Consider the following 54,913-nt stretch of genomic DNA (forward strand, 5'->3'; position numbering starts at 1 on the left):
AGACGGTAGGAGCTGGCGCCGGCCATGAAAATCGACCTCACGGACACCACCTCCAGCAAAATCAACTCCGGACTCGTCGAAGCCCGCAGAGCCATCGGCACCGGTGCCATCGGCATGGTGCTGACCCTGGTCATCGTCACCGACGAGGGCAGCGCCTACGACGCCCTCAAGGCGGCCGGCGAGGCCTCCCGCGAGCACCCCTCGCGGATCCTCGCGGTCATCCGCCGGCCCGGGCGTTCGCCCCGGGCCCGGGCGGAGGCCCGGCTGGACGCCGAGATCCGGGTCGGCTCGGACGCCGGCACCGGCGAGACCGTCCTGCTCCGCCTGCACGGCGAACTCGCCTCCCAGGCCCAGTCGGGCTGGCGGCGGCCCTGGACCAGCGACGGGTCAAGGTCGCCTCGGCGGTGGTCGAGGGCGAGTCCTACAACCCCAGTGCGGAACTGCTGGCGCTGTGGCTCGCCGACCGGCTGAACATCAAGGTGGACCGGGTCGTCTCCGAGGGCCCGGGCCTGACCGCCGTACGCCTGCACACCGCGGGCGGCGACGTCACCCTGGAGCGTTCGGACGGCCTGCTGGCCAAGCTCTCCATGCCGGACCAGCCGGACCGGATGGTGGCGCTCAAGCGTCGCGAGACGGCCGAGCTGATCGCCGAGGAGCTGCGCCGGCTCGACCCGGACGACATCTACGCGGCCGCTGTGCGCTACGGCGTGGAGAAGCTGCACCAGGACGGTCCGCCGGCCGGGCACGAGGTCGTCGACGCCAGGACCGCGGCCGGGCAGGCCCGGTCGGAGGCGGCGGAGGAGGAGGCGGCCACCGGCAAGGCCGCCACCAAGTCCGCGGCCAAGGCCCCGGCGAAGAAGTCCGCAGCCTCGGCCAACCGGACCCAGCGGTGACCGCGCCGCAACTCGTGGTCCACCGCGACAAGGAGCTGATGGCCCTTGCCGCGGCGGCCCGGCTGATCACCCGGATCGTCGACGCCCAGTCCGCCCGCGGCACCGCCTCGGTGGTGCTGACGGGCGGGCGCAACGGCAACGCGCTGCTCGCCGCGCTGGCGTCCTCGCCGGCCCGGGACGCGGTGGACTGGTCCAGGCTCGACCTGTGGTGGGGCGACGAACGCTTCCTGCCGGAGGGCGACCCGGAGCGCAATGTCACCCAGGCCCGCGACGAGCTGCTGGACGCCGTACCGCTCGACCCGGCGCGGGTGCATGCCATGCCCGCCTCGGACGGGGTGGACGGCGACAACGCGGAGGCGGCGGCGGAACGCTACGCCGCCGAGCTCGCCAAGGCCGCGGGGCCCGGCGACCACGCCGGCGTGCCCAGCTTCGACGTGCTGCTGCTGGGGGTCGGCCCCGACACCCACGTGGCCTCGCTGTTCCCCGAGCTCCCCGGCGTGAGGGAGACCTCCCGCACCGTCGTGGGGGTCAGGGGCGCGCCGAAGCCGCCGCCGGTCCGGGTCTCGCTGACCCTCCCGGCGATCCGGGCGGCGCGCGAGGTCTGGCTGCTCGCCGCGGGCGAGGACAAGGCCGAGGCGGTCGCCCTGGCCCTGAGCGGCCCGGGCGAGATCCAGGCGCCGGCCTCCGGCGCGTACGGGCAGCAGCGCACGCTCTGGCTGCTGGACCGCGCGGCGGCGTCCAAGATCCCGCCGGAGATGTACCCCCCGTCGTCGTCCTGACCGACGCGACGACCGCGACGGCCCCGGGCCCGCTGCCTCCCGCAGCGGGCCCGGGGCCGTCGGCGTTGATCTGACCCGTCGACAGTTCCCGCGCACCGCGCCTACGATCGGCCCATGGGGGCTACAGGTATCACCGTCCGACCGGCCACCGACGCGGACGTCGACGAGACCGCAGGCACGCTCGCGCTGGCCTTCCACGACGACCCGCAGTGGCTCTGGTCGCTGCCGGTCGAGCGGACCAGGCCGAAGCGGCTGCGGGGGATCTTCACCACGATGCTGCGGCACGAGGTGCTGCGGCACGGCGGCGTGGAAGTGGCCTGCGACGAGGAGGGCCGGATCGTCGGCGCCGCGCTCTGGCTGCCGCCGGGCAGGGCCAAGCCGACCCTGCGCGAACAGGCCGCCGCCGGCCCCGGCTACCTGCGCGCCTACGGGCGCCGGATCGGGTACGGCAACACCCTGCAGAGCGCCTGCTTCAAGGCCCACCCGAGCAGCGAACCGCACTGGTACCTCTTCATCCTCGGCGTCGACCCCGACCTGCACGGCCAGGGCGTCGGCGCCGCACTGCTGCGCTCCCGGCTGGACCGGGTGGACGCCGAGGGCCTGGCCGCCTACCTGGAGTCCAGCAACCCGACGAACGTCCCGCTCTACGAACACTTCGGCTTCGAGGTCACCGGCGCCCTCAAACTGCCGAAACACGCCCCCCGCATGGACACCATGTGGCGGCCCCGACGGCCATAATCGGTTGCCCGGCGGACCCCTGCCCGCCAGGGTGACGCCATGACCGAGACCACGAGGGCCGGCACCACGAGCAGCCGCGTCCGACCCGAGATCCTCGCCTACTACGGGCGCGGTGAGGAGGACGGCAGGCTGCGTTCCGGGGCCGGGCTGCTGGAGTTCTGGCGTACCCAGGACGTGCTGCGCCGGGTGCTACCGGCCGCGCCGGCGCGGGTGCTGGACGTGGGCGGCGGCAGTGGGGTGCACGCCGAGTGGCTCGCCGGCGACGGCTACCGGGTGGAGCTGGTCGACCCGGTGCCGCTCCATGTCGAGCAGGCCTCGGAGCTGCCCGGGGTGACCGCGCGACTGGGCGACGCCCGTTCGCTGGACGCGGCCGACGGCTCCGTGGACGCGGTGCTGCTGCTCGGTCCGCTCTACCATCTGCCGGAGCGCGAGGAGCGGTTGGCGGCGCTGCGCGAGGCACGACGGGTGGTGCGCCCCGGCGGTGCCGTGGTGCTGGCGACGATCAACCGCTTCGCCGGGCTGCACGACACCATCCGGCAGGGCGTCTTCTTCGAGGGGCCCGAGCGCAGGGCGCTGATCGAGGCGGCGGCGACCGACGGGGTGAACCGGATCAGCGAGCGGCAGATGTTCACCACCGCCTACTTCCACCAGCCCGAGGCCGTCGTCGAGGAGTCGACCGAGGCCGGCCTCACCGTGCTGGGCCAGTACGGGGTGGAGGGCGCGGCCTGGCTGATGCCGGACTGCGCCGAGAACCTCGCCGACCCGGAGCGGCGCGGCCCGCTGCTGGCCGCGGTGCGACGAACCGAGTCGGTGCCCTCGCTGCTGGGGGTGAGCGGGCATCTGCTGACCGTTGGCACGGTCAACTGATGGGCAATCAACTATCCGGCCCGGCAGGCAAGATCACCCATGTCGGGGGTGTCTGGGATACGATCCGGGCATGACTACGACGTGGGACCTCCTCACCGAGGCGCACCAGGCACTGCGTACCGCTGTCATGGGCATCCCGGCCGACGGCTGGGGTCGGCCCACCCCGGCCGAGGCGTGGAACGTCACCCAGGTGCTGCAGCACGCGGCCGGTGACCAGCGGGCCTACGCCTCGGCGCTGACCGGTGGGCCGAAGCCGACGGAGGATCCCTTCGCCCCCTCCGGGGAGCTCGGGGCCACCCCGGCCGAGGTGCTGGAACCCGCGCTGGCCGCCACCGTCGCGGCCTTCGGCACGGTGGACTCCCCCGACACCGAGGTGGCCGTACCGCTGCCGCCGTTCAAGCTGCCCGCCGGGGTCGCCGTGGCCGCGGCCGCGCTGGACGCGGCGGTGCACGCCTGGGACATCGCCGTCGCCACCGGCCAGCTGTCACCGCTCAGCCCGGGACTCGCCCTGGCCCTGCGGCCGGCCGCCGACGCCCTGGTGGAGCCCCTGCGCGGGTTCGCCTTCGCCCCGGCCATCGAGCCCGCCATCGACGCCGACGAGGCCGACTCGCTGCTCAACTTCCTCGGCCGCAGGGCGGACTGGAAGGCCTGAGGCCGCGCGGTCAGCGCGCCCCGTAGACCGGCAGCGGCGGTTCGGCCTGCGCGAGCAGCTTCCGGGCCGCCTCCCCGGCCTCGGCCGGGCTCCAGCGGGTGGCGCTGTGCACGGCGGGGCCCGGACGCCAGCCCTCCATCACGGTGATCCTGCCCCCCTCCGCCTCGAACACCCGCCCGGTGACCCCCGCGCTGGCGTCACTGCCGAGCCACACCACCAGCGGGGAGACGTCCTCGGGTTCGGGCAGCGCGGCCGCGATCGCCCCCTCGGTCATCCTGGTCCGGGCCGACGGTGCGATCGCGTTGACCTGCACGCCGTAGGACGCGAACTCGGCCGCCGCGACGAAGGTCAGGCCGAGGATCCCGGCCTTGGCCGCCGAGTAGTTGCCCTGCCCGACGCTGCCCAGCAGGCCGGCCCCGGAGCTGGTGTTGACGATCCGTCCGGCCGCCGGCCGCCCCGCCTTGGCCTCGGCCCGCCAGTGCGCGGCGGCCTGACGCAGCGGCAGAAAGTGCCCGCGCAGATGGACCCGCATCACCGCGTCCCAGTCCTCCACGTCCAGGTTCACCAGCATCCGGTCGCGCAGGAATCCGGCGTTGTTGACCAGGGTGTCCAGCCGGCCGTAGCTGTCCAGGGCGAGCGCGACCAGGCCGGCCGCGCCCTCCTCGGTGGTGATGTCGCCGAGGTGGGCGACGGCCCGTCCGCCGAGTGCCAGGATCTCGGCGACCACGGCGGCGGCCGGGCTGTCGGCGGCGGGCCGCCCGTCCCGGCCGACCCCGAGGTCGTTGACGACGACGGCCGCGCCCTCGGCGGCGAAGGCGAGGGCATGGGCGCGGCCGAGCCCGCGCCCGGCGCCGGTGACGATGACGGTGCGGCCTTCGGCCAGTCCTGACATGGTCTTTGCTCCTTCAGCGGCCCAGTGGGGCTCAGCGGTTGGCGGTGGCGGCGTCGAGGAAGGCGGGGCGCTCCCCGCCCCCGTGCAGCAGCAGTGAGGCGCCGCTGATGTAGCCGGCCCGCGGCGAGGCCAGGAAGACCACGGCCGCGCCGACCTCCTCCGGCTCGGCGAGGCGGCCGAGCGGGACGGTGCGGCCGACGGCCGCGACCCCCTCCTCGTCCCCGTAGTGCAGCGCGGACGCCTCGGTCCGCACCATGCCGAGGACCAGGGTGTTCACCCGCACCCTCGGCGCCCACTCCACCGCGAGGCTGCGGGCCAGGTGGTCCAGGCCCGCCTTGGCCGCGCCGTAGGCGGCACTGCCCGGCGAGGGCCGCGAACCGCTGACGCTGCCGATCATGACGATCGACCCGCCGTCGGGCTGCTCCCGCATCACCGCGTGCGCGGCCCGGGACAGCAGCAGCGGCGCGACCAGGTTCAACTCCAGGATCCGGCGGTGCCGTTCGGCATCGCCCTCGGCCAGCGGCAGGTACGGCGTCCCGCCCGCGTTGTTGACCAGCAGGTCCAACCGGCCGTGGTCGGCGGCGACCTGCGCCAGCAGGGCGGCCCCGGCCTCCGGGTCGCGCACGTCCAGGGCGCGGAACTCCGCCTTCCCGCCCGCGGATTGGACGGGTTCGGCGGGAGGTCTGCGCGCCGCCGCGACCACCACCGCGCCGGCCGCGAGCAGCGCCCGGACGATCCCGGCGCCCACCCCGCGGGTCCCCCCGGTGACCACCGCGACGCGGCCGGACAGTTCTTGACGGTGTGTCATCCGGGGCTCCCCTGCGGCTGGTTGCACTGCTACCGTCGACCCTGACGTACCTAACTAACGTTTGGTGGAAAGGTAGCCGAGAATCCCATGGGTGTCTCCACCTCGATCGCCGCCGACGAAGGAACGGACGCCGGCATTGCCGTCGTCACCGTCACCTATCCACCCGTCAACGCCCTGCCGGTGGCGGGCTGGTACGAGCTCGCCCGCGCGCTGCGGGAGGTCGGGCAGGACCCCCGGGTCCGGGTGGTGGTGCTGGAGGCCCCCGGTCGCGGCTTCAACGCGGGCGTCGACATCAAGGAGATCCAGCGCGACCCCGGGCCGCAGTCGCTGATCGGCGCCAACCGGGGCTGCGCCGAGGCCTTCGCCGCCGTCTACGAGTGCCAGGTGCCGGTCATCGCCGCAGTACAGGGCTTCTGCCTGGGCGGCGGCATCGGCCTGGTCGGCAACGCCGACGCGATCGTCGCCGCCGACGACGCCGTCTTCGGCCTGCCCGAGCTGGACCGGGGCGCGCTGGGTGCGGCGACCCACCTGGCCCGGCTGGTGCCCCCGCATCTGATGCGTCCGCTCTACTACACCGGACGGACCGTCTCCGCGGCCGAGCTGCACCGCTTCGGGACGGTCTGGGAGGTCGTCCCGCGCGAGCGGCTCACCGAGGCCGCGATGGCGCTGGCCCGGCAGATCGCGGCCAAGGACGGCTATCTGCTGCGGCTGGCCAAGGAGGCCATCAACGGCATCGACCCGGTCGACGTCCGGCGCAGCTACCGCTACGAGCAGGGCTTCACCTTCGAGGCCAACCTCGCCGGGGCCTCCGACGCCCACCGTGAGGCCTTCATCGCGACAGGGGGCAAGTAGCGCCATGGACAAGGCAATGAGCGCCGACGAGGTGGTCGGCCGGCTCTCCGACGGGATGACCCTGGGGATCGGCGGCTGGGGGTCGAGGCGCAAGCCGATGGCGCTGGTCAGGGCCATCCTGCGGTCCGGCCTGCGGGATCTGACCGTGGTCTCCTACGGGGGCCCGGACATCGGGCTGCTGGCCGCGGCCGGGCGGATCCGGCACCTGGTCACCGCCTTCGTCACGCTGGACTCGATCCCGCTGGAACCGCACTTCCGGTCGGCACGGGAGAGCGGCACGCTGGAGCGGCTGACCGAGTACGACGAGGGCATGCTGCTGCTGGGACTGACCGCCGCCGCCCACCGGCTGCCCTTCCTGCCGACCCGGGCCGGTCTCGGCTCGGACGTGCTGCGGGTCAATCCGGAGCTGCGGACCGTGGTCTCCCCCTACCCGGACGGCGAGGAGCTGGTCGCGGTGCCGGCCCTGCGGCTGGACGCCGCCCTGGTCCACCTGAACCGCGCGGACCGACAGGGCAACGGGCAGTACCTGGGCCCCGACCCCTACATGGACGACCTGTTCTGCGCCGCCGCCGACGCCGCGTACCTCAGCTGTGAGCGCCTGGTCGACACCGCCGACCTGCAGAAGGAGGGCTCCCCCGGCTCGGTGCTGGTCCCCCGCTGGTCCGTCACCGGCGTGGTGGAGGCCCCCGGCGGCGCCCACTTCACCTCCTGCGTCCCCGACTACGACCGCGACGAGCCGTTCCAGCGCGCCTACGCCCAGGCCGCGGCGGACCCCTCGGCCTGGCCCGCCTTCGAGCAGCGCTTCCTGTCGGGGGACGAGCAGGACTACCGGGCCGCGGTGGCGGACCTCCGGGCGGAGGCAACCCGATGACCACGACCACCACCGGTGCGGACCTGGCCGTCTCCAGGGCCGAGTACTGCGTGATCGCCTGCGCGGAGGCCTGGCGCGGGGACGGCGAGGTGCTGGCCGCCGCGATGGGGACCGTCCCGACCCTGGGGGCGCGGCTGGCCAAGCTCACCTTCGAACCCGACCTGCTGATCACCGACGGCGAGGCACGGCTCGCCGCCGACGTCCCCGCCCTGGGCGCAGCCCCCGCGGCGGTCGAGGGCGCGCTGCCGTACCGGAAGCACCTGGAGCTGGTGGCCATGGGCCACCGCCATGTGATGATGGGCGCCAGCCAGCTGGACCGACACGGCAACCAGAACATCTCCGCCATCGGCGACTGGTCCCGACCGTCCCGCCAGCTGCTCGGGATGCGCGGAGCGCCCGGCAACACCGTCAACAACCCCACCAGCTACTGGATCCCGCGCCACAGCACCCGGGTCTTCGTCCCCGGGCAGGTCGACGTCGTCAGCGGCGTCGGATACGGACGGCTGAACGGCCCGACCGGGCGGTTCCACGATCTCCGACGGATCGTCACCGACCTTGCGGTGCTGGACTTCGGCGGGGAAGGACACGCCGTCCGGCTGCTCTCGGTGCATCCCGGCGTGACGGTCGACCAGGTGATCGCCGCCACCGGCTTCCCGCTGGTGCTGCCCGGCGACATCGCCTCCACCCGGGACCCGTCCGCCGAGGAACTGCGCCTGATCCGAGAGGTCCTGGACCCGCGCGGCGCCCGCGATCGCGAGGTACGCGGATGACGACCGCCGCCCCGGTGCGGCTGGACACCGCGCTCACCCGCCTGGTCGGCGTCCGCCACCCCATCGTCCAGACCGGCATGGGCTGGGTCGCCGGCCCCCGCCTGGTCACCGCGACCGCCCGGGCCGGCGGCCTCGGCATCCTCGCCTCAGCGACCATGACGCCCACTCAACTACTGGCAGCGGTACGGGAGGTGAAGGAGCGCACGGACGCACCCTTCGGGGTGAACCTGCGCGCGGACGCGGGGGACGCGGCCGAACGCGCCGAGATCATCGCCAAGGAGGGCGTCCGGGTTGCCTCCTTCGCCCTGGCCCCCTCGCGCGAGCTGATCGCCAGGCTCAAGGACGCCGGCGTGGTCGTCATCCCCAGCATCGGCGCGCGGCGGCACGCGGAGAAGGTCGCCGCCTGGGGCGCGGACGCCGTCCTGGTCCAGGGCGGCGAGGGCGGCGGACACACCGGCGCGGTGGCGACCACCGTACTGCTCCCCCAGGTCGTGGACGCCGTGGACATCCCGGTCATCGCCGCCGGCGGCTTCCGCGACGGCCGGGGCCTGGTCGCCGCGCTGGCCTTCGGAGCGGCCGGCATCGCCATGGGCACCCGCTTCCTGCTCAGCTCCGACAGCACCGTCCCGGACGCGGTCAAGGCCCGTTACCTCGCCGCCGGGGTCAACGACATCACCGTCACCACCAAGGTCGACGGCCTGCCGCACCGGATGCTCCGCAGTGAGCTGGTCGCCACCCTCGAACAGGCGGGACGCACCCGCTCGCTGGTCCGGGCGCTGCGTCACGCGGCCGCCTTCCGCTCCGTCTCCGGGCTCTCCTGGCCCGCGATGATCCGCGAAGGTCTGGCCATGAAGCACGGCCAGGACCTGACCTGGAGCCAGGTGCTGCTGGCCGCCAACACCCCGATGCTGCTGAAGGCCGCGATGGTGGACGGCCGCACCGACCTCGGGGTGATGGCCTCCGGCCAGGTCGCCGGACTGATCGAGGACCTGCCCTCGGTGCGGGAGCTGATCGATCGGATCATGGCGGAGGCGGGGGTGGCGCTGGCGGGGGTGGCGGGGGCGGTGGTGTAGGACTTCGGGTGCGGGTTGTGCATGGCTTGTCGCGCAGTTCCCCGCGCCCCTAGGGGCTGCAACTCGCCCACAGTGGGTCAGTTGCAGCCCCGCAGGGGCGCGGGGAACTGCGCGATCAACCCCCCACCAGCGAATCCCCAACCTCCGTACGCCGGTACACCACCCGCCGTCCCACCCTCGTCCCCGCCACCAGCTCCGCGTCGCGCAGCACCGCCAGGTGCCCGCCGATCGTGCCGAGGGACTGCCCGAGGTGCGCGGCGAGCTCGCTGCTGGTGGCCGGGCGGTCCAGCTCCCGCAGGATCGCCGCGCGGCCGGCGCCGATTAGCCGGTCCAGGGCCCGCCGGGGGCGTCCCTCCGCGGGGCCCGAGGCCGCCCCGCGGGCCGGGTAGACCAGGGCGTAGCGGTCCCCCGGGCCCTCGCAGAGCCAGGTGCCCCGGGACAGGGCGCTCACCGGGACGAACAGCATGCCGTCGTCGCCGATCCGGCGGTCGGGGAAGTCCTGGTCGCTGAAGCGGATCGCGTCCGCGCCGACCCAGGCGCTGCGGCGGCTCATCCGCTCCAGCGCATGGGGCCAGCCGTAGGCGGCCAGCAGTCCGGCCCGGTAGGTGACGTCCCGTTCCAGCAGTGCTCGGCGTCGCGGCCAGTCCGGTTCCACGGAGCCGGTCCAGACCGAGCGGAACAGCTCGACGGTGCGCGCGAACCAGTCCCGGCCGGTGAGCCAGGACAGGTCGTGCTGCTCCCAACTGTGCTGCACCGACAGCTCCAGTTCGGCGCGCACCTCCTGGTCGGAGAACGGCCGGAGGGCCGCCAGTTCCTCGGCGAGGGTGGTGCGCATCCCGCCCGGCGGCGGTGCGGTGACGAACAGCGGCAGCCACTTGGTCGAGCTGATCAGCCGGACCAGGCCCGCGGCGAAGGGGTCGGCGTCGAGGACCGCCCGGAACGCGCCGTGGTGCCGGGCGTACCAGGACTCCATCCAGAGGTCGCAGTGGTCCGCCTGCAGCACCTTGATCGACCCCAGCGTCTCGGCCAGCGGGGACAGCGCGAACCGGGACCGCGACAGGGCCAGCGGGGTCAGCCGCAGCAGGGTCATCTTTCGCCTCCTGCCGAAAGAATAGTGCGCGTCCCACCGGGGCCCGCAGACTGCCGCCCATGCCCTCCCTCTCGCTCCAGCGCTTCGCCCTGCTCGGGCTGCCGAACTTCCGCTGGTTCTTCACCGGCCAGCTGGTGTCCCTGCTGGGCTCGTCGATGGCCCCGGTGGCGCTCGCGTTCGCGGTGCTCAACGCCTCCGGGAGCACCGGCGACCTCGGCATCGTGGTCACCGCGCGAATGGTGCCGCTGCTGGGCTTCCTGCTGCTGGGCGGCGCCGTCGCGGACCGGTTCCCGCGCCGGACGGTGCTGCTGCTGGCCAACCTCGGTTCGGGGGTCACCCAGGGCGGGGTGGCCGCGCTGCTGCTGACCGGGAGCTACTCGCTGGGTCCGATCGCCGCGCTGAGCCTGCTCAACGGCGTCCTGGACGCCTTCACCACCCCGGCACTGCGCGGCGTGCTGCCGCAGCTCGTGGACCGGGACCGGCTGCGGCAGGCCAATCCGCTGCTGGGCTCGATGCGCAATGCCACCAAGATCCTCGGCCCCAGCCTGTCCGGCGTCCTGGTGGTGGCCTTCGGCGGCGGGCCCGCCATCGCCTTCGACGCGCTCACCTTCCTGCTGGCGGCGCTGTGCCTGGCCCGGCTCAGCCTCACCGACCGGATGCCGGCCGCGCGGGGCACCGGCATGCTGACCTCCCTGCGCGAGGGCTGGACCGAGTTCCGCCGCATCCGCTGGGTCTGGACGGTGGCGCTGTCCTTCTGCGTGATCAACCTGGTGCAGGTCGGCACCTGGCAGATCCTCGGCCCCTCGCTCACCAAGCAGGTCAGCGGTGAGGCCGCCTGGGGCTTCGTGCTCAGCGCCAGGGGCGTCGGACTGCTGCTGACCAGCGCGCTGATGTACCGGGTGACGGTCCGTCACCTGCTGCGGCTGGGACAGTCGGTGACGGCACTCGGGGCACTGCCGCTGCTGGCGCTGGGCGCCGGGCTGCACGCCCCCTGGCTGATCGCGGCCGCCTTCGTCGCCGGTCTGGGCTCCTCGGTGGTGGGCATCGGCTGGGACACCTCGCTGCAGGAGCACGTCCCGGCCGAAGTGCTGTCCCGGGTCTCCTCCTTCGACGACCTGCTGTCCTACCTGGCCATCCCGATCGGCCAGTTGAGCGTGGGACCGCTGGCGCACGCCTTCGGCGGCTTCCGGGTGGCCACCGCCGCCGGTGTGGTCTACGCGGTCGCGGCGGTGGCCCCGCTGGCCTCCGCCGCCGTGCGGCGGCTGCCACACGGCGATCCGGAGCCGGACGGGGCGACGCCGGCGGCCTCCGTCACTACAGGCGCTCGATGATGGTCACATTGGCCTGGCCGCCGCCCTCGCACATGGTCTGCAGGCCGTAGCGGCCGCCGGTGCGCTCCAGCTCGTGCAGCAGGGTCGTCATCAGCCGCACGCCCGTCGCACCCAGCGGGTGGCCGAGGGCGATGGCGCCGCCGTTGACGTTCACCCGGGCCGGGTCGGCGCCGGTCTCCTTGAGCCAGGCGAGGACGACCGGTGCGAAGGCCTCGTTGATCTCCACCAGGTCCATGTCGTCGATGCTCATCCCGGTCTTCTTGAGCGCGTAAGCGGTGGCCGGGATGGGGGCGGAGAGCATCCGGATCGGGTCCTCGCCGCGCACCGAGAGGTGGTGCACCCGGGCGCGCGGGGTCAGCCCGTACTCGGCGACGGCGCGCTCGGAGGCGATCAGCATCGCCGACGCACCGTCGGAGACCTGGGAGGAGACCGCGGCGGTCAGCCGGCCGCCCTCGGTCAGCGGCTTCAGCTGGGCCATCTTCTCCAGGGTGGTGTCCCGGCGCGGGCCCTCGTCCTGCCGCACCTCCCCGTACGGGGCGATCTCACGGTCGAAGCGGCCCTCGTCGATGGCGCGGGCCGCCCGCTGGTGCGACTGGAGGGCGAAGCGCTCCATGTCCTCCCGGGAGACGCCCCACTTCTCGGCGATCAGCTCGGCGCCGTGGAACTGGTTCACCGGCTGGTCGCCGTAGCGCTCGCGCCAGCCGATGGAACCGGCGTACGGGCCCTCGGTGAGGCCCAGCGGCAGCGCCGCCTCGCGCGAGGAGTAGGCGATCGGGATCTGCGACATGCTCTGGGTTCCGCCGGCCACCACCAGGTCGCTGGTGCCGGACATCACCGCCTGCGCCGCGAAGTGGACCGCCTGCTGCGAGGAGCCGCACTGGCGGTCGATGGTGACGCCGGGCACCTCCTCGGGCAGCCCGGCCGCCAGCCAGCTGGTGCGGGCGATGTCCCCGGCCTGCGGGCCGACGGTGTCCAGGCAGCCGAAGACCACGTCCTCGACCAGTGCCGGGTCCACCCCGGACCGCTCGACCAGCGCCTTCAGCACATGGGCGCCCAGGTCGGCGGGGTGGGCGGTGGCCAGGCCGCCGCGGCGACGGCCGACGGGAGTGCGGACGGCTTCGACGATGTAGGCCTCGGGCATGGTGGTCGTTCCTCCTGCGGGAGTGGGGTGGCTGATCGGTGGGGTCACTGATGGGTGGTGGAGATGCCGTCGAGCAGCATGCTGAGGTACTGGCGGGCGATCTCGCCCGCGTCGTGCCGGCCGCCGGGCCGGTACCAGGAGGCGGCGACCCAGACCGTGTCGCGGACGAAGCGGTACGCCAGCCGCAGGTCCAGGTCGGCGCGGAAGGCGCCCTCGGCGACGCCGCGTTCCAGCGTCCCCTGCCAGGCGGCCTCGAAGCGGTTCATCGAGTCGGTGAGGTAGCCGAACCTGGGCTGCCCGGCGAGATGGCGCTCGCGCTGGTAGATGGCGACGGCGTCGCGGTGCCGGTCGATCTCCCGGAACGACTCGACGACCAGTGCCTCCAGGGTCTCCCGGGGGCCGAGGCCGGCGGCGAGCACGGCGTCGTAGCCGGTCCAGAGCTCGTTCAGGAAGCCGGAGAGGATCTCGTCCAGCATCGACTCCTTGGAGTCGAAGTGGTAGTAGAGGCTGCCGGCCAGGATGCCGGCGGCGTCGGCGATCTCCCGCACGGTGGTGGCGTCGTAGCCCTGCCGGGCGAACACCTGGGCGGCTGTGGCCAGCAGCTCGTCCCGTCGGGTGGCCGCCGCCGTTCTCGGCTGGGACGTCATCGCTGCTCGGCTCCTCGTCGCTGCGCTGGGGGTCAGTGGTGCTGTGGTCAGTGGTGCTGTGGTCAGTGGTGCTGTGGTCAGTGGTGCTGGGGTCACGGGTGCTGGCTGCTGACCGAGAGGACCTCACCGGTCAGGTAGGACGAGTATCCGCTCGCCAGGAACACGATGACATTCGCCACCTCCCAGGGCTCGGCCCAGCGCCCGAACGCCTCCCGGGCCGTCAGCTGCTCCAGCAGCTCCGGCGTGGTGACCTTGACCAGGTGCGGGTGCATGGCCAGGCTCGGCGAGACCGCGTTCACCCGGACCCCCAGGTCGGCGGCCTCCAGGGCGGCGCAGCGGGTCAGCGCCATCACCCCGGCCTTGGCCGCCGCGTAGTGGGACTGCCCGGCCTGGGCCCGCCAGCCCACCACCGAGGCGTTGTTGACGATCACCCCGCCGCCGCCGGACGCCCGGAACCGCCGCAGCGCCGCCCGGGTGCAGCGCATGGTGCCGGTGAGGGTGACGTCGAGGACCCGGTCCCACTGCTCGTCGGTCATCTCCTCCAGTGTCGCCGTCCCGCCCAGCCCGGCGTTGTTGACCAGGATGTCCAGCCGTCCGTGCCGGGCCTCGGCGAGCTCCAGCAGCGCGGCGACCTGCTGCTCCTCGGTGACGTCGCAGGCGGTGCCGGCGACCCGGTCCGCGCCGAACTCCCCGGCCAGCGCCTCTACGGTCTCCTTGAGCCGGCGGGCGTGGGCGTCGCCGAGCACCACCGAAGCCCCCTCCTCCAGGAACCGCCGGGCGGTGGCGCCGCCGATCCCGGCCCCGGCCGCCGCCGTGACCACGGCGCTGCGGCCGTCCAGCAGCCCGTGTGCTGACGGATAGTCAGGTGCGGTGCTCATGACCGGGTCCACCTCTCGACGGCCGACTCCCCGCACGTTAACCTACCAAACACTTGTTAGGGAAGGAGAGGCCGAGATGCCCGAAGAGACGGACGTCGTCCTCTACGAGCGCCAGGACGCCACCGCCCTGGTCACCCTGAACCGCCCCGAGTACCGCAACGCCCAGAACTCGGCGATGACCTACGCCCTGGACCGCGCCTTCTACCGGGCCGCCGACGACCCCGAGGTCAAGGTGGTGGTATTGCGCGGCGCCGGACCGCACTTCTCGGCCGGGCACGACATCGGCACGCCCGGGCGCGACGCCCACCTCCCCTTCGAGCGCAGGGCCTCGCTGTGGTGGGACCACTCGGAGCGGCAGGGCGCCGAGAGCCGCTACGCCCGCGAGTCCGAGGTCTACCTGGGGATGTGCCGGCGCTGGCGGGAGCTGCCCAAGCCGGTCATCGCCTCGGTCCACGGCGCCTGCGTGGCGGGCGGGTTGATGCTGGCCTGGGTCTGCGACCTGATCGTGGCCGCCGACGACGCCTTCTTCGCCGACCCGGTGGTGCGGATGGGCATCCCCGGCGTCGAGTACTTCGCCCACCCCTGGGTGCTGCCGCCGCGGATCGCCAAGGAGTTCCTCTACACCGGCGAACGGATGACCGCGCAGCGGGCGTACGAACTCGCCATGGTCAACCGGCTGGTCCCGCGCGCCGACCTGCACCGGGAGACGATGGCACTGGCGGCCCGGATCGCCGAGATGCCCACCATGGGCCTCGCCCTCACCAAGCGCGCGGTCAACCAGGCCGAGGACCTGCAGGGCCTGCACAGCGGCCTGGACTCGGTGTTCGGCCTGCACCACCTCGCCCACGCCCACAACGCGGAGACCGCGAAGGACTCGCTGGGCGGCATGGACGCCCGCTCCATGAAGGCCGCTGCCGAAGGGCAGGACAACGGCTGATGGATCTTCAGATCGGTACTGAGGAACAGGAGTTCCGCGCCGAGGCCCGCGACTGGCTGCGCCGGCACGTCCCGGCGCGACGGCTGCCCTCGCTGGAGACCGCGGCCGGCTTCGCCGCCCACCGCGCCTGGGAGCAGCAACTCCACGCGGACCGCTGGTCGGTGGTCTCCTGGCCGCGGCGGTACGGCGGCCGGGACGCCACGCTGCTGCGCTGGCTGCTCTTCGAGGAGGAGTACTACGCCGCCGGGGCGCCCGGGCGGGTCAGCCAGAACGGCATCAACCTGCTCGCCCCCACCCTGTTCGAACACGGCACCGAGGAGCAACGGGCCCGCATCCTCCCGGACATGGCGAGTGGAACGACCGTCTGGGCCCAGGCCTGGTCCGAGCCCGGGGCCGGCAGCGACCTGGCCGCCCTGCGCTCCACCGCGACCCGCACCGAGGGCGGCTGGCTGCTGGATGGCGCCAAGACCTGGTCCTCCCGGGCCGCCTTCGCCGACCGCGCCTTCGGCCTGTTCCGCTCCACCCCGGTGGAGCAGTCCGGGGCCCGGCACCGCGGCCTCACCTATCTGATGTTCCCGCTGGACGCACCGGGGGTGACGGTCCGTCCGATCGGCCGGCTGGACGGGAAGCCGGCCTTCGCCGAGATCTTCCTGGACGGCGTGCTGGTCCCGGACCGGGACGTGATCGGCGAGGCCGGCCAGGGCTGGCGGGCCGCGATGAGCACGGCCGGCAACGAGCGCGGGCTGACCCTGCGCAGCCCCGGGCGCTTCCTGGCCGCCGCCGACCGCCTGGTGGAGCTGTGGCGCCGGCTCGGGGACCCCGGCGACACGGCGATGGCCGAGCGGGTCGCCGACGCGGTGATCGGCGCGCGGGCGTACCAGCTCTCCGCCTTCGCGGCGGCCTCCGGCGAGGGCGGGCCGACCGGAGCGGCGTCCAGCCTCAACAAGCTGCACTGGTCCGAACTGGATCTGACGCTCCATGAGACGGCGCTGGACCTGTTGGGCCCCGAGGGCGAGTTGGCCGACGTCGAGGAGTGGTCCGAGGGCTATGTCTTCGCCCTGGCCGGACCGGTCTACGGCGGCACCAACGAGATCCAGCGGGACATCGTCGCCGAGCGGCTGCTCGGCCTGCCGAAGGGGCGGCGCGGATGAGGTTCCTCCTCGACACCGAGCAGCGTGACTTCGCCGCCAGCCTGGCCGCGCTGCTGTCCGCCGCCGACGTCCCGGCCGTGGCCCGGGCCCGTGCGGCCGGGGACGACGCACCGCTGCGGGCGCTGTGGCGGCGGCTCGGCGACGCCGGGGCCTTCGCCCTGGCGGTGCCCGAGGAGTTCGGCGGCACCGGACTGCTACCGGTCGAACTGGCGCTCTGCTGCGTCGAACTGGGGCGCCACGGCCTGCCCGGACCGGCGGCCGAGACCTTCGCGGCGAGCACCCTGCTGGCCGGTACGGAGCAGCAGGCACTGCTTCCCGGCGTGGCCTCGGGACAGCTGATCCTCTCGCTGGCCGCGGACGGCGGCTACGCCGCGGACCCCGACCTGGCCGACGCGGTGCTGTGCCTCGGCGACGAACGGAAGGCGCCACTGCGGCAGTCGCTGGACCCGGCGCGCCGGATGGGCGTCCCCGGGGACGCCATCGCGGTCGCCCCCGGTCCCGGCAGCGAGCGGGCCACCGGGCTGGCAGCCCTCTGCACCGCGGCGCTGGCCCTGGGCACCGGCCGGCACCTGCTCGCCGCCACCGTCGGGTACACCAGGACCCGTACCCAGTTCGGCGTGCCGATCGGCTCGTTCCAGGCGGTCAAGCACCGGCTGGCCGATGTGCTGCTCCAACTCGACTTCGCCGAACCGCTGTTGTACGGCGCCGCGGTGGCCGTCCAGGACTCCGCGGCGGGCGCTGCCGTCGACATCGCGGCGGCCAAGGCCGCCTGCGGCGGGGCCGGCTACTCCGCCGCGCGGGCCGCACTGCAACTGCACGGCGCGATCGGCTACACCGACGAGTTCGACCTCTCGCTGTGGATCCGCCGCGCCCGGGTGCTGCGCAACGCCTGGGGCAGCCCGTCCGCCTGCCGCCGCACGGTCCTGGAACTCCGGCCCGCAGCTGAGGTCCGCAACTGAGGTCCGTGGCTGAACGCAGCAGGGGCACCGCCCGGACCGCCTGGTGAGGTAGGTGTCCGGAGGCGATGCCCCTGTGAACGTGCTGTCCACTGCCTGCGCGCTGTTCAGATCTCCCCGCGCAGCTTGGCCAGCGCCTCAGCGAGGATCGCCTCGCCGTCGGCGTCGCTGCGGCGCTCGCGGACGTACGCGAGGTGGGTCTTGTACGGCTCGGTACGCGGCGGGGCAGGCGGGTTCTCCTCGTCCTGTCCGGCCGGGAATCCACAGCGCGGGCAGTCCCAGGTGTCCGGGATCTGTGCGTCGGAGGCGAACGACGGGCGGGTCTCATGCCCGTTGGCGCACCAGAAGGAGATACGGAGCCGAGGAGCGGACTCGCCGCGCTCGGCCTCCCCCATGGGGCCTGCCCCGACCCTGCTGCCACGGATGGCGTTGCCACTTGCCACGGTCTGACTCCCTGCGTGCTGGTGCGTTGCGATAGTCACGTGAGAGGAATCCGCGCCCCCGAGGCCCGGCCTCCACAGTGTCCCGTCGCCCCCCTTCTCCGACGGAGTCGTCCCAGTGTACGGACCGCATAAGTGCCGCCCGACACCGCCACCGGTGACAACTGTCACTCATGATAGGCGGCCGGGCGACACTCCGTCAGCTTTCGCGGCAGGGGTGCTCTGCACAGGTTCTACCCGCGGCGGGCCGGTCAGCCGTTCTTGGCCTTCAGCAGCAGCGACAGGATGATGATGCAGGCGAACCAGCCGACACCCATGAAGATGGTGATGCGGTCGAGGTTGCGCTCAGCGACGGCGGAGCCACCGCCGGTGGAGGACATACCGCCACCGAACATGTCGGAAAGACCGCCGCCCTTGCCCTTGTGCAGCAGGACGAGGACGACCATCATCACGCTGAAGAAGATCAGCGCGATCGAGAAGCCGAGGATCACGGCGGGACCAATCTCTCGTAATCGATGTGTGGAGCTGAGACGCAGGGCCGGGTCGACGGGCCATCCCGTCCGTCCCGACCCTGCATACTCTAGACCGCCGTCAGCCTACCGCCTGGTCCCGGTAGCGAACGATCTTCACGAACTCCTCCGGGTCCAGCGCCGCGCCGCCGATCAGGGCGCCGTCGACGTCCGGCTTGGCCATGATCCCGGCCGCGTTCGAGGACTTCACCGAGCCGCCGTAGAGCACCCGGACCTTGTCGGCCAGCTCCTGGCTGTAGAGCTCGGCCAGCCTGACCCGGATCGCGCCGCAGACCTCCTGGGCGTCCTCGGGGGTGGCCACCTCGCCGGTGCCGATGGCCCACACCGGCTCGTAGGCCACCACGATGGCCTCGGCGTCCTCGGCCGGCACGCCCTCCAGCGCGCCGTCCAGCTGCGCCAGGGTGTAGGAGACCTGGTCACCGGCCTTGCGGATGTCCAGACCCTCGCCGACGCAGAGGATCGGCACGATGCCGTTCCGGAACGCGGCCTTGACCTTGGCGTTGACGACCGGCTCGGTCTCGCCGTGGTACTGGCGCCGCTCCGAGTGGCCGATGGCCACGTAGGTGCACTTCAGCTTGGACAGCATCGGCCCGGAGATCTCACCGGTGTAGGCGCCGGAGTCGTGGGCGGAGATGTCCTGGGCGCCGTACTTGATCTTCATCTTGTCGCCGTCGACCAGGGTCTGCACCGAGCGCAGATCCGTGAACGGCGGCAGGACGGCGACCTCGACGGCCGCGTAGTCCTTGTCGTTGAGCGCGAAGAAGAGCTTCTGGGTGTGGGCGATGGCCTCGAGGTGGTTGAGGTTCATCTTCCAGTTGCCCGCCATCAGCGGGGTGCGTGCAGCAGTCATGTGGATCAGTTCTCCAGTGCGGCCAGGCCGGGGAGGGTCTTGCCCTCCAGGTATTCGAGGCTGGCGCCGCCACCCGTCGAGATGTGTCCGAACTTCTTCTCGTCGAAGCCCAGGATGCGCACGGCCGCGGCCGAGTCGCCGCCGCCGACCACCGAGAAAGCGTCGCCGTCGGCCAACGCGGCGGCGACGGCCTTGGTGCCCTCGGCGAACTCGGGGTGCTCGAAGACGCCCATCGGGCCGTTCCAGAACACCGTCTCGGCGTCGGCGAGCTTCTCGGCGAACAGCTTGCCGGTGGCCGGGCCGAGGTCCAGGCCCATCTTGCCGGCCGGCATCGCGTCGGCGGGGACGACCTCGAAGTCGGCGACCGGGGCCTTGGTCTTCAGGTCCGGGAAGGTCGCGGAGACCGCGACGTCGACCGGCAGGACGAACTCCACGCCGTTCTGCTTCGCCCGCTCCAGGTACTCCAGGACCACCGGGATCTGGTCCTCCTGCAGCAGGCTGCTGCCGACGTCGTGGCCCTGAGCCTTGAGGAAGGTGAAGGCCATGCCGCCGCCGATGAGGATCCGGTCGGCCTTGCCCAGCAGGTTGTCGATCACGCCGAGCTTGTCGGAGACCTTGGAGCCGCCGAGGACGACCACATAGGGGCGCTCGACCTGCTCGGTCAGCCGCTTGAGCACGCCGACCTCGGTGGCGATCAGCAGGCCGACCGCGTGCGGCAGCCGGGCCGGGAGGTCGTAGACCGAGGCGTGCTTTCGGTGCACCGCGCCGAAGCCGTCGCCCACGTAGACGTCGGCGAGGGCGGCCAGCTGGTCCGCGAAGGCGCCGCGCTCGGCGTCGTCCTTGCTGGTCTCGCCGGCGTTGAAGCGCAGGTTCTCCAGCAGCGCGACCTGGCCGTCGGCCAGGCCGGCCACGACCGCGGCGGCACTGTCGCCGACGGTGTCGGTGGCGAAGGCGACGTCCTGGCCCAGGATCTGGCCGAGCCGCACGGCCACCGGGGCCAGGCTGAACTGGGGGTCGGGCGCGCCCTTGGGACGGCCCAGGTGGGAGGCGACGATCACCTTGGCGCCGGCCGCGACCAGCTTGGCGATGGTCGGCGCGACGGCGCGGATCCGGCCGTCGTCGGTGATGTCGGTGCCGGACAGCGGCACATTGAGGTCGGCACGGACGAATACCCGCTTGCCCGCGACGTCGAGGTCGTCGATGGTCTGCACGTCAGTTCGCTCCTGTGGGAGGTGGGGGACAACAGGGGGGACGGCCCGACGCGAGCAGGACCCGGACCATTCGGCGTCCGGGTCCTGCTCGCATCAGTCGCTTACCGCGCCGCTCGTCAGAGCTGGCCACCGACGAGGGTGGTCAGGTTGACGAGGCGGTTGGAGTAGCCCCACTCGTTGTCGTACCAGCCGAAGATCTTCACCTGGTTGCCCTGGACCATGGTCAGCGGGGCGTCGAAGATGCAGGAGAACGGCGAGTTGACGATGTCACGGGAGACGATCGGGTCCTCGTTGTAGTACAGGTAGCCCTTGAGCGAGCCCTCGGACGCCTTCTGGAAGGCGGCGTTGACCTCGTCCTTGGTGACCTCGCGCTCCAGGTCCACCACCAGGTCGGTGATGGAGCCGGTGGGGACCGGGACGCGCAGCGAGGTGCCGTCCAGCTTGCCCTTGAGCTCCGGCAGCACCAGCGCGGTGGCCTTGGCGGCACCGGTGGAGGTCGGGATGATGCTCAGGGCCGCGGCGCGGGCGCGACGCAGGTCCTTGTGCGGGAAGTCCAGGGTGACCTGGTCGTTGGTGTAGGCGTGCACCGTCGTCATCATGCCCTTGACGATGCCGAAGGCCTCGTGGATGACCTTGGCCATCGGCGCCACGCAGTTGGTGGTGCAGGAGGCGTTGGAGATGATGGTGTGCTTGGCGACGTCGAGCTTGTCGTCGTTGACGCCCATGACGACGGTGATGTCCTCGTCGCTGGCCGGAGCCGAGATCAGGACCTTCTTCGCGCCACCGACCAGGTGCTTCTTGGCCTGCTCGGCCTTGGTGAAGAAGCCGGTCGACTCGATCACGATGTCGGCGCCCAGCTCGCCCCACTTGAGGGCGGCGGGGTCGCGCTCGGCGGTGACCTTGAAGCTCTTGCCGTCGACGGTGATGCTGTCGTCGCTGTGGGACACCTCGGCGTGCAGGGTGCCCAGGGTCGAGTCGTACTTGAGCAGGTGCGCCAGGGTCTTGGTGTCGGTCAGGTCGTTGACACCGACGATCTCGATGTCCGCGCCCTGGGCGATAACCGCACGGAAGAAGTTACGACCAATGCGGCCGAACCCGTTGATGCCTACCCGGATCGTCACGAACCGATCTCCTCGCTGGTACGTCGGCGCTGTACGCCGACGAGCTGGAATGGGATGTCCCCGACCGCTTAAAACCCTACCCCGCGCCAGTGGCGGAGAGCACATCAGACCTGCCGGACACACCAATGCCGCCCCCGGACAACGAGTCCGGAGGCGGCATTCACCCCGGTTTCACGGGGATTTCACCGGTATTTCCGTGGATTGCAGCGGCTCACCACGCGCGAACGGGTGTACGCAGCGGCGGGGCGGTCAGTGCGAGGCCAGCTCCTGGGCGCCGTACGACTCCCCGCGGTAGGACTCGCCGCCGTAGGAGTCCGTGCCGTAGGACTCGCCACCGTAGGAGTCGCCCTCGGACAGGCTGTGCTCGGTGCTGGGCAGTCCCAGCTCCGACGCCCGCTTGTCGGCCATCGCCAGCAGCCGCCGGATCCGCCCGGCCACCGCGTCCTTGGTCAGCGGCGGGTCCGCCAGCGAGCCCAGCTCCTCCAGCGAGGCCTGCTTGTGCTCCATCCGCAGCCGTCCGGCCGCGGCCAGGTGCTCCGGGACCTCCTCGCCGAGGATCTCCAGCGCCCGCTGCACCCGCGCTCCGGCGGCCACCGCGGCCCGCGCCGAGCGGCGCAAGTTGGCGTCGTCGAAGTTGGCCAGCCGGTTGGCCGTCGCCCGGACCTCGCGGCGCATCCGCCGCTCCTCCCAGGCCAGCACCGACTCGTGCGCGCCGAGCCGGGTCAGCAGCGCGCCGATGGCGTCGCCGTCCCTGATCACCACCCGGTCCACCCCGCGCACCTCGCGGGCCTTGGCCGGGATGCCCAGCCGCCGGGCCGCGCCGACCAGGGCCAGCGCCGCCTCCGACCCCGGGCAGGTGATCTCCAGCGAGGAGGACCTGCCGGGCTCGGTGAGCGAGCCGTGCGCCAGGAAGGCCCCGCGCCAGGCCGCCTCGGCGTCGCAGGTCGCGCCGGAGACCACCGCCGGGGGCAGACCCCGGATCGGCCGTCCGCGCCCGTCCACCAGCCCGGTCTGCCGGGCCAGCAGGTCGCCGTCCTTCACCACCCGCACCACGTACCGGCTGCCGCGTCGCAGACCGCCGGGGGCCATCACCACCAGGTCCGAGGAGTGTCCGAAGATCTCCAACAGGTCCTTGCGCAACCGCCGTGCCGCCACGCCGGTGTCCAGCTCCGCCTCGATCACGATGCGTCCGCTCACCAGGTGCAGCCCACCCGCGAACCGCAGGATCGCCGACACCTCCGCCTTGCGGCAGCATGCCCGGGTGACGGGGAGCCGGCTGATTTCGTCCTTCACCGCTGCCGTCATCGCCATGGCGCGATCCTTCCATGCATCCTGAAGATCCGGTCGTACGCTGCGGCCAGAAGCTCCGGGTCGTGTCGCCCGGAAGAGCCGTCCGGGGCTGCGACGTTGTCGAGTACCAGTTCGGCGCCGAGACGCTTGGCCGCACTGCGCAGGGCCTCGGGATCGGCCACCGTACCCGCGTTGGCGAGCACGAAGTCCACGGTGAGCTCCGGGGCGTGGGCCCCGAGCACCTCCAGGTGCCGCTGCGGCGAGAAGCCCTCGGTCTCCCCCGGCTGCGCCACCAGGTTGAGCGCCAGCACCTTGCGGGACCGGGTCTGCACCAGGGCGTCGCGCAGGTCGGGGACCAGCAGGTGCGGCAGCACACTGGTGAACCAGGAGCCGGGGCCGAGCACCACCCAGTCCGCCTCGCGCACGGCGGCGACCGCCTCCGGCACCGCCGGCGGATCGTGCGGCAGCAGCCGCACCGACTCCACCTCGCCCGGGGTGACCGCGACTTCGGCCTGACCGCGGACGGTGGAGAGCAGCTCCGGGTCCTCCGGGTCGAGGCCGCGCACGGTGGCCTCGATGTCCAGCGGCACCGCGGACATCGGCAGCACCCGGCCGTGCGCGCCGAGCAGTCTGCCGACGTACTCCAGCGCCTCGACCGGGTCCCCGAGCTTCTCCCACAGCGCCACGATCAGCAGGTTCCCCACCGCGTGTCCGTGCAGTTCGCCGTCGCTCTGGAAGCGGTGCTGGATCACCTCGGACCAGGTCCGGCCCCAGTCGTCGTCACCGCACAGCGCGGCCAGCGCCTTGCGCAGGTCACCGGGTGGCAGCACGCCCAACTCGGCGCGCAGCCGCCCGCTGGAGCCGCCGTCGTCGGCGACGGTGACCACCGCGGTGAGGTCCCCGGTCAGCCGCCGCAGGGCGCGCAGCGAGGCCGACAGGCCCTGCCCGCCGCCCAGCGCGGTGATCCTCGGAGCGCCCCGGCGTCGCGCCTGCTGCCGTCCAGCAACGATGTGTGACGCCACCCGTGCCCCTGTCCCGTCCGCCGCTACTCGCGCCCCATGTCCCGGTGCACCAGCACCGTCTCCAGACCGTCGGCGATCAACCGCTTCGCCAGCCGTTCCGACATCGCCACGCTGCGGTGCTTCCCTCCGGTGCAGCCTACGGCAAGTGTCATGTAGCGCTTGCCTTCCCGGCGGTAGCCCTCGGTGACGATCCTGAGGAGATCGGCGTACTGGTCCAGGAACTCCTTGGCGCCCGGCTGGTCGAAGACGTACCGGGCCACCTCCTCGTCCGTGCCGGTGCGCGGGCGCAGCTCCGGGACCCAGTGCGGATTGGGCAGGAAGCGGCAGTCCACCACCAGGTCGGCGTCGACCGGCAGGCCGTACTTGAAGCCGAAGGACATCACCGTGGCCCGGAGCTGCGGCTCCTGGTCGTCCGAGAACTGGGCGTCCATCTTGGCCCGCAGCTCATGGACGTTGAGGCTGGAGGTGTCGATCACCAGGTCGGCCTCGCCGCGCAGGTCGCGCAGCAGGGTGCGCTCCTGTTCGATGCCGTCCACGATGCGTCCGTCGCCCTGCAGCGGGTGCGGGCGGCGCACGCTCTCGAACCGGCGCACCAGGGCGTCGTCGGAGGCCTCCAGGAACAGCACCCGCAGCCGGACGCCGCGCCGTTCCAGGTCCTCCAGCGAGGCCAGCAGGTCGTCGAAGAAGCTGCGCCCGCGCACGTCCACGACAGCGCCTATACGCGCCACCGCGCCCTGCGAGCGCGCGCCGAGGTCGACCATGGTCGGTATCAGCGACGGCGGCAGGTTGTCCACGACGAACCAGCCGAGGTCCTCCAGGCATTTCGCGGCCGTACTGCGGCCGGCCCCGGACATACCGGAGATGATCACCAGCTCGGGTACGTTCTCACCGCCGGACTTACTCACGTGGGCTCCCCTGTTTCGGACATCTCGTCCATCTCGTCACTGATGTCAACGCCCGGCGTCGGCTGCGGCTTCCCGCTTTCACTCGCACGAGTGACCTGGTCACTGGGCTCTTCGAGGATCTCACCGGTCGCCGTGTTGACCGCGGGGGCCGTGGGACGCCTCTCGGCCAGGGCCGCGACCACGGCCTCGGCCGTCCGCCGGCCGACCCCGGGAACCTCGCAGATCTCCTCCACTGTCGCCGCCCTGAGCCGCTTCAGCGAGCCGAAGTGCTTGAGCAGCGCCTGCCGCCGGCTCTCGCCGAGGCCCGGCACCGAGTCCAGGGCGCCCGCGGTGAGCCGCTTGGCGCGCTTCTGGCGCTGGTAGGTGATGGCGAAGCGGTGCGCCTCGTCGCGGACCCGCTGCAGCAGGTAGAGGCCCTCGCTGCTGCGCGGCAGCACCACCGGGTCGTCCTCGTCCGGCAGCCAGACCTCCTCCAGCCGCTTGGCCAGGCCGCACAGGGCCACATCGGTGACCCCCAGCTCGGTCAGCGCCCGCTGCGCCGCCGCGACCTGCGGCTCGCCGCCGTCGACCACGATCAGCTGCGGCGGGTAGGCGAAGCGGCGCGGCTTGCCGGTCTCCTCGTCCCGCTCGCTCGGCTGCTCCTGGTGCCGGAACCGGCGGGTGATCACCTCGTGCATCGAGCGGACGTCGTCCTGGCCCTCGAAACCCTTGATCGCGAAGCGGCGGTACTCGCTCTTGCGGGCCAGGCCGTCCTCGAACACCACCATCGAGGCGACCACGTCCTGCCCCTGGAGGTGGGAGATGTCGTAGCACTCGATCCGCAGCGGCGCGGTCTCCAGACCGAGGGCGTCGGCGATCTCCTGGAGCGCGACGCTGCGGGTGGTCAGGTCGGCGGCGCGCTTGGTCTTGTGCAGGGCCAGCGCCTGGGCGGCGTTGCGCTCCACGGTGACCATCAGCTCGCGCTTGTCGCCGCGCTGCGGCACCCGCAGGTCCACCGCACTGCCGCGGCGCTCGCCGAGCCACACCGCCACCGGCTGCACCGGCTGCGGCAGCGCCGGGACCAGCACCTCGCGCGGGACGGCCTCGCCGGTCTCCTCCCCGTACAGCTGCAGCAGGGCGTGCTCGACCAGCCCCGCGGTGTCGACGTTCTCGACCTTGTCGGTGACCCAGCCGCGCTGGCCCCTGACCCGGCCGCCGCGGACGTGGAAGATCTGGACCGCGGCCTCCAACTCGTCCTCGGCGATGGCCAGCAGGTCGGCGTCGGTGCCGTCGGCGAGCACGACGGCGTTCTTCTCCATCGCGCGGTTCAGCGCCTCGATGTCGTCGCGCAGCCGCCCGGCCCGCTCGTACTCCATCTCGGCGGCGGCCTCCTTCATCTCGCGTTCGAGACGGCGGAGGTAGGTGCCGGTCCGGCCGGCCATGAAGTCGCAGAACTCCTCGGCGAGTTCGCGGTGCTGCTCCGGGGTGACCCGGCCGACGCAGGGGGCCGAGCACTTGCCGATGTAGCCCAGCAGGCAGGGCCTGCCGACCTGCTCGGCGCGCTTGAACACCCCGGCGGAGCAGGTCCGCACCGGGAACACCCGGAGCAGCAGGTCCACCGTCTCCCGGATCGCCCAGGCGTGCCCGTAGGGGCCGAAGTAGCGCACCCCGCGCTTCTTCGGGCCTCGCATCACCTGCACCCGGGGGAACTCCTCGTTCAGCGTCACCGCGAGCGAGGGATAGCTCTTGTCGTCGCGGTACTTGACGTTGAAGCGCGGGTCGAACTCCTTGATCCAGCTGTACTCCAGCTGCAGCGCCTCGACCTCGGTCCCGACCACGGTCCACTCCACCGAGGCGGCCGTGGTCACCATCTGCCGGGTGCGCGGATGGAGGTTGGCCAGGTCCTGGAAGTAGGAGGACAGCCGGGGGCGCAGGCTCTTCGCCTTGCCGACGTAGATCACCCGGGAGTTGGCGTCGCGGAACTTGTAGACGCCGGGGGACGTCGGGATCTGCCCCGGCGCCGGGCGGTACGTGGACGGGTCAGCCATCAGGATCCCCCAACCAGGTGCACCGGGGCTGACCGGTGCACACCAGGCAGTGACATTGCGAGTACTCCCCTGCGAACGGCTCAGCTGCGGACGGATCAGCCAGGACACTCAAGACCCTAGCGCCCTGGACCGACAGGGCATCGAACTGTCCGGAGCCGTCACACGTCGTCGAGGGGGCCGGTGAGGTAGCGCTGGAGGGTCGGCGCGACGGCGGCGGCGAGTTGTTCGCGGCCCGTGCCCGGCAGCGGGTCGATGCCGACGATGTGCCGGGCCATGACCAGGCCGACGACCTGCGATCCGGTGAGTGCGGCGCGCAGCGGCGCGTCCGGGGATCCGAGCCCGGCCGCCAGCGGGACCAGGAGTTCGCGGTTGATGCGTTCGCGGATCAGCTGGGCCGCCCCCTCCTCCGAGGCCGCCGCGCGGATCAGCGCGATCAGCCGGCCCCGGCTCGCCGGGGCCTCGATCAGGTCGAGCACCTGGTCCGCCAGGCGCCGTCCGATCTCCTCGCGCGGGCCGGCCAGCAGCCGGGACAGGACCACGGCCGGGTCGTAGGGCAGTGCCGCGGCCTCCGCGAACAGCCGCTGCTTTCCCGAGAAGAAGTGCGAGACCAGGGCGACGTCGACCTCGGCGGCGGTGGCGATACCGCGCAGCGTGGTGCGGTCGTAGCCCAGTTCGGCGAAGTGCCGGCGGGCGGTGTCGAGGATGAGCTGCCGGGTCTGGCTCGTCCCCGGACGCCGTCCGGCCCGGCGGGGTGTGGCGGTCACGGTTCCTCCTCGTACGGCTGGTGATTGACAGCCGAAATTCAACAGGCGCAGAATAATGCTACCCAATTCAATGGGTGTTGAATTCTTGCCGGCGCCCGCCGGGCCCCCGGCCGACCGCCAGCTACTACGAGAAGGGTCGGACCATGACCTCGAACCCCTCCCCCAGTTCGCCCCCGGAAGCCGCCGCCCCGCGGGCGGAACAGGCCGCGCAGGCTGCGGCGCAGACGCCCCACCGCTGGTGGATCCTGGCCGTGGTCGGCCTGGCCCAGCTGATGGTGGTGCTCGACGGCACCATCGTGAACATCGCGCTGCCCTCGGCCCAGCGCGACCTGGGCTTCTCCAACGGCAACCGGCAGTGGGTGGTCACCGCCTACGCGCTGGCCTTCGGCAGCCTGCTGCTGCTCGGCGGGCGGCTGGCCGACCTGATCGGCCGCAAGCTCGTCTTCCTGATCGGCGTGGCGGGCTTCGCCGGGGCCTCCGCCCTGGCCGGAGCCGCCACCGGCTTCGACATGCTGATCACCGCCAGGGCCCTGCAGGGCGCCTTCGGCGCGCTGCTGGCGCCGGCCGCACTCGCGCTGCTGAACACGACCTTCGCCGCCGGACGGGACCGGGCCAAGGCCTTCGGGGTCTACGGCGCCATCGCCGGCACCGGCGGCGCCGTCGGGCTGCTGCTCGGCGGCCTGCTGACCGAGCACCTCAGCTGGCGCTGGACCCTCTACGTCAACCTGGTCTTCGCCGCCCTCGCCTTCGCCGGCGGCCTGGCCCTGCTGCGCAACAGCCGGCGGGACGGCGCCAAGCTCGACATCCCCGGCACCCTGCTGGTCTCCTCCGGCCTGTTCTCGCTGGTCTACGGCCTCTCCAACGCCGACACCCACGGCTGGTCCGCGCCGATGACCTGGGGCTGGCTGGTCGCCGGAGTGCTGCTGATCGCCCTGTTCGGCCGCTGGCAGACCCGGGCCGCCCACCCGCTGCTTCCGCTGCGGATCGTCCTGGACCGCGACCGCGGAGCCTCCCTGTCCGCAGTGATCATCGCTGCGTCCGGCATGTTCGGCCTGTTCCTGTTCCTCACCTACTACCTGCAGGTCACGCTGCGCTACAGCCCGGTGACCACCGGGCTGGCCTTCCTGCCCATGGTCGGGGGCCTGATGGTCTCCGCCCAGCTGGCCACCAATGTGACCGCGCCCAGGTTCGGCGCCAGGACCACCGTCCCGCTGGGCATGGCACTGGCCGCCGGCGCCATGGTCTGGCTCACCCGCATCGGCCTGACCGACACCTACGCCTCCCAGGTCCTGCCGGCGCTGATCGTGCTCGGCCTGGGCCTGGGGCAGGTGATGCCGACGGCCATGAACCAGGCCACCGCCCGCGTCGCCCCTGACGAGGTCGGCGCCGCCTCGGCAAGCGTCAACACCATGCAGCAGATCGGCGGCTCCATCGGCACCGCGCTGCTCAACAGCCTTGCCACCAGCGCCGCAGCCGCCTACCTGGTCGGCCGCAGGCCCACCCCCGACGCCCTGGCCCGGGCCCAACTGCACAGCTACACAACCGCGTTCTGGTGGTCGGCGGGCATCTTCACCCTCGGCGCGCTGGTCACCGCACTGCTCTACCGCAGCAGCACCGGCCGCGCCGAGGCCTCCAACCACGAGGTCGTGTCCGGGTGACACCGCGGGATCGCTCGGCGCCCCGGCGCGCAGCGGGCTGAGCCGCAGCAGGCCGAGCCGCAGCAGGCCGAACGGCGTTCAACGGCCGCTGATGGGCTGCCGGCGCGGGCCCGCGGCTGCGGAACCGGTCAGACGGCGGAACCGGTCAGACGGTGACGACCAGTTTGCCGTTCTGCACGGCCACGGTCTTGGCGGGCAGCGGGGAGGTGGCCGGGCCGTTGGCGACGGAGCCGTCGGCGATCTTGAACTGGCTGCCGTGGCAGGGGCACTGGATGGTCCCGCCCTGCACCCCGTCGACCAGGCAGCCGGCGTGGGTGCAGACCGCGCTGAACGCCTTGAACTGACCGGAGGTCGGCTGGGTGACCACGACCTTGTCGTCCTTGTAGACCTTGCCGCCGCCGACCGGGACATCGCTGGTCGGACCCAGCGTCGTCGGCCCGGAGGCGGTGCTGGTGCTGCTCGAACCGAACGAGCAGGCGGCGAGCGCGAGCCCGGCGACACCGGCCACCCCGACCGCGGCGGCGCCGCGCAGCACGGCGCGCCGGTCGGTGCCGGTGCCGGTGGTGCAGCAGCCTGCGCAGTCGGCGTTCTCCGGGGCAGGGGCGGCGTCGAGCTGGGTCATGGTCGCGGGCTCCCAAAGGGCAGACGTGACGGGGCACCACGCTCAACGCGGTGCACCCGGGGCAGGTTGCGCTCCGGGTGCACCCTATGCGGCTTTCCTGTGACTACTTCTTACCGGGGGCGGCCTTCTTGGCCACCGCCTTCTTCGCCGCTGTCTTCTGCGCCACTGCCTTCTTCGCGGCCGGCTTCTTCACCGGGGCCTGCTTCACCGGAGCCTTCTTCGCCGCCGGCTTCCTGGCGGCCGCGGCCTCCTCCGCCGCCTCCTCCGCGAACACCCGGTCCCCCAGGATGTCGCGCAGGAACTTGCCGGTGTGGCTCTCGGCCACCGTCGCGATGTGCTCCGGGGTACCCTCGGCGACCACCAGACCGCCGCCGTTGCCGCCCTCGGGTCCCATGTCGACGACCCAGTCGGCGGTCTTGATCACATCCAGGTTGTGCTCGATCACGATCACCGTGTTGCCCTTGTCCACCAGCCCGGTGAGCACCTTGATCAGCTTGCTGATGTCCTCGAAGTGCAGCCCGGTGGTCGGCTCGTCCAGGACGTAGACGGTCCGCCCGGTGGAGCGCTTCTGCAGCTCCGAGGCCAGCTTGACACGCTGCGCCTCGCCGCCGGACAGCGTCGGCGCGGACTGGCCCAGCCGGACGTAGCCGAGGCCGACGTCGGTGAGGGTGCGCAGGTGCCGGGCGATCGGCGGAACGGCCTCGAAGAACTCCAGCCCCTCCTCGATCGGCATGTCCAGCACCTCGGCGATGGACTTGCCCTTGAAGTGGACGTCCAGCGTCTCCCGGTTGTAGCGCGCCCCGTGGCACACCTCGCAGGGGACGTAGACGTCCGGCAGGAAGTTCATCTCGATCTTGATGGTGCCGTCGCCGGCGCAGTTCTCGCAGCGGCCGCCCTTGACGTTGAAGGAGAAGCGGCCCGGCAGGTAGCCGCGCACCTTCGCCTCGGTGGTCTCCGCGAACAGCCGGCGGACGTGGTCGAAGACACCGGTGTAGGTCGCCGGGTTGGACCGCGGGGTGCGGCCGATCGGCGACTGGTCGACATGGACCACCTTGTCGACCAGGTCGGTGCCGGTGACCCGGGTGTGCCGTCCGGGCACGCTGCGGGCGCCGTTGAGCTCGCGCGCCAGGTGGGTGTAGAGGATGTCGTTGACCAGCGTGGACTTCCCGGAGCCGGAGACACCGGTGATCGCGGTCAGGGTGCCCAGCGGGAAGCTGACGTCCACGTCCTGGAGGTTGTGCTCGCGCGCGCCCTGGACGGTGATGTGCCGCTTGGGGTCGATCGGACGGCGCACCTCCGGGGTGGGGATGGAGCGCCGGCCGGAGAGGTAGGCGCCGGTCAGCGACTCCTTGTTGGCCAACAGGTCCTCGCGGGAACCGGAGTGCACCACATGGCCGCCGTGCTCCCCCGCGCCCGGGCCGATGTCCACCACCCAGTCCGCGGTGCGGATGGTGTCCTCGTCGTGCTCCACCACGATCAGGGTGTTGCCCAGGTCGCGCAGCCGCACCAGGGTCTCGATCAGCCGGTGGTTGTCGCGCTGGTGCAGCCCGATCGAGGGCTCGTCCAGCACGTAGAGCACACCGACCAGGCCGGAGCCGATCTGGGTGGCCAGCCGGATCCGCTGGGCCTCGCCGCCGGAGAGGGTCCCCGCGGCACGGTTCAGCGAGAGGTAGTCCAGGCCGACGTCGACCAGGAACTTCAGCCGCTCGTTGACCTCCTTGAGGACCCGCTCGGCGATGGTCTTCTCCCGATCGGAGAGCTCCATCGCGCCCAGGAAGTCGGCGCAGTCGCTGATGGACATCGAGGAGACCTCGGCGATGGACTTCCCGGCCATGGTCACCGCCAGCACCACCGGCTTGAGCCGGGTGCCGTGGCAGGCCGGGCAGTCCACCTCGCGCATGTAGCCCTCGAAGCGCTCCCGGCTGCTGTCGGTCTCGGACTCCGAGTGCCGGCGCTGGACGAAGGGCACCGCGCCCTCGAAGCCGGTGATGTAGGAGCGCTCGCGGCCGAAGCGGTTCCGGAACTTCACCTCGACCTGGGAGTTGTGCCCGTACAGCAGCGCCTTCCTGGCGCGCTGCGGCAGCCCGGCCCAGGGGATGTCGGTGCGGAAGCCCAACTCCTTGGCCAGCGCGCTGATCAGCCGCTGGTGGTACTCCCGGGTGTGGCCCAGCGACCAGGGGTGGATGGCGCCCTCGTCGAGGGTCTTCTCCTCGTCGGGGACGACCAGGTCCGGGTCGACCTCCATCCGCGAGCCCAGGCCGGTGCACTCGGGGCAGGCGCCGAACGGCGAGTTGAAGGAAAAGGAGCGCGGCTCCATCTCCTCGTAGGAGATGTCGTCGAAGGTGCAGTAGAGGTGCTCGGAGTACATCCGCTCACGCTCGGGGTCGTCGGCCGCCAGGTCGACGAAGTCCAGCACGACCGTGCCGCCGGAGAGCTTGAGCGCGGTCTCGACCGAGTCGGTGAGCCGGCGCTGGGCGCTCTTCTTCACGGTGAGGCGGTCGATGACCACCTCGATGGTGTGCTTCTCCTGCTTCTTCAGCACCGGCGGCTCGGTCAGCTGGATCGTCGCGCCGTCGACCCTGGCCCTGGAGTAGCCCTTGGTCTGCAGGTCGGCGAAGAGGTCGACGAACTCGCCCTTGCGGGCCCGGACCAGCGGGCTGAGCAGCTGGAACCGGGTGCCCTCGGGCAGTTCCAGGATCTTGTCCACGATCTGCTGCGGCGACTGCCGGGCGATCGGACGCCCGCAGACCGGGCAGTGCGGGTGGCCGATCCGCGCGAACAGCAGCCGGAGGTAGTCGTAGACCTCGGTGATGGTGCCGACGGTGGAGCGGGGGTTGCGCGAGGTTGACTTCTGGTCGATCGAGACGGCCGGGGAGAGGCCCTCGATGAAGTCCACGTCGGGCTTGTCCATCTGGCCCAGGAACTGCCGGGCGTAGGAGGACAGCGACTCGACGTAGCGGCGCTGGCCCTCCGCGAAGATGGTGTCGAACGCCAGCGAGGACTTGCCGGACCCGGAGAGGCCGGTGAACACGATGAGGGAGTCGCGCGGCAGGTCGAGCGAGACGTTCTTGAGATTGTGCTCGCGAGCACCGCGGACGATGAGGCGGTCTGCCACGCTTCTGCGCCTTCCGGATCGATGGGGGCGTCGGTCGGTCCTGGACATTGCCTCGGCCGTTGCCTCGGACACTGCCCTGGACGTCGGACGGTCCTGGACGGGGCGATCCGGGACCGTCCGACGCGACAACACTATGGGAGCACGTGTTCGATTTTTGGGGCAATCCAGAACCGTCACCCGAAGGGATGAACACGACGCTAGCGTGAGAGCTTCCCCGCCGTGGGAAACGATGAGAAACCACGCGGGACACGCACCTCGGACGTTACGGGAGAGAGCATGACCACCCCAAGCGGGATCCCAGCGCAGACCATCGCCCAGGCCGCCGAGGCCACCGCCCGGCTGCTGCGCAGCGTCGAGGAGATGACCCCTGAGCAGGTCCTCCAGCCCTCCGTGCTGCCCGGCTGGACCAGGGGGCATGTCCTCAGTCACATCTCCCGCAACGCCGACGCGCTCTGCAATCTGCTGCGGGGCGCCCGCACCTCGCAGCCGATCCCGATGTACCCGAGCCCGGAGGCCCGCGACCGGGGCATCGAGGACGGCGCCAGGCGACCGCCGGCCGACCAGCTCGCCGACCTGCGCGCCTCCGGCCTCCGCTTCACCGCCGCCTGCGAGGCCATGCCGCCGGAGGCCTGGTCGATCCCGGTCCCGCACCGGCTCGGCCCGTTCCCCGCCTTCGGCGTCCCCTACAAGCGGGTCAGCGAGGTCGAGTACCACCATGTCGACCTGGGCCTGGACTACACCCCGGCGCACTGGCCGACCGAGTTCGTCACCCGCGAGCTGGCCTCGCTCACCGAGCGCCTGCGCGACGCTTCGGACCTGCCACCGCTGCTGCTGCACGACTCCGACACCGACACCGGCTACCGCCTCGGCAGCTACGGCGTCGAGAGCGGCTCGGCGCAGGCCCCGGAGCCGCTGCGGCTCTCCGGCCCGGCGGGGGCGCTGGTCGCCTGGCTCTCCGGACGCGCCGACGGATCCTCGTTGGGCGTGCCCGCCGCAGACCTGCCGGCCCTGCCGCCGCTAGGCTGACGGCATGTCGTACCACGGAGCGGTGAAGGTCGGCGGGACGCCGGCGGTGCGGGAGCTCCCGCAGCTGATGATCACCAAGGTGGCCGTCGGGCCCACGAACAACAACGCCTACCTGCTGCGCTGCCGGGCCACCGACCAGCAGCTGCTCATCGACGCCGCAGCCGACGCCCCGGTCCTGCTGGAGACCGTCGGCGGCAGCCTCGCGACGGTGGTCACCACCCACCGCCACCAGGACCACTGGAACGCCCTCGCCGCCGTCGTCCAGGCCACCGGCGCCCGCACCGCGGCCGGCCGCCTGGACGCCGAGGGCATCCCGGTCCCCTCCGACCTGCTCCTCGACGACGGCGACACGCTGCGCTTCGGCGAGATCGACCTCACCGTCCGCCACCTGGTCGGCCACACCCCGGGCGCGATCGTGCTGATCTACGACGACCCCAAGGGCCACCCGCACCTCTTCACCGGCGACTGCCTCTTCCCCGGCGGCATCGGCAACACCTGGGGCGACAGCGCCGCCTTCACCAGCCTGCTCGACGGCGTCGAGACCAAGCTCTTCGCCACCCTCCCCGACGAGACCTGGGTCTACCCGGGCCACGGCGACGACACCACCCTCGGCACCGAACGCCCGAACCTCGCCGAATGGCGCACCCGGGGCTGGTGACCCCGGCGGGGCCGCCCCAGCCGGGGCCGGTACCCCGCGTCGTGGAGTGCGCGATCATGAACGGCATGGACCCTCGTTTCGTCGGCATCGCCGACCTGGCCGAAACCCCGTCCGTGGCGGTCGTGGTCGACGTCATGCGTGCTTTCACCGTGGCCGGCTGGGCCTTTGCCCGGGGAGCGGAGAAGATCGTCCTTGCTGAGTCGCTGGACGAAGCGCTGGAGCTCAAGGCTCGGCATCCGGACTGGGTGGCGCTCAAGGACGGTCCGCTCCTGCCCGGGTTCGACGCCGTCAACTCGCCGGGCCTGCTGCGGTCCGTCGACCTGGCCGGGCGGACCGTCGTGCAGAAGACCACGGCCGGGACGGTCGGCGCCCTCGCGGTCAAGGAGGCGCCGCTGGTCCTCTGCGCAAGCTTCGTGGTCGCGGAGGCAACAGCCCGTGTCCTGCAGGCGCACCGGAGCGACCGTGTGACGTTCGTGGTCACCGGCGAGGACGGACAGGCCGACGAGGATCTGGCCTGCGCCCAGTACATCGCCCGGAGAGCCGACGGGGCCAGCGCGGACGCCGCAGAATTCCTCCGCCGCGCCGCCTCGTCGCGCGCCGCCGCCGAACTCGCGGAGGGGATGCGCGAAGGCGTCCACCCCGACGACGTGGCGCTCTGTCTTGAGATCGACCGGTTTCCCTTCGCCATGGTGGCGACCCTGGAGGACTCGCTCATGGTCCTGCGTCCACACACGACGCCGGGCGGAACTCCCCAATAGCACCGGGCCGGTGACCCCGGCGGACGGTGCCCCGCATCCACGCGACCCGGGGCACCGGTACGCGACCGGGGGATGCGCGCACACCAAGGTCTTGTCCATGCACCGGCAAAATAATCATGCTCGGCAACGACTATCCAGCGCCGCCCGCTCTGGAGCGTCGGGTTCGGGACCTACCAACTGTCCCTGGTATCCGACGAACTGACGGGTCGGGTCGGCAGTGCGGCGATGACCCTATGCTGGGGAGGTGCTTCCGCTCGGCTCGATCGCCACCGCTGGCTTCCTGCTCGCCGGCGTCAGCCTCCCCCTGCCCTCGGGCCTCTAGCAGAGAAGTCCGGTTGTACGAGGGAAATTCAGATAAGACGTGTACACGCCATGGTCGATTCAACTACCTTGCTCGAGTCACCGTTGGCGCATCGGAGATGACATGGGCACCCGTTCAGACATAACCGTCCTCCTCATGGAGGAGTCCAGGACCGCAGAGATCATGCTCTCCGGTCGGGTCGACCGGCGGGCCGACGGCCTGCTCGCCGAAGCCCTGGAGCTTCTCCTGACCGATCCGCAGGTGGGACGCATCGAGATCGACACCGCACTGGTGAACTTCTGCGACCGCGGCGGGCTCACGGTGTTCATCCGGGCCCAGCGCCAGGCCGCCCACTACGGGGTCCCGCTGCGCATCGTCCGGGCGGCGCCTCTGCTGCAGCACGTCCTCAAGTCCACCGGCCTGTCGCAGCTGCTCACCTCCGCCTGACCTGCCGGGTCTCCGACGGGCGGATCCGCGGTGGCGGAGGGACGATAGCTCCCACATGCAAACAGCCGCGCGAGAGGTTGCCGACCATGAGCGTCTCCTCCGATCCCTACTCCGGTCCGCACCGTGACCGTCCCACCGCGGGCACCCGCTCGGGACTCACGGTGGAGGCCCTCGCCAACGCCGCCTGGCAGGTGCTCGCGACCGCGGGCGCGGCCTCGATCGTCCTGGGCGTGCTGGTCCTGGTCTGGCCGCACGCCACCCTCGCCGTCGTCGGCATCCTCTTCGGGATCTACCTGCTGGTCAGCGGTGTCTTCCAGATCGCCGGGGCGTTCGGCAGCCATGTGCCCGGGGCGATGCGCGCGGTCTGGTTCGTCAGCGGCGCGGTCTGCATCATGCTGGGCCTGATCTGCTTCCGCGGGGCCGCCGAGTCCATCCTGCTGCTCGGCCTGTGGATCGGCTTCGGATGGCTGCTCCAGGGTGTGATGCTGACGGCCGTCGCCATCTCCACCGAGGGGCTGCCGGCCCGCGGCTGGCAGTTGTTCCTCGGCCTGATCACCGCGATCGCGGGCATCGTGCTGATCGTCTCGCCGTTCAACTCGCTCACCGTGCTCACCGTGGTGGCGGGGATCTGGCTGCTGGTGCTCGGCGCGACCGGCCTCGTCCACGCCTTCCAGCTGCGTGCGCTCAGCAGGCCGCCGCACGCCGGATGAGCCGACGCCGACCGCGGGATGACTGCTCGTCAGTGCGGTGGCGCCGGACGCGGCGGTGACCCGCCCGGCGGGGTACCGCCGCGTCCGGCCGGGAACCGCGCCCTTCCGCCGCACTGGCGATCGTCATATGCTGACTGCGTTGCCCCGGACCCCGGCTGCGCGCACGCGATCGGCGCGATCCCCCAGCCAGGGGGCCTGGAGTAGAAGGCAACGTCCGTACCATGGCGCCTTTTGCCACCCGGTCCCCGTCCTCCGTCACCTGAGGGCAGGCAGGCGCGCCCGGATCCCCCGTGCCGCTCGGGGCAGCCTGTGCCCACGCACCCTGACGCGGATGGGTTCTCCGTCGGGGCTGCTTCCCGCCGCCGCTCCAGGGCATGCGGTGGCAGGCGGTCCGTACCGGTCCGGCCACCGGTGCGGACCGTCCCGGCCGCCACTCGACGGCTCGGCCGCACCCTGCCAGCCCCTGATGGAACAGTGAATCGTGCCGTCATGGGCGTAGTGCCCGGACCGCCCGGTTTCCTACGATGATCGCCGCAAGGCCCTGTTGTGCCCCCTGCGCGGCCCACAACAGCACCCGAACGCCATGCGGATACGGAGCACTCGCACGATGACAGCTCTGCACTGGCGGACGGCGCGCGAACTGCGCCTGATCGCCAAGATCATCCCTGATCCGCACAATCCGGGAGAGTGCCTGGACCGCCTCGCCGACGTCCGCGTCGCCGCGAGCGGATCCGTGCTCTACGTGGACACCCAGGCGACCGGGCAGGACGAGCGGGGAGCACCGCCGGGGGCGGGAGACCCGGAGGTCTATGCGATACCCAGCTCCTCGGTGATCTTCCTGGCCTTCCGCTAGGGGCGGCTACTCCCCCGTGTCGGCACCCCAGAAGCCCGGTCCGCCGCCGACCCAGGCCACCGCCTCGGACTGGGCCACGTCGATGTCCTCCAGCCCCGCTCTGCGGGCGAACTCCTCGACGTCGGCCAGGTTGTAGGCCTTCCCCACCACGGTGCCGAGGATCTCGACGCCGCGGTAGGGCGGGCGTGTCGTCATGGTCGGCGGGTGGACCACGATGTGGGCGCCGTGGCCGCCATGACCGCCGTGACCGCTGTGCTCGGTGCTGTCGGTGTGGTTCATGCGTTCCATCCTGCCGCCCGCGCCCGCCGAAAGCGCGTCAATGAACCGCTGACTTCCCGGCCGCGTACCCCTCGGTGGACCGCCGATCCCGGTGGGGGCGGCCGATGCGGAGCGGAGTGGCTCATGTGGGTACGTGGAGTCGGCGGGGTACTGCTGATCGCCCTGGGGGCGGTCTGGGTCGCCCAGGGGACGGGAGCGGTGCACGGTTCGACGATGAGCGGCCACAGCCAGTACGCGGCGCTCGGGGTGCTCGTGATCCTGGCGGGGGTCGCACTGCTCGGATGGGCCTGGCGGGTCCGGGCAGGCCGGTCCCGCGGCGGTCGCTGACCGCCGCGGGGCCGTACCCCGACCGTGACCGGTCGGTCCTGCCCGTCGGGTCATGCCGGTCGGGTCCTGCCGATCGGGTCCTGCCGATCGGCCGGGGTCAGCCGACCAGGAGCCGGGAGCGCAGCTCGGCGAGGGTCCGGGTGTCCAGGTCCAGGCCCTGCTTCAGGTAGGAGCCGAAGGAGCCGTACTGCTGCTGCACCTCGGTGAAGCCGCTGTTCAGGTAGGTCGGGTCGACCGCCAGCAGCGGCTTGTAGATCGCCGCGTAGGCGGCCGGCAGCGCGGCCAGGGTGGCGGCGTTGGACGCGGCGTTGTAGTCGTTGCTGGCCAGGTAGTCGGCCATCACCGTCTGCGTCGGCACGCCCAGCGCGGTGAGCAGCGCGGCGCTGGCCCAGCCGGTGCGGTCCTTGCCAGCGCTGCAGTGGTAGACCACGTTCAGGTCGCGGCCGTCGGCGATGCCGGACAGCACGGCGTGGTACGCGGTCTGCGCCGACGCCGAGTCGACCATGGTGACCTCGGCCTGCTGCATGATCTGCACGGACTCGGCGGCGCTGGTCGAGCTGAAGGAACCGGTGTTCGCGGCGCCCAGGACGTTCTCCCTGATGTCCTTCGCCCCGGCCGGCACCTGGTCCGGCGCGGCCGCCACCTCGGAGTCGGTGCGCAGGTCGTAGACGGTGTGGATGCCGAGCCGCTGCAGCTCGGCCAAGTCGGCCTGGGTGAGCTTGGACATGTCGCCGGACCGGTAGACGACGCCCATCTTCACCCAGGAGCCGTCGGCGGTGCGGTAGCCGCCGGCGTCGCGGAAGTTGGGCGCGGAGGCCAGGTGCAGGCTGCGGTCGGCCAGGGTGAGGCCCTCGCCCCGGCTGGGGACCAGCCGGAACCACTGGCGGTCGGCGCTGCCGGCCACCGTGACGGTGACGCTGTCGGTGCCCTTGCCGTGGGCGACCGTGTGGCGGTAGTCGATGTGCTGCTGGGTGCTGCCGGTGTAGACGGTGACGTGGTCCAGGCCGGTCGCGGCCCAGCTGATGGTGTAGCTGCCGTCGCTGTTGCGGGTGACCGTGGCGGCGGTGAAGGGGATGGGGTGCGCGGCGCCGGGGCGGGCCCAGGCCGGGGACTGCGTGTGGTGCGCGCCGGTGGCCGCTTCGGCCCCGGTGGCGGCCGAGGCGACCGCGCCGAGGGCGAGGGCCGAAGCCAGGACGATCCGGCCGACGGGACGGGCGGAACGGTGATTGCGCAGGTGGGGGGTGGTCATGGCACGGGACGGTAGTGCTGACACGTGTACCTGCCGAGGTCCGCGAAGCAACCGGGAGGTGGCTGCGGAACGACATCCTGGCGCCGGGGCGTCGGGACGCCGGCAGCCTGGCCCGATGCCGCCGAACCCCGAACCCCGAACGCGGAACGCGGAACGCGGAACGCCGAACGCCCCGCACCGGAGGAACCGGTGCGGGGCGTTCGCTGGTCTTTCGCGGTCGGGGCCGACGACCCCGGGAGCGGAGGACCTTACAGCGGGCGGATGTTCTCGGCCTGCGGGCCCTTCTGGCCCTGCGTGACGTCGAACTCGACCTTCTGGCCCTCGAGGAGCTCGCGGAAGCCCTGGGCGTTGATGTTGGAGTAGTGGGCGAAGACGTCGGCGCCGCCGCCGTCCTGCTCGATGAAGCCGAAGCCCTTTTCGGCGTGGCGTACAAACGTCGAGAACCACGACTACTACAGGGCAAAACCGTACACGATGGGCGCCCTCGGGACCACGCGACGCGAGAACCGGCGCGTGTCGCGCGCCGGGGACACTCCGGCCGGGTGTCGACACCACGTGCGACCCGGGATCCGGGATCTGTTGACGCCACCCGGTACGCACCCTGTATTCTCTAGATCAGTTGCAGTGCGTGGTTCCCTAAGTTTTGGCCGCCCGTGATCGCGATCACGGGCGTTCGTGCTTTTGCAGGTCCCTTCGTGACCAGGGTGATCATTCCGGCGACACAGGGTTCGTACCGTGCGGATCCTGGCACCAGCCCCTGACAGAAGGAGACCAATATGGCCACCGGTACCGTGAAGTGGTTCAACGCCGAAAAGGGTTTCGGCTTCATTGAGCAGGACGGCGGCGGCGCCGACGTCTTCGCTCACTACTCGAACATCAACGCGCAGGGCTTCCGCGAGCTCCTCGAGGGCCAGAAGGTCGAGTTCGACGTCACGCAGGGCCAGAAGGGCCCGCAGGCCGAGAACATCCGCACGATCTGACGATCGCCGCGCGTCGAGGACGCCCCCGCACTCCGGTGCGGGGGCGTCCTTGCGTTTCGCTGCCACTCCCTCACTGCTGCTCCCCGGCGGCTGCTACGGCTTGCGGTAGTTCAGTCCGCCGATGAGGAAGTACACCAGTCCGGCGAAGATCACGATGACCGCCAGGGAGAAGCCCAGAATCTCCAGGACCACCATGGCCTGCCCCTTTCGTCCAGATTCGCCCCCCTGGCGGCGACGCTATGCGAAAAGGGACGAACCGGCCAGCCGGTCGGACCCTGCCGCTCCCGCCGCGTCCGTTTCCGCCTCCGCGTCAGCCTCCTCCGCCGCACGGGCGGTCCTACGCTCCAGCGCGGACGAGAGCACGGCCAGACCCAGCGCGGCGACGGCGAAGGCGGCGCCGACCCAGTTCGGCGCGGTGTAGCCGAGGCCCGCCGAGATCACCAGGCCGCCGACCCAGGCGGCCAGGGCGTTGCCGAGGTTGAAGGCGCCGATGTTGAGGGCCGAGGCCAGCGTGGGCGCCCCCGCCGCCTGGTCCAGCACCCGCTTCTGCAGCGGCGGCACGGTCGCGAAGCCCAGGGCGCCGATCAGGAAGACGGTGACCGTGGCCGCGACCTTGTCGTGCGCGGTCACCGTGAACAGCGCCAGCACCACGGCCAGCGCGCCGAGGGCGACATAGAGCATCCGCATCAGCGAGCGGTCCGCGTAGCGGCCGCCGACCAGGTTCCCCACCACCATGCCCAGGCCGAACAGGGCCATCAGCCAGGTCACCGAACCGTCGGCGAAGCCGGCCACCCCGGTCATCATCGGTGCCACATAGGTGATCGCGGCGAACACCCCGCCGAAGCCCAGCACGGTCATCGCCATCGCCAGCAGCACCTGCGGATTGCGCAGCACGGCGAGCTCGTGGCGCAGCCGCACCTCCGCGGAGCGCGACTGGTCCGGGACCAGCCGGGCCACCCCGATCAGGCCGATCACACCGAGGCCGGCGATGAACAGGAAGGTGGCCCGCCAGCCGAGGTGCTGTCCGACCAGGGTCCCGAGCGGTACGCCGACCACATTGGCGACGGTCAGCCCGGTGAACATCATGGCGATGGCGCCGGCCTTCTTCTGCGGCGCCACCAGGTCGGCGGCGACCACCGAGCCGATGCCGAAGAAGGCTCCGTGGGCCATCGAGGCGACGATCCGACCGACCAGCATCACCCCGAAGGCCGGGGCCAGCGCGGAGACGGTGTTGCCGACGATGAACAGGCCCATCAGCAGCATCAGCATCCGCTTGCGCGGTATCCGGGTGCCCAGCACGGTCATCAGCGGCGCACCGGCCACCACGCCCAGCGCATAGCCGGTGACCAGCAGGCCCGCGGTGGGGACGGAGACACCGAAGGAGTCACCGATCTGCGGCAGCAGCCCCATGACCACGAATTCGGTGGTGCCGATGCCGAAGGCCCCGATGGCCAGGGCGAGGAGTGCGAGAGGCATGGATGCGCCTTCCGGGGAGTGCGGGCTTCCAGGGGTGCGGAAGCTGGGTACGAACTCCGAGGTTAGTTGCAAGCGCTGGCTATTTGCAAACGCTGGTTATTGCAGCGGTGCCGTACCATCGAGGCATGACCGCCACAGACCCAGAACTCACAGCGCTGGCCCAGGGCTGGTGCGCCCTCTCGCTGCTGCACGGACGGATCGAGTCGCACATCGAGCAGGCCCTGCAGGCCGGGCACGACCTCAGCGTCCGGGAGTACTCGCTGCTGGACGTGCTCAGCCGGCAGCACAACGGCACCGGCGGCCATCTGCGGATGTCCCAGGTCGCCGAGGCCGTGGTGCTCAGCCAGAGCGCCACCACCCGGCTGGTCTCCCGGCTGGAGGACCGCGGGCTGCTGTCCCGCTACCTCTGCCCCACCGACCGGCGCGGCATCTACACCGATGTCACCGAGGCCGGGCTGGCGCTGCTGGAGCAGGCGCGCCCGACCAATGAGCGCACCCTGCGGGAGGCCCTGGACGCCGCCGCGCAGAACCCGGAGCTGGCGCCGCTGGTGCGCGCCGTCAGCTCACTGCACGCGGTGCACGCCTAGGCACTCCCCCGGCGCCGCGCGCTGGGCGCCGGGGTGGGCCGGCGCCGCGCGCTACTCCTCGTCCAGCGCGCGGCGGGCGTACTCGCCGAGCTCGTCGGCCCCGCAGGACTCGGCCAGCTCGACCGCGGCGCGGAACTGCTCGGCCGCGTCCTTGCCGCGGCCCTCCGCGAGCAGCGCCGTCGCCAGGTCGACCAGCGCCCGGGTGTGCTCGTACGGGGCGGAGCAGTGTTCGAACCGGTCCACGGACCTGCGCAGCAGGTCGATCCTGGCCTCGCCCGACTCGGCGAACTCGGCCGCCGCGCGCAGCGCCGTGCCGACGGCGGAGTCGGTGCCGAACCGTTCCGCCCGGACCAGCTGGTCCGCGGCCAGCGAGCGGGCCAGGTCCAGGTCTCCCAGCATGCCGTGGGCCTGGGCCAGCGCCCGCTGCCAGCCGCACCAGCCCGGGTTGCTCATCTCGCGACGGTCCAACCGCTCGCCGGCGGCCGTCAGTTCGGCCACCGCGCCCTCGGCGTCGCCGAGGGCGATCAGCAGTCCGCCGCGCACCGTCTGCGAGTCGGGGAACACCACCGCTGCCGAGTAGGGGGCCTGGAAGCGGTAGCGCTCGGCGAGCTGCCGGGCCTCCTCCAGCTTGCCCCGCGCCATCAGCACCGCGGCCAGCGTCCCCACCGCGAACCAGTGCACCGGCACGCCCTCGCCGCCGACCCGGTTGGCGATCGACAGGCCCTCGCGGGCGCTGCGCTCGGCGTCGACCAGGCTGCCGCTGCGGAAGCGGATGTAGCCCAGGATGGTGTGGCCGAAGGCGAGGTGGGCCCCGCGCCAGCCGGCCTCCTCGTACTCCGCGATGCCCTTGGCGAAGAGCTCCTCGGCACGGTCCGGGAGGTCCGCGAACATGTACACCAGCGAGGCCAGGGTGGGTACTTCGAAGGCCCACTCCTGGTCGGTCCAGCTGAGGCCCTGCTCCTGGGCGAGATCGGCGTAGTGGATGGCGGTGGCCACCGGCTCGCCGCGGACCACGGCGTCCCAGGCGCGCAGCCCGAAGACGTAGCGCTCGGCGGTGCCGATGGTCTGCTCGCCGCGTTCCAGCAGCAGTGCCAGGTCGGCCAGGCGTTCGGAGCGGGCCGCCGAGCCCTCCTCGGCGGCGTCGAAGGCGCACCACATGAAGTTCCAGACCAGCAGCCGCAGCCGGGTCTGGTCGGAGACCGCCAGCGCGGCCGCCTCGGCGGTGGTCCGGGACGCCTCCAGCAGGCTGTTGCTGTGCGCGAGCGACTGCGCCAGCCGGACCGTGATGCCCTCGTGCAGCTGGTCGGGCAGCTGCGGCTGCTCCAGCGCGGCCCGCAGGTGGCCGACGGTCTGCGCCGGGTCGTAGAGCAGGGTCGAGCAGCCGAGCTCGAACAGCACCTCGGCCCGCTGGGCCGGCGACGGGGGCTCCCGCAGCGCCCTGGCCAGGCAGCGCTGCGCCGTCTCCGGCGCCCCGGCCTGCATGAACGCCCGGGCCGCCGAGCGCAGTTGCTCCACCACCGCGGAGTCGCCCTGGGCCGGGATCTCCAGCCAGTGCCGGGCCGCGGTGATCGGGCCCTTGCCGGCGCCGAGCACCACCCAGCCGGCCCGGCCGTGCATGGCGGTGCGCAGGTCCTCCGGGATGCCCCGGTAGACCGAGGTGGCGACCAGCGGGTGGATGAACTCCAGGATCTGATGGCCGGTCAGGATGCGGGCCGCGCGCAGCCGGTCAGCCGCCTCGGCGGCGTCGGCCGGGGTCAGCGAGGCGGTCGCGGCGGCGAGTTCCAGCGGGGTGTGGATGCCCAGCACGGACACCGCCCAGGCCAGCCGCACCGAGGAGGCGCCGAGCCGCTCCAGCCGGGCGACCAGTCCGGTGCCCTTGGTGGCCGCGGCCACCTCGCGCAGCAGCGGGCAGGACTCCTCGACCGCGGCCAGCCCGCGCTCCTGGGCCTTGGCCAGCAGTTCGACCGTCTCGAAGGGGTTGCCCCCGGTCACCGCCCACACCTCGCGGCAGAAGGCGTCCTCGACCCGGACCGGCGGGCTGCCGAACATCCGGCGCACCAGCGCCGCCACCGCGTCCGGGGTGAGTGCGGTCAGACCCAGCGGAGTGGCGCCGTTGGCACCGGCCATGGTGCGGAAGGAGGCCGGACTGTCCGGGAGTTCGTCCGGGCGGTAGGCGGTGACCAGCAGCACCGGCAGTCCGTCGACCCGGCTGGCGAAGGAGGCCAGCCAGCTCAGCGACTCCGCGTCGGCCCAGTGCGCGTCGTCCACCACCAGGACCAGCGGCCCCCGGGAGACCGCCAGGTTGGTGACCACCCAGTCCAGGCCGTCCCGGACGCCCTGCGGGTCCGGCTGCGCCGCGGCCGACTCCTCGTCCTCCTGTGCCAGGCCGATGGCCGGGCCGACGATGTCGTTCCAGCCGCCGAGCAGCTCGCGCTGCTCCTCCTCGCCGAGGCCGGCCAGCAGCGGCTTCAGCAGGGCTCGGACCACGTGGAAGGCCGACAGCTGCTCCTGCTCCCCGCCACGGGCCGCCAGCACCAGCAGCCCCCGCGCGGCCGCCTCCTCGCGGACCGCGGCGAGCAGGCTGGTCTTGCCGAGTCCTGCGGCACCGGTGTAGACGAGCAGCCGCTCGCCCGGCCGTGCCGGAACCGCCCTGGCCGCCAGGCTGTCCAGCGCGCCACGGGCGGCGTCGAGTTCGGCGTCACGTTCCAGCAGTACGCCGCCACCTGCATGCTTCTGCTCCGCCACGGGTCGAGCCTAGCGCCAACGCGCCTGACGGGCGGGCTCCTTGCGGAACCCGCCCGCCACCGTCCTGCAGAGATTTTTGACGCTCCGTCACCAACTCTCCACAAACGGAGCGCCGAAGTCGCTGCTCGGGGCTACTGCTTCTGCAGTTCCCGCTCCGACTCCTGCATCTGCTGCTCCTCCTTGCGGGAGGCCATCAGGCTGGTGACCGTGGTCACCGCCAGCACCACCACGATGAAGCCGAGCGAGAACGGGATGCCGATCTCCGGGGCCCAGTGCGCGCCGGCCTCGTGCAGCGCGTGCAGCAGCAGCTTCACACCGATGAAGCCGAGGATCACCGAGAGCCCGTAGGAGAGGTGGACCAGCTTCTTCAGCAGGCCGCCGATGAGGAAGTAGAGCTGGCGCAGGCCCATCAGCGCGAAGGCGTTGGCGGTGAAGACGATGTACGGGTCCTGGGTGAGTCCGAAGATGGCGGGGATGGAGTCCATCGCGAACAGGACGTCGGTGGTGCCGATGGCCAGCATCACGATCAGCATCGGGGTGATCAGCCGCTTGCCGTTCTGCACCACCAGCAGCTTGGTGCCGTGGTAGCGGTCGGTCGCCGGGAAGCGGTTCTCCACGGCCTTGAGCAGCCGGTTCTCCTCGAACTCCTCCTCTTCGCCGCCGGCCCTGGCCTCCTTGATGAGCTTCCAGGCGGTCCAGATCAGGAAGGCCCCGAAGATGAAGAAGACCCAGGAGAAGCTGGCGATGATCGCCGCACCGGCGGCGATGAAGGCCGCCCGCAGCACCAGGGCGATCAGCACGCCGACCATCAGCACCCGCTGCTGGTAGATGCTGGGCACCGCGAACTTCGCCATGATCAGGATGAAGACGAAGAGGTTGTCGACGCTGAGCGACTTCTCGGTGATGTACCCGGCGAAGAACTGGCCGGCCGGGGCCGAGCCCGAGTGCCACCAGAGGAAGCCGCCGAAGCCGATGGCCAGCAGGACCCAGACGGCGGTCCAGATCCCCGCCTCCTTGAGCGAGACGTCGTGCGGCTTGCGGCCGCCGATGAAGAAGTCGGCGGCGATCAGGGCGACCAGCACCCCGATGGTGGTGGCCCACATGGCCATGGAAACGTCCATGAACTGCTCCTTCGGCAAACGTGTCGGGCTGCCGAAGGTCTCCTCCGCCCCGCCGTCACCAGCTACGGTCGCATCGCGCACGGGGCCGACATTTCCGGGCGCGGTGCGGACCGCCGCCGTGTTGACGGAAACATCGTTCTAGGGAGTACTCCCCTTCGAGATCCCATCATCCTCACTGCATGGTAAAACGCAGGTAAAGGACCGGCATCTCAAGGGAAACCGCAGGTCAGAGGTAGGGAGCGATGGCCGGGAGCATGTCCTGGAAGGTGCGGCCGCGGGCCGGGGCGCCGATGGCCGACATCTGCCAGCCGCCGTGGGTGTCCCGCTGGACCTTCGCCATCACCTGGCCGGTGTGCGCGCCGCCGCCGGTGAGGCTGTAGCGGGCCAGCTCCTGCCCGGTGCTCTCGTCGACCAGGCGGCAGTGCGCGTTCTCGACCTCCTGGAAGGTCTGCCCGGTGTAGGAGTTCACGGTGAAGACGATCTGGTTGACGTGCTCGGGGACCCTGGAGAGGTCCACCAGGATCGACTCGTCGTCCTCGCCGCCGGCGCCACCGGTGAGGTTGTCACCGGTGTGCCGCACCGAGCCGTCGTTGCTCACCAGGTGCTGGAAGAACACCACGTCGGCAAGCTGGTGGTCGGCGAAGAGCACCGCCGACGCGTCCAGGTCGATCTGCCGCGCGCGCCGACCGAACAGCCCCTTTCGCGGAGCGGCCTGCCAACCCAGGCCCATCCGCACCACTGTGAGCGTGCCCCCGCCCGCCTTCTCCAGGCTGACGCTCTGACCCTTGTTCAGACTCACCGACATGGTGGACATCCTCCCCGTTCCCGGCACACGCGGATGCCTTGATCGCAATCCGTCTTGATTGCATACCCGGGCGTCCGCAGCAAACTCTACGCAAGGAACGGGCGGGCCGCTCACGCCATTCCGGCCTCACGCATCTGGCGTAGTTCCTTCTTCAACTCGTTGACTTCGTCGCGCAGCCTGGCTGCCACCTCGAACTGCAGCTCGGCCGCCGCCGTGTGCATCCGGTCGGTCAGCTCGGCGATGAGTTCGGCCAGCTCGGCCGCCGGCAGCCCCTTGGCGTCCGCGGCGCCGCGCTTGCCGGCCGCGCCCAGCGCCGGGACCGGCGCCTTGGCGCCGCGCCCGCCCTTCACCCCGCCCGGCTGGCGGTAGCCGGTGCTCAGCAGCTCACCGGTGTCGATGTCCTCGCGGGCGATGGAGTCGAGGATGTCGCCGATCTTCTTGCGCAGCGGCTGCGGGTCGATGCCGTGCTCGGCGTTGTAGGCCTGCTGGATCTCGCGGCGGCGGTTGGTCTCCTCGATCGCCTTCTCCATCCCCGGGGTGATCCGGTCCGCGTACATGTGGACCTGGCCGGAGACATTGCGGGCGGCACGGCCGATGGTCTGGATCAGCGAGGTGCCCGAACGCAGGAACCCCTCCTTGTCCGCGTCCAGGATCGCCACCAGGGAGACCTCGGGCAGGTCCAGGCCCTCACGGAGCAGGTTGATGCCGACCAGCACGTCGTACTCGCCGGCCCGCAGCTCGCGCAGCAGCTCCACCCGGCGCAGGGTGTCGATGTCGCTGTGCAGGTACCGGACCCGGATGTCCAGGTCGAGCATGTAGTCGGTGAGGTCCTCGGCCATCTTCTTGGTCAGGGTGGTGACCAGGACCCGCTCGTCCTTCTCGGTCCGCAGCCGGATCTCGTGGATCAGGTCGTCGATCTGACCCTCGGTCGGCTTGACCACGACCTCCGGGTCGATCAGGCCGGTGGGGCGGATGATCTGGTCGACCTGGCCGTCGCCGCGGGCGAGCTCGAACTTGCCGGGGGTCGCCGAGAGGTAGACGGTCTGGCCGATCCGCTCCAGGAACTCCTCCCACTTCAGCGGACGGTTGTCCATCGCCGAGGGCAGCCGGAAGCCGTGCTCGACCAGGGCGCGCTTGCGCGAGGCGTCGCCCTCGTACATCGCGCCGATCTGCGGGACGGTGACATGGGACTCGTCGATGACCAGGAGGAAGTCCTCCGGGAAGAAGTCCAGCAGGGTGTTGGGCGCGGTGCCCGCGTCACGGCCGTCGATGTGCCGGGAGTAGTTCTCGATGCCCGCGCAGGTACCGATCTGACGCATCATCTCGATGTCGTAGGTGGTGCGCATCCGCAGCCGCTGGGCCTCCAGCAGCTTGCCCTGCTTGTCCATGGTGGCCAGGGTCTGCTCCAGCTCCGCCTCGATCCCGGCGATGGCGCGCTCCATCCGCTCCGGGCCGGCGACGTAGTGCGAGGCCGGGAAGACGTAGAGCTCCTGGTCCTCGCTGATGACCTCGCCGGTGAGCGGGTGCAGCGTGGTCAGCGCCTCGATCTCGTCGCCGAACATCTCGATCCGGACCGCGAGCTCCTCGTAGACCGGGAAGATCTCGATGGTGTCGCCGCGGACCCGGAAGGTGCCGCGGGTGAAGGCGACGTCGTTGCGGGTGTACTGGATGTCCACGAAGCGGCGCAGCAGGGCGTCCCGGTCGAACTCCTGGCCGACCTTGAGCTGGACCATCCGGTCGACGTACTCCTGCGGCGTGCCCAGGCCGTAGATGCAGGACACCGAGGCGACCACGATCACGTCCCGACGGGTCAGCAGCGAGTTGGTGGTGGAGTGGCGCAGGCGCTCCACCTCCTCGTTGATCGAGGAGTCCTTCTCGATGTAGGTGTCCGTCTGGGCGATGTACGCCTCGGGCTGGTAGTAGTCGTAGTACGAGACGAAGTACTCGACCGCGTTGTTGGGGAACAGCTCGCGGAACTCGTTGGCGAGCTGGGCGGCCAGCGTCTTGTTGGGAGCCATCACCAGCGTCGGCCGCTGGAGCTTCTCCACCATCCAGGCGGTGGTGGCCGACTTGCCGGTGCCGGTCGCGCCGAGCAGGACGACGTCCTTCTCGCCCGCGCGGATCCGGCGCTCCAGCTCCGCGATGGCGGTGGGCTGGTCGCCGCTGGGCTGGTAGGGGCTGACGACCTCGAAGGGCGCCACTGTTCGCTCTAGATCGGTGATGGGTCTCACGGAACCAACCGTACGACCCGGCACTGACAATCCGCTGCGGTCAGCTCACCCTGGCGCTGTCGCGGGCCAGCGCGACCAGGCGGGAGACGGCCCGCAGGTACTTCTTGCGGTAGCCGCCGTTCAGCATCTCCTCGCTGAATATCCGGTCGAACGGCAGCCCGGAGGCGACCACCGGCAGCTCCCGGTCGTACATCCGGTCGGCCAGCACCACCAGCCGCAGCGCGGTGCTCTGGTCGGCCACCGGGACCACCCCGGTCAGGCAGACCGCCCCGACGCCGTCCAGCAGCGCGCCGTAGCGGCTCGGGTGGACGGCGGCCAGGTGCGCCAGCAGCTCCTCGAAGCCGTCCAGCGAGGCGGTCGCGCCGATCCTGGCCGCCACCGCGCCGACCTCCGCGTCGGTGTACGGCGCCGGAGCCTCGGGCAGACCGCGGTGGCGGTAGTCCTGCCCGTCGATCCGGACGCTGTGGAACCGCGAGGACAGGCCCTGGATCTCGCGCAGGAAGTCCGCGGCGGCGAAGCGGCCCTCGCCGAGCTTGCCGGGGAGGGTGTTGGAGGTCGCCGCGAGCTTCACCCCGGCCTCGGCCAGTCGGCTGAGCAGCGTGGACACCAGTACGGTGTCGCCCGGGTCGTCCAGCTCGAACTCGTCGATGCACAGCAGCCGGTGCCCGGACAGCGCCTTCACGGCCTGCTGGAAGCCCAGCGCGCCGACCAGGTTGGTCAGCTCGACGAAGGTGCCGAAGGCCTTGGGGCCCGGCGCGGCGTGCCACAGCGAGGCCAGCAGATGGGTCTTGCCGACCCCGTAGCCGCCGTCGAGGTAGATGCCGCCGGGGCCGGCCGGGACCGGGGCGGGCCGGCCGAACCAGCGCTTCTTCGCGGACTGCCCCGGGTCCGTGGCGTTCATCGTGCCGACGAAGGACTCCAGCACCCGCACCGCCTCGGCCTGGCTGGGCTGCTCCGGGTCCGGGAGGTAGGTGCTGAACCTGGCGCCCTGGAACCGCGGCGGCGGCACCATCTCGGCCACCATCCGCTCGGCGGGCACCACCGGGCTGCGCGAGGTCAGCGAGGCAGGCCGCGGCGCGGCGGCGGAGGGGGCAACAGGGGCGGGCGTTTCGGCAGCTGGCACAGCTCCCAAGCGTACGTTCCTCCCGCCCGTGGAAGACTCAGCACTATGCGTCGACTGCTCCCGGAGACCCCGGATGTGACAGACCTCACCAGCCTGGCCGGGCTGGCCGAGGCCTACGCCTACCCCGACCAGCCCTGGCTGCGCGCCAACATGGTGTCCAGCCTGGACGGCGCATCGCGCCTGGACGGGCTCTCCGACGGGCTCTCCTCCGAGGGCGACAAGCGGATCTTCGGAGTGCTGCGGGCCCTGGCCGACGTGGTCCTGGTCGGCGCGCAGACGGTACGCGACGAGGGCTACCGCCCGGCCCGGGCCCGCGCCGAGTTCGCAGAGGCCCGGGCGGCCCGCGGGCAGCAACCGGCCGCGGCGATCGCGATCGTCACCCGCAGCCTGGACCTGGACCTGGAGCTGCCGCTGTTCACCGAGCCGCTGGTGCCCACCCTGGTGATCACCTGCGCCGGCGCCCCCGCGGACGCCCTGGAAGCGACCCGGAAGGTGGCCGACGTGGTGGTCGCCGGGGAGGAGCAGGTGGACCTCCCGGCGGCGGTCGCGGCCCTGGCCGGGCGCGGCTGGACCAGGCTGCTCACCGAGGGCGGCCCGCGGCTGCTGGGCCAGCTGGCCGCGGCCGGCCTGCTGGACGAGCTGTGCGTCACCCTGGCACCGCTGCTGGCGTCCGGGGACGCCCCCAGGATCACCCACGGCCCGGACGCGCTCACCCAGCGGATGGACCTGGTGTCGCTGCTTGAGGAGAAAGGTTTCCTCTTTGCCAGGTACGCCCGTAGCGTGAGCAGTCGCACCTAACGGAAGAGGATCGTCCGCCTGCCGGGCGCGGATACCGGATCGGCCCGTTCCGCCCGGGCAGTATGAGGCCAGTGCCAGTGGTGCCGGGGGAAGCAGAACAAGAAGGGACGCGCGTGTTCACCACCGTACTTTTGATCGAGAAGGCCCTCTCCGCGGCCGACGTCGAACTGCTGACCACCCTGCACGGCGAGGACCCGGTCTCCTTCCACGTGCTGATGCAGCCGCGCGGACGGCAGGACGAGTTCCTGCGCGCCGTCGACGACGTGGCCTTCGGCTACCTGGACCGGGCCGCCCACGAGCGCGACGAGCCCCGGGGCGCCGAGGCCGTGGACACCGCGGCCGCCGGGCTGGAGCACACCCTGGAGGGGCTGCGGTCCGCCGGGGCGGAGGCCACCGGGCGGGTGATCGAGGAGAACCCGCTGCAGGACCTCAAGGCGCTGGTCGCCGACGTGTCCGCGGACGAGGTCATCGTGCTGGCCGCGCCGCACTGGATCGAAGGGCTGTTCCACCGCGACTGGGCCTCGCAGGCCCGGCACAAGGTCGGCGTCCCGGTGCTGCAGCTGTTCGCCCAGCAGGACTGACCGGCCGTCGACTGCTGGCAGAATCGAGCCAGACCGTCCCGCCGCAACCCTCGGAGAGCCTCAGTGACGTCCCCTGCCCCCGCGAGTGCCGCTGATCTCGCCGCACCCCACTTCATCGGGATCGGCGGCGCGGGCATGTCCGGCCTGGCCAAGATCCTGGCGCTGCGCGGCGCCGCGGTCTCCGGCAGCGACGCCAAGGAGTCCACCGTCGTGCTGGCGCTCAAGCAGCTGGGCGCCGAGGTGTTCGTCGGGCACGCCGCCGAGCACGTCCCGGCCGGGGCGAGCTGCATCGTGGTCTCCAGCGCCATCCGCGCGGACAACCCGGAACTGGTCGCCGCCGGCGAGCGCGGCCTGCCGGTGATCCACCGCGCCGACGCGCTGGCCGCGCTGATGCAGGGGCACCGCGGCCTCGCCGTCGCCGGGACCCACGGCAAGACCACCACCACCAGCATGCTGGCGGTCAGCCTCACCGCCCTGGGCCTGGACCCCTCCTTCGCCATCGGCGGGGACCTCAACGAGCCCGGCAGCAACGCCCACCACGGCACCGGCGAGATCTTCGTCGCCGAGGCCGACGAGAGCGACCGCAGCTTCCAGAAGTACTCCCCCGAGGTCGCCGTGGTCCTCAACGTGGAGCTGGACCACCACGCCAACTACGCCTCCATGGACGAGATCTACGAGTCCTTCGAGGCCTTCGTGGCCCGGATCGTGCCCGGCGGCACCCTGGTCGTGGACACCGACCACGCGGGCGCGGCCGAGCTCGCGGCCCGGGTCGCCGGCCGCGAGGACCTGACCGTGGTCCGGGTCGGCGAGTCCGAGGGCGCCGACGTCCGCATCCGCTCCATCGCCGCGCGCGGGATGACCAGCGAGGTCACCGTGGTGCTCGACGGCCACGAGCTGACCTTCACGGTCTCCGTCCCCGGCCGCCACTACGCCCACAACGCGGTGGCCGCGCTGGCGGCCGGGGTCGCCCTGGGCGTCCCGGCGGCCGAGCTGGCCCAGGCGCTCAGCAGCTACCAGGGCGTGCGCCGCCGGCTCCAGCTCAAGGGCGAGGTCCGCGGAGTGCAGGTGATCGACTCCTATGCGCACCACCCCACCGAGATCGCCGCCGACCTGGAGGCCATCAACGCGGCCTCCGGGGACGGCCGGGTCCTGGTGGTCTTCCAGCCGCACCTGTTCAGCCGCACCCAGCAGCTGGGCGCCGAGATGGGCGAGGCGCTGTCGCACGCCGACGCCGTGGTCGTCCTGGACATCTACCCGGCCCGCGAGGACCCGGTCCCCGGCGTCACCAGCGAGCTGGTGATCGCCGCCGCCCGGGCCCACGGCGCCGACGTCACCCCGGCCCACTCGCTCGCGGACGTGCCCGACCTGGTCGCGGGAATGGCCAAGGACGGCGACCTTGTTCTCACCATGGGCGCCGGGGACGTGACCTTCCTCGGGCCCGAGATCCTTGCTCGCCTCGCCTGAAAGGCAGGACACCTGATGTCGTACGAGATCGAGAAGACCGACGCCGAGTGGCGCGAGCAGCTCACCCCGGCCGAGTACGCCGTCCTGCGCCAGGCCGGCACCGAGCGCCCGGGCGTCGGCGAGTACACCGACACCAAGACCGAGGGCGTCTACTCCTGTCGCGCCTGCGGCAACGAGCTGTTCAGCTCCGAGACCAAGTTCGACAGCCACTGCGGCTGGCCCTCCTACTTCTCCCCCCTCGCCGAGGACCGGGTGCAGTACATCGAGGACACCACCATGGGCATGCGCCGGGTCGAGGTGCGCTGCGCCAAGTGCGGCTCCCACCTCGGCCACGTCTTCGAGGGCGAGGGCTACGGCACCCCGACCGACCAGCGCTACTGCATCAACAGCATCTCGCTGAAGCTGCGGCCCGCAGCGGGCTGAGACGGCAGGGCGGAGCCCCCGGTGCGCGATCGCGCACCGGGGGCTCCGCCGTCTGCGCGGGGGCCGGCTCCCGCTAGCGGTAGCGGAGTTCGGCCAGCTCGGTGGTGAGGCTGGTGCGGAAGGCCGGGATCCGGGCCAGGACCGGGAGGACGGCGTTGCGCAGGGACCGCACCAGCGGGTTGCGGACGGTGGAGATGCGGGTCATCCGGTCGGTGAAGGCGACCACCCGGAGGGCGACTGGGCGGCGCTGGGGCTCGTAGCGGGCCGGGTCGCCGTCGGCGAGGGCCCGGCCGAGGGCGTAGGCGTCCTGGATCCCGGTGTTCATGCCCTGGCCCCCGGCCGGGCTGTGGACGTGGGCGGCGTCGCCGGCCAGGAACAGCCGGCCGGCCCGGTAGCGGTCGGCGACCCGGTGGTGCACCCGGAACCGGGAGGACCAGGCGACGGCGGAGACCCTGGCCTGCCCGGGGGCCCGCTCGTCCAGCAGCTGCTGGACGAAGGCCAGGTCGGGCTCGGCCGGGGCCTCGTCCACGGTGGCGACGACGCGGTAGTGGCCGCCGGGGAGCGGGGCGACGACGCTGATCCCGTGGCTGCTGAAGCCCAGTGACACCTCGTCGGCCCCCGGCGCCCAGTCCATCTCGACGTCGGCCAGGACGAAGGACTCGCCGTAGGCGGAGCCGGAGAAGCCGATCCCGGCCGCCTCCCGGACCGCGCTGTGCATGCCGTCGGCGCCGACCGCGTAGTCGGCCCGCAGCGTCTCGCCGGTGTCGGTGGTGAGGGTGACCCCGTTCTCGTCCTGGACCACGCCCTTGACCTGGTACGGGCGGTGCACATCGCCGCCGAGCTCGCGCAGCCTGGCCAGCAGCACCGCCTCGGTCCGGTCCTGCTGCACCAGCAGCGCGTACGGGTACGCCGTGGGCAGCTTGCCGAAGGTGGTGCTGAGCAGCGTGCGGGAGCCGTCGCGGACGGTGAAGCGGTCTATCTTCAGCCCGCGGGCGATCAGTTCCTGGTCCGCGCCCAGCTCCTGCAGTACCTCCAGGGTGCGGGCGTGCACCACGGCGGCGCGGGAGGTGTTGGCCCCCTCGGCCAGCCG

General features: G+C 71.9%; 53 protein-coding genes and 2 pseudogenes (1 of these 55 cut by a window edge). 27 read left to right on the forward strand and 28 right to left on the reverse strand.

What is annotated here, in order from left to right:
• The first annotated feature begins 24 nt into the window (after positions 1–24).
• The 5 genes and pseudogenes from IF29_RS42345 (at position 25) to IF29_RS0124190 (ending at position 3,929) form a co-directional block, all read left to right on the forward strand.
• Positions 25–893: pseudogene (locus tag IF29_RS42345) on the forward strand (glucose-6-phosphate dehydrogenase assembly protein OpcA).
• Positions 890–1,672 (forward strand): 6-phosphogluconolactonase, encoded by a 783-nt coding sequence (pgl, locus tag IF29_RS0124175; protein ID WP_030258683.1) that lies wholly within the window; start codon positions 890–892, stop codon positions 1,670–1,672. The pseudogene IF29_RS42345 and the gene pgl overlap by 4 nt, the downstream one beginning before the upstream one ends.
• Positions 1,673–1,786: 114 nt before the next feature.
• The gene (locus tag IF29_RS0124180) at positions 1,787–2,410 is read left to right on the forward strand and encodes a GNAT family N-acetyltransferase (RefSeq protein WP_037596429.1); all 624 of its coding nucleotides are present in this window, start codon (positions 1,787–1,789) and stop codon (positions 2,408–2,410) included.
• A gap of 39 nt (positions 2,411–2,449) precedes the next feature.
• Entirely contained in the window at positions 2,450–3,277 is an 828-nt protein-coding gene (locus IF29_RS0124185; protein ID WP_030258687.1) for a class I SAM-dependent methyltransferase, read from the forward strand.
• Between the two features lie 70 nt (positions 3,278–3,347).
• Positions 3,348–3,929, forward strand: a complete 582-nt coding sequence (locus IF29_RS0124190; protein ID WP_030258690.1) for a TIGR03086 family metal-binding protein — start codon at positions 3,348–3,350, stop codon at positions 3,927–3,929.
• 10 nt (positions 3,930–3,939) lie between these two features.
• Here the strand turns inward: IF29_RS0124190 and IF29_RS0124195 are convergent, their stop codons facing one another.
• Both IF29_RS0124195 and IF29_RS0124200 read right to left on the reverse strand, forming a co-directional pair.
• Complete coding sequence (locus IF29_RS0124195; RefSeq protein WP_030258692.1) at positions 3,940–4,821, reverse strand: SDR family oxidoreductase; 882 nt, start codon at positions 4,819–4,821, stop codon at positions 3,940–3,942.
• A 31-nt stretch (positions 4,822–4,852) separates the two neighbouring features.
• Positions 4,853–5,629: an SDR family oxidoreductase gene (locus tag IF29_RS0124200; protein ID WP_030258694.1), complete on the reverse strand. Its 777-nt coding sequence runs from the start codon at positions 5,627–5,629 to the stop codon at positions 4,853–4,855.
• A gap of 87 nt (positions 5,630–5,716) precedes the next feature.
• Here IF29_RS0124200 and IF29_RS0124205 point away from each other — a divergent pair, with 87 nt between their 5' ends.
• Genes IF29_RS0124205 through IF29_RS0124220 form a run of 4 tightly spaced genes read left to right on the forward strand, consistent with a single transcriptional unit; the run spans position 5,717 to position 9,195 of the window.
• Positions 5,717–6,481 carry an enoyl-CoA hydratase family protein gene (locus tag IF29_RS0124205; protein WP_030258702.1) on the forward strand — a complete coding sequence of 255 codons (765 nt, stop codon included), beginning with the start codon at positions 5,717–5,719 and terminating at the stop codon, positions 6,479–6,481.
• Positions 6,482–6,485: 4 nt separating this feature from the next.
• Entirely contained in the window at positions 6,486–7,352 is an 867-nt protein-coding gene (locus IF29_RS0124210) for a CoA transferase subunit A (protein WP_030258706.1), read from the forward strand.
• Complete coding sequence (locus IF29_RS0124215) at positions 7,349–8,122, forward strand: CoA-transferase subunit beta (RefSeq protein WP_030258708.1); 774 nt, start codon at positions 7,349–7,351, stop codon at positions 8,120–8,122. The genes IF29_RS0124210 and IF29_RS0124215 overlap by 4 nt, the downstream gene beginning before the upstream one ends.
• Positions 8,119–9,195, forward strand: a complete 1,077-nt coding sequence (locus tag IF29_RS0124220) for an NAD(P)H-dependent flavin oxidoreductase (protein WP_232242417.1) — start codon at positions 8,119–8,121, stop codon at positions 9,193–9,195. Before IF29_RS0124215 ends, IF29_RS0124220 begins: the two co-directional genes overlap by 4 nt.
• Before the next feature lie 115 nt (positions 9,196–9,310).
• Here IF29_RS0124220 and IF29_RS0124225 read toward each other — a convergent pair whose 3' ends face one another.
• Positions 9,311–10,285 (reverse strand): helix-turn-helix domain-containing protein, encoded by a 975-nt coding sequence (locus tag IF29_RS0124225; protein ID WP_030258712.1) that lies wholly within the window; start codon positions 10,283–10,285, stop codon positions 9,311–9,313.
• A 59-nt stretch (positions 10,286–10,344) separates the two neighbouring features.
• On the opposite strand from IF29_RS0124225, the gene IF29_RS0124230 reads away from it, so the two are divergent.
• Positions 10,345–11,616: an MFS transporter gene (locus tag IF29_RS0124230; RefSeq protein ID WP_051725861.1), complete on the forward strand. Its 1,272-nt coding sequence runs from the start codon at positions 10,345–10,347 to the stop codon at positions 11,614–11,616.
• Here the strand turns inward: IF29_RS0124230 and IF29_RS0124235 are convergent.
• From IF29_RS0124235 to IF29_RS0124245, 3 genes are all read right to left on the reverse strand, one after another.
• Positions 11,600–12,757 (reverse strand): acetyl-CoA C-acetyltransferase, encoded by a 1,158-nt coding sequence (locus IF29_RS0124235; protein WP_030258720.1) that lies wholly within the window; start codon positions 12,755–12,757, stop codon positions 11,600–11,602. The genes IF29_RS0124230 and IF29_RS0124235 overlap by 17 nt on opposite strands.
• Before the next feature lie 44 nt (positions 12,758–12,801).
• The gene (locus tag IF29_RS0124240) at positions 12,802–13,404 is read right to left on the reverse strand and encodes a TetR/AcrR family transcriptional regulator (RefSeq protein WP_030258723.1); all 603 of its coding nucleotides are present in this window, start codon (positions 13,402–13,404) and stop codon (positions 12,802–12,804) included.
• Between the two features lie 92 nt (positions 13,405–13,496).
• Positions 13,497–14,282: an SDR family oxidoreductase gene (locus tag IF29_RS0124245; RefSeq protein ID WP_030258726.1), complete on the reverse strand. Its 786-nt coding sequence runs from the start codon at positions 14,280–14,282 to the stop codon at positions 13,497–13,499.
• A gap of 76 nt (positions 14,283–14,358) precedes the next feature.
• Between IF29_RS0124245 and IF29_RS0124250 the strand changes: the two genes are divergently transcribed.
• Genes IF29_RS0124250 through IF29_RS0124260 form a run of 3 tightly spaced genes read left to right on the forward strand, consistent with a single transcriptional unit; the run spans position 14,359 to position 17,329 of the window.
• The gene (locus IF29_RS0124250) at positions 14,359–15,219 is read left to right on the forward strand and encodes an enoyl-CoA hydratase (RefSeq protein WP_030258728.1); all 861 of its coding nucleotides are present in this window, start codon (positions 14,359–14,361) and stop codon (positions 15,217–15,219) included.
• The gene (locus IF29_RS0124255) at positions 15,219–16,370 is read left to right on the forward strand and encodes an acyl-CoA dehydrogenase family protein (protein WP_030258730.1); all 1,152 of its coding nucleotides are present in this window, start codon (positions 15,219–15,221) and stop codon (positions 16,368–16,370) included. The genes IF29_RS0124250 and IF29_RS0124255 overlap by 1 nt, the downstream gene beginning before the upstream one ends.
• A complete protein-coding gene (locus tag IF29_RS0124260; protein WP_030258732.1) occupies positions 16,367–17,329 on the forward strand; it encodes an acyl-CoA dehydrogenase family protein in 963 nt (320 codons plus the stop codon). Before IF29_RS0124255 ends, IF29_RS0124260 begins: the two co-directional genes overlap by 4 nt.
• A gap of 104 nt (positions 17,330–17,433) precedes the next feature.
• Here IF29_RS0124260 and IF29_RS0124265 read toward each other — a convergent pair whose 3' ends face one another.
• The 10 genes from IF29_RS0124265 to IF29_RS0124310 all read right to left on the reverse strand — a co-directional run bounded on the left by IF29_RS0124265 (position 17,434) and on the right by IF29_RS0124310 (position 27,486).
• Positions 17,434–17,769, reverse strand: coding sequence for an RNA polymerase-binding protein RbpA (locus tag IF29_RS0124265; protein ID WP_084714863.1), 336 nt, complete (start codon positions 17,767–17,769; stop codon positions 17,434–17,436).
• A gap of 248 nt (positions 17,770–18,017) precedes the next feature.
• Positions 18,018–18,257, reverse strand: a complete 240-nt coding sequence (gene secG, locus IF29_RS0124270; RefSeq protein WP_030258736.1) for a preprotein translocase subunit SecG — start codon at positions 18,255–18,257, stop codon at positions 18,018–18,020.
• Positions 18,258–18,357: 100 nt separating this feature from the next.
• Positions 18,358–19,146, reverse strand: a complete 789-nt coding sequence (gene tpiA, locus IF29_RS0124275) for a triose-phosphate isomerase (RefSeq protein ID WP_030258739.1) — start codon at positions 19,144–19,146, stop codon at positions 18,358–18,360.
• 5 nt (positions 19,147–19,151) lie between these two features.
• On the reverse strand, positions 19,152–20,357 hold the full coding sequence (locus tag IF29_RS0124280; RefSeq protein ID WP_030258748.1) for a phosphoglycerate kinase: 1,206 nt from the start codon (positions 20,355–20,357) through the stop codon (positions 19,152–19,154).
• A 116-nt stretch (positions 20,358–20,473) separates the two neighbouring features.
• Complete coding sequence (gene gap / locus IF29_RS0124285) at positions 20,474–21,478, reverse strand: type I glyceraldehyde-3-phosphate dehydrogenase (protein ID WP_030258751.1); 1,005 nt, start codon at positions 21,476–21,478, stop codon at positions 20,474–20,476.
• A 249-nt stretch (positions 21,479–21,727) separates the two neighbouring features.
• Complete coding sequence (whiA, locus tag IF29_RS0124290; RefSeq protein ID WP_232242418.1) at positions 21,728–22,789, reverse strand: DNA-binding protein WhiA; 1,062 nt, start codon at positions 22,787–22,789, stop codon at positions 21,728–21,730.
• Positions 22,780–23,790 (reverse strand): gluconeogenesis factor YvcK family protein, encoded by a 1,011-nt coding sequence (locus tag IF29_RS0124295; protein WP_030258755.1) that lies wholly within the window; start codon positions 23,788–23,790, stop codon positions 22,780–22,782. Before IF29_RS0124295 ends, whiA begins: the two co-directional genes overlap by 10 nt.
• A gap of 23 nt (positions 23,791–23,813) precedes the next feature.
• A complete protein-coding gene (gene rapZ / locus IF29_RS0124300) occupies positions 23,814–24,644 on the reverse strand; it encodes an RNase adapter RapZ (RefSeq protein WP_084717915.1) in 831 nt (276 codons plus the stop codon).
• Between the two features lie 47 nt (positions 24,645–24,691).
• Positions 24,692–26,722: an excinuclease ABC subunit UvrC gene (uvrC, locus tag IF29_RS0124305; RefSeq protein WP_084714865.1), complete on the reverse strand. Its 2,031-nt coding sequence runs from the start codon at positions 26,720–26,722 to the stop codon at positions 24,692–24,694.
• 158 nt (positions 26,723–26,880) lie between these two features.
• Positions 26,881–27,486 (reverse strand): TetR/AcrR family transcriptional regulator, encoded by a 606-nt coding sequence (locus IF29_RS0124310; protein WP_030258764.1) that lies wholly within the window; start codon positions 27,484–27,486, stop codon positions 26,881–26,883.
• 143 nt (positions 27,487–27,629) lie between these two features.
• On the opposite strand from IF29_RS0124310, the gene IF29_RS0124315 reads away from it, so the two are divergent.
• On the forward strand, positions 27,630–29,144 hold the full coding sequence (locus IF29_RS0124315) for an MFS transporter (protein ID WP_051725866.1): 1,515 nt from the start codon (positions 27,630–27,632) through the stop codon (positions 29,142–29,144).
• A gap of 145 nt (positions 29,145–29,289) precedes the next feature.
• Here the strand turns inward: IF29_RS0124315 and IF29_RS0124320 are convergent, their stop codons facing one another.
• A complete protein-coding gene (locus IF29_RS0124320; protein ID WP_084714867.1) occupies positions 29,290–29,766 on the reverse strand; it encodes a Rieske (2Fe-2S) protein in 477 nt (158 codons plus the stop codon).
• A 103-nt stretch (positions 29,767–29,869) separates the two neighbouring features.
• Positions 29,870–32,881, reverse strand: a complete 3,012-nt coding sequence (gene uvrA / locus IF29_RS0124325; RefSeq protein ID WP_030258772.1) for an excinuclease ABC subunit UvrA — start codon at positions 32,879–32,881, stop codon at positions 29,870–29,872.
• Positions 32,882–33,157: 276 nt separating this feature from the next.
• Between uvrA and IF29_RS0124330 the strand changes: the two genes are divergently transcribed.
• From IF29_RS0124330 to IF29_RS0124355, 6 genes are all read left to right on the forward strand, one after another.
• Positions 33,158–33,907, forward strand: coding sequence for a maleylpyruvate isomerase family mycothiol-dependent enzyme (locus IF29_RS0124330; RefSeq protein ID WP_030258775.1), 750 nt, complete (start codon positions 33,158–33,160; stop codon positions 33,905–33,907).
• Positions 33,908–33,911: 4 nt separating this feature from the next.
• The gene (locus tag IF29_RS0124335; protein ID WP_030258777.1) at positions 33,912–34,565 is read left to right on the forward strand and encodes an MBL fold metallo-hydrolase; all 654 of its coding nucleotides are present in this window, start codon (positions 33,912–33,914) and stop codon (positions 34,563–34,565) included.
• 65 nt (positions 34,566–34,630) lie between these two features.
• Positions 34,631–35,323, forward strand: a complete 693-nt coding sequence (locus tag IF29_RS0124340; protein WP_332262557.1) for a 2-phosphosulfolactate phosphatase — start codon at positions 34,631–34,633, stop codon at positions 35,321–35,323.
• A 457-nt stretch (positions 35,324–35,780) separates the two neighbouring features.
• Positions 35,781–36,071, forward strand: coding sequence for an STAS domain-containing protein (locus tag IF29_RS0124345; protein WP_030258781.1), 291 nt, complete (start codon positions 35,781–35,783; stop codon positions 36,069–36,071).
• 86 nt (positions 36,072–36,157) lie between these two features.
• On the forward strand, positions 36,158–36,781 hold the full coding sequence (locus IF29_RS0124350; RefSeq protein ID WP_051725868.1) for an HdeD family acid-resistance protein: 624 nt from the start codon (positions 36,158–36,160) through the stop codon (positions 36,779–36,781).
• Positions 36,782–37,388: 607 nt separating this feature from the next.
• Positions 37,389–37,634, forward strand: a complete 246-nt coding sequence (locus tag IF29_RS0124355; protein WP_030258789.1) for a hypothetical protein — start codon at positions 37,389–37,391, stop codon at positions 37,632–37,634.
• A 6-nt stretch (positions 37,635–37,640) separates the two neighbouring features.
• On the opposite strand, the gene IF29_RS0124360 is transcribed toward IF29_RS0124355, so the two are convergent.
• Positions 37,641–37,913: a hypothetical protein gene (locus IF29_RS0124360; RefSeq protein WP_232242419.1), complete on the reverse strand. Its 273-nt coding sequence runs from the start codon at positions 37,911–37,913 to the stop codon at positions 37,641–37,643.
• 123 nt (positions 37,914–38,036) lie between these two features.
• Between IF29_RS0124360 and IF29_RS0124365 the strand changes: the two genes are divergently transcribed.
• The gene (locus IF29_RS0124365; RefSeq protein ID WP_030258793.1) at positions 38,037–38,240 is read left to right on the forward strand and encodes a hypothetical protein; all 204 of its coding nucleotides are present in this window, start codon (positions 38,037–38,039) and stop codon (positions 38,238–38,240) included.
• Between the two features lie 97 nt (positions 38,241–38,337).
• On the opposite strand, the gene IF29_RS0124370 is transcribed toward IF29_RS0124365, so the two are convergent.
• Complete coding sequence (locus IF29_RS0124370; protein ID WP_037596445.1) at positions 38,338–39,489, reverse strand: tyrosine-protein phosphatase; 1,152 nt, start codon at positions 39,487–39,489, stop codon at positions 38,338–38,340.
• A gap of 248 nt (positions 39,490–39,737) precedes the next feature.
• A pseudogene (locus tag IF29_RS45185) lies at positions 39,738–39,914 on the reverse strand (cold-shock protein); the annotation flags it as partial.
• Between the two features lie 351 nt (positions 39,915–40,265).
• Between IF29_RS45185 and IF29_RS0124375 the strand changes: the two are divergent.
• Complete coding sequence (locus IF29_RS0124375; protein WP_030258797.1) at positions 40,266–40,469, forward strand: cold-shock protein; 204 nt, start codon at positions 40,266–40,268, stop codon at positions 40,467–40,469.
• A gap of 237 nt (positions 40,470–40,706) precedes the next feature.
• On the opposite strand, the gene IF29_RS0124385 is transcribed toward IF29_RS0124375, so the two are convergent.
• Entirely contained in the window at positions 40,707–41,945 is a 1,239-nt protein-coding gene (locus IF29_RS0124385) for an MFS transporter (protein WP_051725870.1), read from the reverse strand.
• A 125-nt stretch (positions 41,946–42,070) separates the two neighbouring features.
• On the opposite strand from IF29_RS0124385, the gene IF29_RS0124390 reads away from it, so the two are divergent.
• Positions 42,071–42,532: a MarR family winged helix-turn-helix transcriptional regulator gene (locus IF29_RS0124390; RefSeq protein WP_030258803.1), complete on the forward strand. Its 462-nt coding sequence runs from the start codon at positions 42,071–42,073 to the stop codon at positions 42,530–42,532.
• 51 nt (positions 42,533–42,583) lie between these two features.
• Here IF29_RS0124390 and IF29_RS0124395 read toward each other — a convergent pair whose 3' ends face one another.
• From IF29_RS0124395 to zapE, 5 genes are all read right to left on the reverse strand, one after another.
• Positions 42,584–45,277 (reverse strand): ATP-binding protein, encoded by a 2,694-nt coding sequence (locus tag IF29_RS0124395; RefSeq protein WP_030258805.1) that lies wholly within the window; start codon positions 45,275–45,277, stop codon positions 42,584–42,586.
• A 131-nt stretch (positions 45,278–45,408) separates the two neighbouring features.
• Positions 45,409–46,398, reverse strand: a complete 990-nt coding sequence (locus IF29_RS0124400; protein ID WP_030258807.1) for a TerC family protein — start codon at positions 46,396–46,398, stop codon at positions 45,409–45,411.
• 226 nt (positions 46,399–46,624) lie between these two features.
• Positions 46,625–47,203 carry a TerD family protein gene (locus IF29_RS0124405; protein ID WP_030258810.1) on the reverse strand — a complete coding sequence of 193 codons (579 nt, stop codon included), beginning with the start codon at positions 47,201–47,203 and terminating at the stop codon, positions 46,625–46,627.
• Positions 47,204–47,313: 110 nt separating this feature from the next.
• Complete coding sequence (gene uvrB / locus IF29_RS0124410; RefSeq protein WP_030258813.1) at positions 47,314–49,434, reverse strand: excinuclease ABC subunit UvrB; 2,121 nt, start codon at positions 49,432–49,434, stop codon at positions 47,314–47,316.
• A gap of 40 nt (positions 49,435–49,474) precedes the next feature.
• Positions 49,475–50,566 (reverse strand): cell division protein ZapE, encoded by a 1,092-nt coding sequence (gene zapE / locus IF29_RS0124415; protein WP_380524998.1) that lies wholly within the window; start codon positions 50,564–50,566, stop codon positions 49,475–49,477.
• 36 nt (positions 50,567–50,602) lie between these two features.
• On the opposite strand from zapE, the gene IF29_RS0124420 reads away from it, so the two are divergent.
• From IF29_RS0124420 to msrB, 4 genes are all read left to right on the forward strand, one after another.
• Positions 50,603–51,355 carry a pyrimidine reductase family protein gene (locus IF29_RS0124420; RefSeq protein ID WP_030258817.1) on the forward strand — a complete coding sequence of 251 codons (753 nt, stop codon included), beginning with the start codon at positions 50,603–50,605 and terminating at the stop codon, positions 51,353–51,355.
• Between the two features lie 113 nt (positions 51,356–51,468).
• Positions 51,469–51,936: a hypothetical protein gene (locus IF29_RS0124425; protein WP_030258820.1), complete on the forward strand. Its 468-nt coding sequence runs from the start codon at positions 51,469–51,471 to the stop codon at positions 51,934–51,936.
• 135 nt (positions 51,937–52,071) lie between these two features.
• Complete coding sequence (gene murC, locus IF29_RS0124430) at positions 52,072–53,400, forward strand: UDP-N-acetylmuramate--L-alanine ligase (RefSeq protein ID WP_157623918.1); 1,329 nt, start codon at positions 52,072–52,074, stop codon at positions 53,398–53,400.
• Positions 53,401–53,415: 15 nt separating this feature from the next.
• Entirely contained in the window at positions 53,416–53,823 is a 408-nt protein-coding gene (gene msrB, locus IF29_RS0124435) for a peptide-methionine (R)-S-oxide reductase MsrB (RefSeq protein WP_030258824.1), read from the forward strand.
• Between the two features lie 73 nt (positions 53,824–53,896).
• Here the strand turns inward: msrB and IF29_RS0124440 are convergent, their stop codons facing one another.
• Positions 53,897–54,913, reverse strand: the 3' portion of a protein-coding gene (locus tag IF29_RS0124440; RefSeq protein ID WP_030258827.1) for an FAD-dependent oxidoreductase. 117 nt of this gene lie beyond the right edge of the window; 1,017 of the gene's 1,134 nt are visible here — the last part of the coding sequence; its start codon lies off the right edge, out of view — the gene reads right to left on this strand; its stop codon occupies positions 53,897–53,899.

The sequence above is a fragment of the Streptacidiphilus jeojiense genome (assembly GCF_000719095.1).
Classification (GTDB): Bacteria; Actinomycetota; Actinomycetes; order Streptomycetales; family Streptomycetaceae; genus Streptacidiphilus; species Streptacidiphilus jeojiensis.

Excerpts from the sequence above, each read along its gene's own strand:
- IF29_RS0124180 (WP_037596429.1), top strand. The coding sequence starts at position 1,787 with ATGGGGGCTACAGGTATCACCGTCCGACCGGCCACCGACGCGGACGTC.
- IF29_RS0124185 (WP_030258687.1), top strand. The coding sequence starts at position 2,450 with ATGACCGAGACCACGAGGGCCGGCACCACGAGCAGCCGCGTCCGACCC.
- IF29_RS0124190 (WP_030258690.1), top strand. The coding sequence starts at position 3,348 with ATGACTACGACGTGGGACCTCCTCACCGAGGCGCACCAGGCACTGCGT.
- IF29_RS0124195 (WP_030258692.1), bottom strand. The coding sequence starts at position 4,821 with ATGTCAGGACTGGCCGAAGGCCGCACCGTCATCGTCACCGGCGCCGGG.
- IF29_RS0124200 (WP_030258694.1), bottom strand. The coding sequence starts at position 5,629 with ATGACACACCGTCAAGAACTGTCCGGCCGCGTCGCGGTGGTCACCGGG.
- IF29_RS0124205 (WP_030258702.1), top strand. The coding sequence starts at position 5,717 with ATGGGTGTCTCCACCTCGATCGCCGCCGACGAAGGAACGGACGCCGGC.
- IF29_RS0124210 (WP_030258706.1), top strand. The coding sequence starts at position 6,486 with ATGGACAAGGCAATGAGCGCCGACGAGGTGGTCGGCCGGCTCTCCGAC.
- IF29_RS0124215 (WP_030258708.1), top strand. The coding sequence starts at position 7,349 with ATGACCACGACCACCACCGGTGCGGACCTGGCCGTCTCCAGGGCCGAG.
- IF29_RS0124220 (WP_232242417.1), top strand. The coding sequence starts at position 8,119 with ATGACGACCGCCGCCCCGGTGCGGCTGGACACCGCGCTCACCCGCCTG.
- IF29_RS0124225 (WP_030258712.1), bottom strand. The coding sequence starts at position 10,285 with ATGACCCTGCTGCGGCTGACCCCGCTGGCCCTGTCGCGGTCCCGGTTC.
- IF29_RS0124230 (WP_051725861.1), top strand. The coding sequence starts at position 10,345 with ATGCCCTCCCTCTCGCTCCAGCGCTTCGCCCTGCTCGGGCTGCCGAAC.
- IF29_RS0124235 (WP_030258720.1), bottom strand. The coding sequence starts at position 12,757 with ATGCCCGAGGCCTACATCGTCGAAGCCGTCCGCACTCCCGTCGGCCGT.
- IF29_RS0124240 (WP_030258723.1), bottom strand. The coding sequence starts at position 13,404 with ATGACGTCCCAGCCGAGAACGGCGGCGGCCACCCGACGGGACGAGCTG.
- IF29_RS0124245 (WP_030258726.1), bottom strand. The coding sequence starts at position 14,282 with ATGAGCACCGCACCTGACTATCCGTCAGCACACGGGCTGCTGGACGGC.
- IF29_RS0124250 (WP_030258728.1), top strand. The coding sequence starts at position 14,359 with ATGCCCGAAGAGACGGACGTCGTCCTCTACGAGCGCCAGGACGCCACC.
- IF29_RS0124255 (WP_030258730.1), top strand. The coding sequence starts at position 15,219 with ATGGATCTTCAGATCGGTACTGAGGAACAGGAGTTCCGCGCCGAGGCC.
- IF29_RS0124260 (WP_030258732.1), top strand. The coding sequence starts at position 16,367 with ATGAGGTTCCTCCTCGACACCGAGCAGCGTGACTTCGCCGCCAGCCTG.
- tpiA (WP_030258739.1), bottom strand. The coding sequence starts at position 19,146 with ATGACTGCTGCACGCACCCCGCTGATGGCGGGCAACTGGAAGATGAAC.
- whiA (WP_232242418.1), bottom strand. The coding sequence starts at position 22,789 with ATGGCGATGACGGCAGCGGTGAAGGACGAAATCAGCCGGCTCCCCGTC.
- rapZ (WP_084717915.1), bottom strand. The coding sequence starts at position 24,644 with ATGTCCGGGGCCGGCCGCAGTACGGCCGCGAAATGCCTGGAGGACCTC.
- uvrC (WP_084714865.1), bottom strand. The coding sequence starts at position 26,722 with ATGGCTGACCCGTCCACGTACCGCCCGGCGCCGGGGCAGATCCCGACG.
- IF29_RS0124315 (WP_051725866.1), top strand. The coding sequence starts at position 27,630 with ATGACCTCGAACCCCTCCCCCAGTTCGCCCCCGGAAGCCGCCGCCCCG.
- IF29_RS0124320 (WP_084714867.1), bottom strand. The coding sequence starts at position 29,766 with ATGACCCAGCTCGACGCCGCCCCTGCCCCGGAGAACGCCGACTGCGCA.
- IF29_RS0124330 (WP_030258775.1), top strand. The coding sequence starts at position 33,158 with ATGACCACCCCAAGCGGGATCCCAGCGCAGACCATCGCCCAGGCCGCC.
- IF29_RS0124335 (WP_030258777.1), top strand. The coding sequence starts at position 33,912 with ATGTCGTACCACGGAGCGGTGAAGGTCGGCGGGACGCCGGCGGTGCGG.
- IF29_RS0124340 (WP_332262557.1), top strand. The coding sequence starts at position 34,631 with ATGGACCCTCGTTTCGTCGGCATCGCCGACCTGGCCGAAACCCCGTCC.
- IF29_RS0124345 (WP_030258781.1), top strand. The coding sequence starts at position 35,781 with ATGGAGGAGTCCAGGACCGCAGAGATCATGCTCTCCGGTCGGGTCGAC.
- IF29_RS0124350 (WP_051725868.1), top strand. The coding sequence starts at position 36,158 with ATGAGCGTCTCCTCCGATCCCTACTCCGGTCCGCACCGTGACCGTCCC.
- IF29_RS0124355 (WP_030258789.1), top strand. The coding sequence starts at position 37,389 with ATGACAGCTCTGCACTGGCGGACGGCGCGCGAACTGCGCCTGATCGCC.
- IF29_RS0124360 (WP_232242419.1), bottom strand. The coding sequence starts at position 37,913 with ATGAACCACACCGACAGCACCGAGCACAGCGGTCACGGCGGTCATGGC.
- IF29_RS0124365 (WP_030258793.1), top strand. The coding sequence starts at position 38,037 with ATGTGGGTACGTGGAGTCGGCGGGGTACTGCTGATCGCCCTGGGGGCG.
- IF29_RS0124370 (WP_037596445.1), bottom strand. The coding sequence starts at position 39,489 with ATGACCACCCCCCACCTGCGCAATCACCGTTCCGCCCGTCCCGTCGGC.
- IF29_RS0124375 (WP_030258797.1), top strand. The coding sequence starts at position 40,266 with ATGGCCACCGGTACCGTGAAGTGGTTCAACGCCGAAAAGGGTTTCGGC.
- IF29_RS0124385 (WP_051725870.1), bottom strand. The coding sequence starts at position 41,945 with ATGCCTCTCGCACTCCTCGCCCTGGCCATCGGGGCCTTCGGCATCGGC.
- IF29_RS0124390 (WP_030258803.1), top strand. The coding sequence starts at position 42,071 with ATGACCGCCACAGACCCAGAACTCACAGCGCTGGCCCAGGGCTGGTGC.
- IF29_RS0124400 (WP_030258807.1), bottom strand. The coding sequence starts at position 46,398 with ATGGACGTTTCCATGGCCATGTGGGCCACCACCATCGGGGTGCTGGTC.
- IF29_RS0124405 (WP_030258810.1), bottom strand. The coding sequence starts at position 47,203 with ATGTCGGTGAGTCTGAACAAGGGTCAGAGCGTCAGCCTGGAGAAGGCG.
- IF29_RS0124420 (WP_030258817.1), top strand. The coding sequence starts at position 50,603 with ATGCGTCGACTGCTCCCGGAGACCCCGGATGTGACAGACCTCACCAGC.
- murC (WP_157623918.1), top strand. The coding sequence starts at position 52,072 with ATGTCCGGCCTGGCCAAGATCCTGGCGCTGCGCGGCGCCGCGGTCTCC.
- msrB (WP_030258824.1), top strand. The coding sequence starts at position 53,416 with ATGTCGTACGAGATCGAGAAGACCGACGCCGAGTGGCGCGAGCAGCTC.